Consider the following 57,671-nt stretch of genomic DNA (forward strand, 5'->3'; position numbering starts at 1 on the left):
CACTTCGAGCTTTTCCCTCATCTATCTGTCACAGAAAACTTGACAATTGCACAAATAAAAGTCCTGAAACGAAGCAAAAAAGAAGCACTTGAACGTGGTTTGTTGTATCTTGAACGCGTTGGCCTCATTGAGCATAAAGACAAATATCCAGGACAACTTTCTGGAGGGCAACAACAGCGTGTTGCTATTGCGCGTGCCTTAACCATGGATCCACTTGTTATGCTTTTTGATGAACCAACCTCTGCTCTAGATCCTGAAATGGTAGGTGAAGTACTTGATGTCATGATCAGTTTAGCAGAAGAAGGGATGACGATGATTTGTGTAACCCATGAAATGGGATTTGCACAAAAAGTCTCGGAGCGTGTTATTTTCATGGATCAAGGAACGATTCTTGAAGACTGTTCATCTAAAGAGTTCTTTTCTAATCCGCAATCTAGAAGACCAAGAACGCAAGAGTTTTTGTCTAAAATCCTAAGTCATTAGCTATTTATCATCGCAAAAAGCTCTCTCTACTATAAACTTAAATACAAAATGATAGAGTTTAATAATGAGTGAGAGAATGTAAAAGATATTGCAAACATATAGTTAAAAGTTCTTATTTTTAAAAGTATCAGCAACCAGTGAAACTACTGTATGTCTTTCAAATTCATTAACAAAGAGCAAATGCCTGTTCTTGCAAAGGGTAAGTCCAATTTCTGTCTTTTATGTTAGTTTTTTCATAGGCTGCAGTTAACAGTGCCTTTCCGCGAATGATTCTTCCTTCTTGAATCAGCATATTTCAAAGCATCGCTTGGGCAGCAGGATTTCCTTTTTTTGCTGAAAGTTGAAACCATCGTGCTGCTTGTATAAGATTCTTCTCCCTTCCCTCTCCCTTTAAAAATACTTTTCCTAAATGATACTGAGCTTTAGGATTTCCATAGTTCACCGCAGCCTGAATATAAAGAAGAGTCGCATAAGAGAGATTAGGTTTCACAGACGATTGAAGAATACCCTTTTTTATAAACCCAGCAAGCTTAACCAATGCATCAGAGACATAACTTTCATCCTCTGAGCCAAGATCAGCACCTTTTTCAATGATGTATGCAAAAAAAATGATAGGCCTTGTAATCATCTTTAAGGCCACCATTACCATTTGCATAGATAGAGCCAAGTTTCCAATTCGCACCAATATGGCTTCTTCTTAGCGGCCCAATGTAGCACTGAAAGTGCCTGATTTATCTGCCCATTTTTATAAGCAGACATGCCACGCTAAAAAAAATAAAACGAACCATCATGCAATTCCTGCAAGCTATTAGCTTCTATTGTATAAGTAGTCGAAAAAAATCCTCCTAAAGTCACAATAATCGTAGCTTTTTTCCATATCTGAAAACTCTTAATCATTTCCCCCTCTCTCAATGTTCATTATTCTATCTGTTACAAATTTCTTTATAGACCTTTAAAAGCTTCTTCTTAGTAAAAAATACGAGAAACTCTAAAGTAAAATTTTTAAAAAAAAGACTGATAAATGAAAACTATCAAAACTATTCAATAAAATAACCGACACATTGAACAAAATTTCAAGAACAGAGGGAATCATGATGAATGGTAAACATTTAACTACAAAAAATAACATGCAAGATAGATAAAATATAATGATAATCATTAACTTATCCCTTCACGATTATCTCTCCAGCTTAAAGATAAAGTTTCTCACTCCCATCAATCTGTAAACAATCCATTTTTTCGATAGATTCTAACTTCTGGTCACCTTATATGCTTTTTTCATAGATGATATATTGATTTATAATAATGATTTTCTGTTTTTTATTGAATGAAGTCCCCGAATATCGTAAAATTCTCTCACTTCGAGCCTATTTCGTGTTGAATAAATCACAACCATCCACTTGCACATTACAAGCAGAAAAAGCTAAAAACACCTCTTATGAACCGTCACAACTCTGTTGCGCAATATTAAGCGCTGGCAAAGTGTGTCATGACACCGATTCATTACTTCACAAGCGTAAAGATGAGAAGGTTCAAGTGCTTTACCGTTATACCATTCACAAGTGCTGGCGCTAAATGAGCTTGGTGCCTTAAGAGATGTCTTTTTAATGATGAACATAAAAACATTGGCTTCAGCGGAAATTTTATGATCGCATTGATGAAAGACAAAAAAGAAAAATTTTTTCTTAAAAAAAAATCGATACCAGCCGTAACTCTATGAAATCATCATCAAAAAAGTAAAAATCAACCCAACCGCTCTAAAGCAATAGATACCTTCTTTCGCGCAGCACGCAATTCTACCACCCTATTTTGTTCGCTTTCAACAATTTCTGCTTTTGCATTTGCTATAAATTTGGGATTATTTAATTTAAGCGATATTTTTTCAATATCTTGTTCAATTTTACGGACCTCCTTCCTCAAACGAACACGTTCAGCCTCCAAATCAATCAACTGCCCTAATGGCAAACAAAAAACAGCCTCTCCCGAAATCATTTGTGCCGATACTTCCGGAACTTTATCAGAAAAATCAATGACTTCAATACGCGCTAACTTTTTAAGAAGTGCATCATAACGCTGCACACGCTCTCGCGTCACGTCTCCTGCTTCAACAACGACAAGAGGTGCTCGTGTAGCCGCTGGGATATTCATTTCAAAACGTACAGACCGAATCCCCGTGACCACATCAATAAGCCAATTAATATCAGCAGCAGCCTCCTCATCTATCAATGTTTTCTCTGGCCATTTTGTCAACGCGAGCATATCTTCACGCTTGATCTCTTGCGTTTCTGTAAGAGCCCACAACTCTTCTGTCATATGAGGCATAAAGGGATGAAGAAGTTTATAGACTTCATCTAAAACCCAAGCAGTACAAGCTTGAGCCTCATTTTTAGCCTCTTCATTTTCACTCTGAAAGATAGGTTTGAGAAGCTCTAAATACCAATCACAGAATGTATTCCAAATGAAACGGTAAAGTGTAGCTGCAGACTCATTGAACTTATAATTTTCAATACCCATCGTCACTGCTGAAATTGTTTTAGAGAGTTCTGTTAAAATCCAACGATTAAGAGCCAGCTTTGCGCATTCTGGCTTAAAAGTAGGATCATGCTTTACACCATTCATCTGTGCAAATCGGGTAGCATTCCACAATTTTGTAGCAAAATTGCGATAACCAGCAATGCGGGAAGTATCAAGTTTTACATCACGACCTTGCGCGGCCATAATAGCCAAAGTAAAACGAAGGGCATCAGCGCTATACTGATCAATAAGCTCTAAGGGATCAATAATATTTCCCTTTGACTTTGACATCTTTGCACCCTTTTGATCTCGGACAAGAGCGTGCACATAAACCGTTGGGAAAGGAACTTCACCCATAAAATGAAGTCCCATCATCATCATACGAGCAACCCAGAAAAAAATAATATCAAATCCTGTCACGGATAAAGATGTTGGATAAAAAGTTGATAATTCAGCCGTTTTATCGGGCCATCCTAATGTTGAAAAAGGCCAAAGAGCTGATGAAAACCAAGTGTCTAAAACATCCGGATCGCGGATTAATTCAACCACCTCACCATAATGAGCAAAAGCCGAATCTAAAGCCTCTTTTTCACTTTTTTCAACAAAAACTGTTCCATCAGGACCATACCAAGCAGGAATCTGATGTCCCCACCATAATTGGCGAGAAATGCACCAAGGCTGAATATTTTGCATCCAATTGAAGTAAGTCTTTTTCCAGTTATCGGGAACAAACTGCGTTTTTCCTTGTTGAACAGCTTCTATCGCGGGCTTTGCTAATTCAGCAGCATGAACATACCATTGGTCTGTCAAAAAAGGTTCAATAGGCACACCACTGCGATCTCCATGAGGAACCATATGGGAATGATCATCAACAGAAGCTAAATATCCTCCTTCTTCCATCAAAGAAATAATCTTCTGGCGCGCAATAAAACGATCAGCTTTATCGAGATTCTCTACTAACATTTTTAATTCATCTGATAAAACCAAACCATCAAAAAACGCTTCATTATCACAAAGAAAAATCTCGGCATTTTGGGTAAAAATATTGATCAAGCGTAAATCATTACGCTGTCCCACTTCAAAGTCATTAAAGTCATGGGCTGGTGTGATTTTTACCGCACCACTTCCTGCCTCAGGATCAGCATGCGCATCACCGACAATCAATAACCTACGCCCAACAAGGGGTAAAAGAGCATTTTTACCGATAAGATTTTTATAACGCTCATCTTCAGGGTTAACAGCAATTCCTGTATCACCAAGCATTGTTTCTGGTCGTGTTGTCGCCACTGTTATAAAAGTTGTCGCATCATTTGGATCAAAAACTTTACCCTCAAGCGGATATCTAAAATGCCACAAATGCCCTTGAACTTCTTTTTGTTCAACTTCAAGATCCGAAATAGCCGTTAACAATTTAGGGTCCCAATTGACGAGGCGCTTATCTCTATATATCAATCCTTGCTTATAAAGCGTGACAAAGACTTCACGAACAGCCTGCGACAACCCCTCATCCATTGTAAAGCGCTCACGTGACCAATCACATGAAACGCCAAGGCGGCGCAACTGGTTTGCAATAATGCCTCCCGCTTCATGACGCCATTCCCAAATACGCTCAATAAACTTTTCTCTTCCCATTTCTTGACGCGTTGGCTCTCGGCGTTCTGCAAGTTGACGCTCTACAACCATTTGTGTAGCAATCCCAGCATGATCCATACCAGGCTGCCACAATACATTTTTGCCACGCATCCGCTGAAATCTAACCATTATATCTTGAATTGTCGTATTGAGCGCATGACCCATATGAAGTGAGCCTGTAACATTAGGCGGTGGAAGCATAACGCAAAAAGGCTCTGCCCCACTTTTAGAACCCGCTCCCGCTTTAAAAGCTCCACGAGTCTCCCATCTCTTTGCAACCCGTTGCTCTATGGAAGCAGCATCATAGTTTTTTTCTAACATTCTATCCATCCATAACGCCGCTGAAAAACACAATATATGATTAATATGATTAAAATCCGATCATAATCGAGAAAACCTAGCCTTTCACTCGATAGCTCGCAAAACCTCAAAAAAAACTTTCTTATGAAATGAAAAGCATAAAAAATAATGTCAAAAAATCATTAAGATGACTTTTTAATCGCCTTCACAATCTCTTCACGTAAAATATCTTCCAGCAAAACAGGCAATTTAGACTGCAACCATTCCGCTATAGCCGGCCGCAACACATCCTTTGCAATCTTTTCTGCAGAAGAAATACAATACGCAGACAACTCTACACGACCAGTCCTTCCAGCTTCTGATTGTGACTTCCTGATCTCATCTTCATATTCTTTTGCTTTATAAACAGAATTCCGTTCTTCAGAAGAAAGCTTCATCTTTTGCACATCCACACCAACTGTATTATTTTCTACCGCTGTATCCTCTTTCTCTTGTGCATTCCTTCCTCCCTGATTTTCAGTAGAAAGACCAATGCGATCAGCTAAAGCTTTCATAGCATCATCAACCGATAGAGTTGCATCATAAACACCCTCTGATGCAACTTCTGAATGATCTTCCGAAGCATTTACTGCGACATCTTCATTTAAAAAGTGATCAGACTGAACCGCATTTTCTTCGATTATTTCACGAATAGATGTCAAAATTTCATCCATACTTGGCTCACGTAACACGCTTGAACTCTGTACCATACTTTACAACCTCTTCAAAGACGCAACAACAAATAGAATCATATTTTCAGTGTATGCAAAAGAATCATAAGATCAACATGCCTCTCGTGATATTTTCAAATATGCTTGTCATAAAGAGGGCGCTACACACAACTTTCTGCACTTTAAAAGAACATATCACTGCTCTATTTTTCAACATACCCAAAGACGGATTAACTAATTTTTTAAAAGTTAAAATTATTTGAAATCAAAAGAGCTATTTTTATACATTATCGAATATATTGAATTGTTTTTAAGCCTAGATAATTCGATGTCAATTTACCAATAGACGATTGAACACTATAGCTCGCTACAACAGCATTACGCTCTGCCATTGCGAGCGCAATTTGAGCATTAATCAATTGAGTACGAGAATTTAAAACATCTAATGTTGTTGCCTGCCCAACGCGATTTTCTTGAACACGACCTTTAAGAGCAATTTCAGCAGCACGAACACTTTCACGGTAAGCAATAACAGATGCGCGCGCACCTTCCAACTGGAACCAAGCAGAAGTAAGGGCTTGTCTCGTATTACTATGGGCCAAATCAAGTTGAAGCTGCGCCTGTCCAAGCTGCTCCTTCGATTGGCGAATCTGCGCAGACGTACGCCCCCCTTCAAAGATCGGAACACTTAACGACAATCCTATCGATTTAGAAACGCCATCCTGACCAGCACCACTGTAAATCCGATTATAAGATGCTGTTGCAGAAAAATCAACTTTAGGAAGGAGCGCTCCTTCTTTCGCTTTTACATTGTAACCACTTGCATCAACTAAATATTGAGCATAAAGGATTGCTGGATGCATCACAACGCTCATTTGGTAAGCCGTATCAAGATTGGCGGGAAGATTTGTGGCAACGGGTGGACGTTTTAGCTTTTCAGGATCAGAGCCAATAACTTGTCGATACATTGCCTCTGCTGCTTTTACATCAGCACGAGCAAGACTCAGTTCTGAAACCGCCACGGAACGTGCAGCTTGAGCTTGAGCAAGATCAACACGCCCTCCCTCACCCACATCAAATTTTGCTTTATTGGAACGAACTTGCTCTTCAAGAGCTGCTAAATTTTCTCTCCGAAGATCGGCAATACGACGCGCCTGATAGACATTCGCATAAGCTGTCACAGTCTCCAGAAAGGTATTTTGTTCAGCATTACGAAGATACTCACGTTGTGCCTGCAGCTTAACTTGAGCTGAAGAAAACATATTTTGCGTGATAAAACCGTCAAATAATCTTTGGTTTAATCTTACGCCTATAGATCCAGAAGTGACATAAGAACCTGTAAAAGACTTACTCCGCCCATAGCTCCCAATCCCTTCAATTTGTGGTAATAACCCTGATCGCGCGATGACAACATCATCACTGGCTATACGAACAGCCGCCCGTTCACTATTCAACTTAGCATTGTGTTTATAAGCTTTAGAAAAGGCATCCATCAATGTTTCAGCACAAACAGTCTCTGAGAGTAAAAGACTCAATACCAACAAAAAACACACCTGAAACTTCTTGCTTAATTTAAACACAATACACACAATAACAAACCCCAAATAGATGACAAAACTATCTCTTATACATAAAATGAACAAGCACTAAAATACAAAATCAGGTGTTTTAAAAAAACAAGGAAGAGGCTTTACGGCAAGATTAAAAGCTCGACGAGGAGAAATGATTCCATCTTCTTTTATGTAGATTCTTGCTACAGCAGCATTTCCAACCCCTTCAACCACAACAAGACGTCCACTGTCTTTCATTTGATCAAAAATACCTTGTGGAATAAAATCGACAGATCCCTCTATAAAAATCACATCATAAGGTCCCTCAACAGCGTATCCCTGCTCTAATGGACCAAGAATGACAACCACATTATCACATTGATTACGTTCCAAAGCTTCAAGAGCATGTTCAAAAAGAGACTGATTACTTTCCAACGCAATCACAGACCCTGCAAGTTTTGAAAGCAAGGCTGCACAATAACCACTATTTGCACCAATATCTAAAACAACATCTGATGATTTTACAGCAGCAAGCTGTAACAATTTTGCGAGAGATGCAGGCTTCATCAAATAGCGTGCAGGAACTTCATCGCGCACTGAGCATAAAGCAATATCGGTATCAAGATAGCTTAATGCTTTCATATCTTCCGAAACAAAATCTTCACGGGATATCGTTAAAAACGCTTCAAGAACTGATAAATCCGTCACATCAACTGTACGAATTTGATTGTCAACCATTTTGCGACGAAGCTCAGCAAAATCTGCAACCATAACGACTATTTTCTCCTAACCTACAAAAAATAAACAAAACAGCAACAATGAAGGATTAAGATCTCTTACACTATAGGTGTTACAAAAAAAGATACGACAGTCAACAACTCGATTCTAACAGGACAATTTCTTATACAAAAGTGTCTTTATAACTGTCGAGGGAAATAATCTCTTTGATCTTATACCTCCCCTAAAAGCCGTTTCGTTTAAAATCGGCTGGAGGCCTCGCCCGGAATCGAACCGGGATACAAGGATTTGCAGTCCTCTGCGTAACCATTCCGCCACAAGGCCTCATCAACAAATACAGAGGTCTCAATAAGGGAAGGTAAAGCATCCGTCAAGGTGTAGAAACCTTCTCTCGCCTTTTTTCCTCTTAACTTACACAATTTATCATATTTTTTTTTAAAAAAGTAATTTTATCCTTTGCAAATCAGTATTGCTTTGCTATAGCCTCTTCAGCTAAATGGTTGAGCATCGTTCCCCGGTAGCTCAGCGGTAGAGCAACCGGCTGTTAACCGGTTGGTCGCTGGTTCGAATCCGGCCCGGGGAGCCATTTAATTCTTCTCTTCAGATAACTTACTGCTTTTGCTAACACTTTTTAAAGTTAGGGGTGCCCGGATAAGGGTAAGGGAATAGGGTTTTTGCAATAAATGATTGATTCATTTAAAAAACTATTGCACAAGTTTCTTCTTATGGGTTAATTTCAAGATAATTGTTTTTTCAAACTACCCTACCACACCTTTATCAGAAAACACCATAATTGTTGGCACGTTATAAATTACGATTTATTTCATGAGAGGGAATTATTAAACGCCATCAATAACGAAAAAAGTTTCGTATAAGCTTTATTTCCAACCCCAAAATAATTTTTACTTCAATAAAGCAATAAATCTCAAAAAATGCTCTTGAAGCAATCATTTTTAAAAAAACGGAAGAATAACAATCAAAATCATCTATATTATAGCCATACACCCCATACCATCTTCCCTAAAAGCAGGAACTCCCAGCCCAAAAGTTTGTGAAAAATCGAGCTTCTTATCTAGCGGGTTCCTCCTTCTCATCACTTCATAAACCTTACAAACAGCCTTGCTTTGAATACTCATCACATCGTCATAAAAACACTGAGTACGTAAAGTGTTATGGGCTTTATATAATGTCCCTAAAAAGAGTGTTTTACAGTACAAACAGTATATCAATCTAAGTTGGTAAGAATCGTATGAAAACCTTAAACAAATCATAAGCGCTTTCTTCATTGCCTCCATTAATATTGTGCATCTACACCATATTTAAAGAGATACCCCTTAAATCCCCCCAATCCATTTCACAATAGCTCTCGTAATAGTATAAAATAAAAAAACATTGATGAGCACCATCTTTGACCTACAATAAAAGCCATACCATTATACTATTTTCTCACGCTCAATTTTAGCAATATTCATTTTCCTTACAAAATGTTACAAGAGATATTTTATTGATTGCTTAAATGTTTATCCACACGAAAATCTCATTTTTAATATGCAAACAAATAGTTTTAAGGAATCAATATAAACAGATTCGAAATGAGAAAATTTTACGATAGAGGTAGATTATTTAATATATAAAACAATAACTTGTTATGATATAATTAAGTTTTAAATTAAAAGTTATCGTGATAAGATAAAACAGATCTTTTATATAAATAAAATTCATCTTTACCCCCTATTAAAAAAATCGCAATAAAGCAAATAAGCTGTTGATTATACAATATTTTTAAAAATATCTTTAAACCAGTCCAAACGTCCAAAAGTTTTCATTTTTTAGAAATGAAAACCTTTGAAGACCTCTCTTATTTTAGAAAAACTATTACATATCCCTTTTTAATTGAAAAGGAATCGACAAACGTAAAAAAACTCTCAAGATATAATCCCTTTTCCAGATTTTATTTAAGCCGCTTTCTTGACTGACTTGCGAAAACGAAAAGCCCTTGCAAGCTTTGCAGCCGCTTTTGCTTTTTTATGCCTCTCATTTGGAGATGAAAAATTCTTACACTGTAATTGTGCAGAATCATCTTTTCGACCTAAATACTGCTTCTGACGTTTAGATTTTTTTAAACGGCGTTCTTTATTGTTTTCTTTCTCTTCACTTTTGGGAACAATCGGCTTTTCTGGAAATTCTGCAAATTGTTCTGGAACAGATTCAGGAACTAATTTCATGCGAATCAAGCGCTCTACAGCGCGCAACCGAGTCCTTTCTATCTTTTCATCAAAAAGTGTAAGTGCCTCACCAGATGCACCGTTGCGCCCAGTACGACCGATACGATGTACATAATTCTCAGCTTCATCTGGTAAATCATAATTAATCACGTGACTTATTCCTGGTACATCAATACCGCGTGCAGCAATATCTGTTGCAACAAGAATCCGTACCTCTCCTTCACGAAATGCTTTTAAAGCGGATTGGCGAGCACCTTGTGATTTATTCCCATGAATTGTTGCAACTAAATAGCCTATCTTTGCTAAATGACGTGTGACAGTATCAGCCCCATGTTTCGTTCGAGTAAAAACAATAACCGAATTAAAAGCCGGATTTGTCAAAATTTTACTTAAAACATTCTTTTTTTCACACGTAGGAACACAATATAACTTCTGGGTAATCTCTACAGCTGTGGTACCTTGAGGAACAACTTCAATCTTCACCGGATCATTGAGTAAAGACTTTGCAAATGTAATAATTTCTTTTGGCATTGTTGCAGAAAAAAGTGCTGTCTGACGTTCTTGATGCAAAAGCTTTGCAATTTGCTTAACATCATGAATAAATCCCATATCCAGCATACGATCTGCTTCATCCAAAACCAAAAAACGAGAGTGAGAAAGATCAATACATTTTTCACGCACAAGATCTCTCAAACGCCCTGGAGTTGCAATCAAAACATCCACACCTGCTTCCATACGCTTAATTTGTTTTAAACGTGATACCCCCCCAAAAATAAGACACGTCGAAATATGTGTCCCTTTCGCCACAGTACGAATTGCTTCATCAATCTGAATAGCAAGTTCACGCGTTGGCACTAAAATCAAAGCACGTGCAGTTTTAGGAGAGCGTTTATCACCCAAAGTTAAAATTCGACTTAAGATAGGTAAGGCAAATGCCAAAGTTTTTCCAGAACCTGTCTGTGCAATCCCTAAAATATCGTGTCCTTTCAACATCATTGGAATAGCTTGTTCCTGTATAGGCTTAGGTTTACTCATCCCAGAAATGCGTAAATTTTTAATCAAAAGAATAGGTAAACCTAACTTTTTAAAAACATCTTCTTTTTTTATAGACAAAACAAAATCTTCCCTCAGCTGCACAACTTTTACGAAGCAATCAGCTGAACTCTCTACTCAAGAATCCGCGCAAAAGAAATTCTTGACATTTTAAACGAAGCAGCGCTTGAAAAGCGACCTGCGCAACTCATGAGCACCTTGAAATCAAGGTAAAAGCATATAACTTAACGTTAAAAAAGCTAACAAACCAGCTTAGACACCTTTATTCTCATTATCCTTGGATTATGAAAAAAAGCAAGAACTTTACGAAATACATTTATCGCCCCCCCAAACATTGAAATCATTTATTTCTTAATGATTGTCTCCATTGGTAAATGTACCTTGATAAAATCAGGATAAATCTCGAGAAAAACTGGATTTTGTAAAGTTTTTTGACCGCCATAAATTAAATACCATTGGGTTTTATCAAAAATCGCCAAAGTTTTATATCGAATAATGCGATCCTTCATCTCCAGAATCGTTGGAATTAAAGCATATAAAGTACCGTTATCTGTTTGAAGATACTCAATATTTTCTTTATCTAAACAATAAGAACCAGAAGGTAAGTTCTCAAATTGCCTATGCAACTGTTGAAGAAAATTATCACGTAAAGCATCCTCTGTTGTATTCAATCGACGTGCCATCTCTTTATAAAGCCGCTCAGGCATATAATGAGATATAAGCGAAAAGTCCTCACTTTTTATAGCATTATTGACATCAACAACTATTTTGAATAGTTCAGTTTTCTGTAGTGCTGTTGGCTGAGATGCTAAACTTTGTTGATTAACAATCAAAAAGAAAAATAGACTCAGCACAAAATAAAAAATAGATTTCATTTTTACACTTCTTGTTTTAGTAAAATTTTAATTTTTTAAATAACAAAATCAAATAATGTTTGATCATCTGTAATATCACGATAGCGCCAACCTAACGCTTGAAATTTTTCCTCTAAGAGACGAAAATTATTGTATTTTTTTGTTTCAATTGCAACCAATACAGAACCAAAGTTTCTCGCTGACTTTTTAAGATATTCAAAACGCACAATATCATCATCGGGTGATAATGTGGACAGAAAATGACGCAATGCACCAGGATGCTGCGGAAAACTAAAAATAAAATATTTTCTCAAGCCTTGGAAACGTAAAGAACGTTCTTTAATCTCTGGCAAACGCTCAAAATCAAAATTACCTCCTGAAATAACGAGTAGAATTTTTTTACCCTTTAACTCTTGAGGTGAAATACTGTTAAGCGCATCAATCGATAATGCACCAGCCGGTTCAAGAACAACACCTTCTACATTAAGCATTTCAACCATAGTAGAACAAACACGATTTTCAGGAGCTGTAATGACACAATCAGGGGAAAATTGCTTTAAAATGGTATAGTTTAGCGCACCAATTTCAGCCACCGCAGCCCCATCTACAAAAGTATCAATATTGTCAAGTTTAACCCGTTTTCCACTCTCCAAGCAAGCAAGCAAGCTTGCAGCTCTTTGGGGCTCAACAAAACGAAGCTTTGTGTTCCAACCATATTCCTGTAAAAACTTGCTCACCCCACTTGCCAAACCACCTCCACCTACCGGCACAATCATTAAATCTGGTTCACTTTCTCCATTGAGTTTTTTCCATTGCAAAGCAGCTTCGCAGAGTACTGTCGCTTGCCCCGTAATAATGCGAATATCATCAAACGGAGGAGCCATCACACCACCGTTCTCCACCACAAAAGATTGCGCAGCTTCATAACATTGATCAAATGTTTCACCAACCAAACGAATATCAATAAACTCTTCACCAAAAATACGTGTCTTCTCAATTTTTTGTTGTGGCGTTGTCATAGGCATAAAAATCACACCTTTACGTTTAAAATAACGACAAACAAAAGAAACCCCTTGTGCGTGATTCCCTGCTGAAGCACACACAAATGCCGAATCTGAAGATATACTGCTCAGCATTTCTGAAACAAAATTGAAAGCACCACGAATCTTATAAGACCGCACTGGTGTTAAATCTTCACGCTTCAAATAAATTTCTGCATCATATTTTTGGCTTAGAAAATCATTTCTTTGAAGGGGAGTTTCAGCAAACACGCGATGCAATCCCGCCATAGCTTTTGTGACGTCTTGAATAAATTTACTCATAATACTGATCATTTCATGCTTTGTTTATATTATACAGGCTTCTTCTAGCGATAAAGCAAACCATTGTCAGTCAAAATTTCGCGAAAAAAAATGAAAAAAAATTCTTTTGTTATTAATTCTTGATTCAATAAAAGATATAGCTTATGAGAGAACTCTCATCGCGGACGTGATGAAAACGGTAAACATAGCAGACTTAAAATCTGCCGGTCGAAGACCTTGCGGGTTCAAGTCCCGCCGTCCGCACCATTATATTTTAATTTCCCTTTATTTTTCAGCAATTTATTAGAAATCAAAGAAAATTAAGCTACCTTTTGAAACCCCATCATAAGGCTATAAATGAAGCTGTAATCATGCGAAAGGAGAATCTCCCCTTCTCTGCAAATAAATATTTTGGCCATATCTTATGAATTAAAGAATTTTAATTCTTAATAATTAAGAATCTGAGTAACGCTTCTTTACCCCCTCTCCTCATCACTCAAAATCAAAGAGATCTCCTTCTTTACCGTGAAATAGCATTCACCATACATAAAATTTAAAAAGATAAAGGTCCTATTTAAAGATAGGACCTCTTGACTTGAGATTCTTGATTTTCACAAAAACTAAAATTTATAAGCTATTCCTGCACGGAAATCATTCATCTTATACTTAAGTTCAATCTCGTCTTTAAATTTCTTTTTACCAAAATTCGAGTAACGATATTCTGCACGTACAACAAGATTATCTGTCATCGCAAAATCAATACCACCACCAAGCGTATAACCCATCATCGTTTTTGTAGAATCATGTGTCTTACTGAAGGGGTCCTCTCCTGTAATAACTGTCGATAAAATATCTTCAAACTGTCCATAAGCGACACCACCAGCAATATAAGGCATTACCCGACCAGCAGAAAACCCGACACGTACCCGTGTAGCACCCGTCCATTTTTGTTTTAAAGTATGATTAAAAGTTAAACTATTTTTCTCTTCTTTATCCTTTGAAGCAGATCGAAGAAAGCCTCTCCCAGATCCACTGGAAAATTTAGCCTTTTTTCCTTTTCCATTTTCTGTATCTTCGGTATCACTGTCTGATCCATCAGGGTTAGTCCCTTCAGTTTCCGATCCACCAGCACCTGATTTATCAGCTTCAAATTTCGTTTTTGTATCCTTTTTTTCCGTTAAAATGATATCCGTATCAAGTCCAACAATCAAATTATTACCAAGATCAAAATTAATACCTGCATATAAACCACCTATAAACCCAGAAAGTTCAGGTATATACTGTTTTTCAACGGGGACCCATGGCTTACTTTTACTCTCCTCATCAGGATAGAGAGGAATATTAACATCACGCGCTGTTGCAGAAGCTTTACTTGAAAAGCCACCAATTTGACCTCCGAAATAAAAACCTGCCCAAGAAAAAGGTGGAGAAGAAACAGTTTCTGAAGCAACATGTACTGGATGCACTGGCTCTTCTGGCACCACCACATCGGCAGCCTGTACTATAGAAGGTGAAATAAAAGAAAAAACAGATGCTGTTAGAAATTTTGTATTCATAAAATTATACCCCATTGCTAAATTTAAATATAATCAAAAATTACATTTAGTAAAAACAAAGTTTTATAAAATTTTATACCCAAAAATCACATGTACTCCTTTATAGTTACATTTAAAATAATAACTATATAAATACATCATTACATCAAAATTTAAGTTTAGCAAATAAATTTTAATAAGTTTAAATATATTAAAATTTAATTACTTAATATATTAAATATTTAACAAAAGAATCTATTATATATTTTTAAAAATATAAATATAAAACATTTTGAATTAAAATAATCTTAGTAGAAACACAAAAAAGAATGTTTTATATATTTTTTATGAGATAAATTATTAAAGTTTCTAAAAGTGATGCAATTATTTTTATAATAATCAATATTTGTTAAAAGTATAATAAATATAAATCAATATTTTATATTAAAAATATATACTATAGATTCTCTCTATATATAGAATAACGCCTATCTTACAAGAAAATTATTCTTTTTTTCCTATCACTTTTCAAAAGGTAAGATGGTGAGCACATGCAAGTTTATTATCCTTCTAAAACTTGTCCCCACAAAAGTTTTTAATCTTTTTATTTAAAAATTGCCCTTCCCCTACTAATTTCTATATTATCATCTGCCTTTATTACAAAACGGTCTTTATTAGGAAAAGTGATAAAACATTCCTTCATACAAATTGTAACTGTTTGCTGAGGGCTCAACGATATATTTAAAGGTATACTCCCTTCAACAATGATAAGAGATTGTACTTTTGTATCAGTATTTTTCACCGTTGCTGCAAAAGTTGTCGTAGCCCAAATATCCCATAGCACAGCAGCTATAAAAACATGAATATATTTTAGCATTCTAGGATTCCCTCCTCAACAAAACGCTTATATAATACAAAGCGAAGAGCATTTGTGACTTTAGTCGGTGAGGTAATATTAGGAACATAAATAGCTAGGTTAAATGAAAATTTTTTACTATCAAATGCAGTAAAACTCACCTGTGGGGCTGGGTTTTTTAAAACTCCTTCTGTTGCAGAAGCAATCTCTAGCAAAATTTCAACAACACGCTCTGGAGTAATATTGGCAGAAACAGCAACGGGAATATCAATTCGCCCCATTTTACTCTGCCGAGTCCAATTACTAACATTATTATTAATCAGGCTTGAATTAGGAATAATAATCGTCTTACGCTGCAATGTTTCAAGTTCCGTCGCGCGCACACTGATACGTTTAACAATACCACCCACAGATCCAGATTCCACATAATCTCCGATTTTAAATGGTCTTCCGATCAGAATAATAAGTCCAGATACAAAATTTTGCACAATATTTTGCAATCCGAACCCAATACCAAGCGACAACCCACCAGCAATAAGTGCAAAATTTTTAAGATCAAAACCGGCCATTGATATTCCTATCAAAGCCGACACGACAATACCACTATAACCGATAACTGTTTTGATAGAATTACGAACCCCAGAATCAAATTCCCCATGCTCTAATACAGTTCCATCTAACCAAGCAATAATTTGCCGGATGAGAAACCAACAAATAAAGAAAGCAACAGTTCCAGTTACAAGAGAAGTTAAAGAAATGAATACATTTCCAATTTGAAAGCCCGTCATTAACTGCCACAACACCGCATTTAAATCAGAATATGAAAATCCGAATTGTACGGCAATTGGCATTGCACAAAATACAACCACAACCAAATTGAGAAAAATACTCAAAATTCCCCCCAATTGATTCATTGTTTTCTCATCTAAATGCAGCCGATGCATCAGAGTATGACCAAGGCTTGTTTTTATAAACTGTCCTTTAGTTCCAAGTGCTTGAGCACTTTGTACCCCCAAATACATGAGAACTAAAAACGCTCCACCAATTATGATCTGCTGCACAATAAAACGTGCTAGGCCAATATAACCCAAACAATTCATAACAATCAGCAATATTCCCAATACAATAAGAGGAATACGTATATAAAATGGCCAAAAACGTGGCTCTTCTTTTCCTTGAGCAATCCCACGTCTAAAGCGTAAAGGTATGAATGAGATAATAAGCAGCAATATCGCAACAAGAAAAACAGCAATAAAACTTTTCGCAATCGTCAAAGAAAGAGAGGCGGAAATAATTTGATAAATACTATCGAAAACAGCATCAAATGCCAAAACTCCACCTAAAAAAGTAACTAAAATCACCAATTGATATGCTGCAGACGGTATAATATTGAAAAGATGCGCGCGAGTCTTATTCGATGCTAAAAGAACAACTGCTAAACGATTGATTAAAAAAACGAATACGATTTGGTACCCTATCGTCTCAAATACCGTTGTGAGTTTTCCTGGATCCAAACCAAAACTATCGAGCAAAAATAATATAAGATAGACACAAACAAAACATATAAGTGAAGGAAGAAGAACTGAAATAAAAGCGACCAATAAGCGTTGTAAATACGATATTTCCTCATCACTTTTCATCAAATGACAACGCACATGCGCCAGAATTTTGCGAGAAAAATAAGAAAGCCCTAAAGCAATAAAAAGTGGAATAAAAAAACAAAGAAACAGATGTAATGATTTGAAATAAAATACAAAATTCCACCAAGAACTCAACAACAACAAAAAATCAGATGCAGCCTCTTTGGTTTTTTGGGCAAGATGTTTGACTATAGGCATTGAAAACTCAAGCCTATGTGTAAGTGTGCGTTTAAAAAGTACTCGAGATTGAGAAATAGCAAGCTCAACTATTCTATTTGTAGCCAAAAAGATTGCTTCAAATCGAAGAACTATACTATTAATTTCAGCTTTTTTTTCCATCAATTGAGAACGCTCATCCACTGTTTTTTTCAAATCATCATGGAGCTCCTCTAATTGATCAAGAAGTGCATTAATATCATTAAGAGGAGCACGCAAAACAAAGGCTGCTTCTAGGGCACGTTTACTGATATCTTGTGCACGTAACCGCAGCTCCACCAAAGCCCGTTCATCCTCTAATTTATTTTCAAATTCTTTTTGTAAAGTTTCTGTGTCTTGTTCAAGAATCTTTATAAACTGCTGTTGTTGTTGAATAATTTCATCAATGGAATAAGAAGTATTTCCTTGTCCAATGATCGCATTTTGCGATTCAATGCTCCCCCATGCACAACAACTGAATGCAATAATGAATCCAAAAATAAAGAAAAGGACGCGTAATTTTTTTCTAAAAAATGAACACATATTTGCCTTAGATGTATAAAGAGGAATCTATACCCCTTTTTAAAATATGGCATAGAATAAATATTTTCAACTTTTATAGAATAAGCTTATAAAAGCTTTTCCTTCTCTCATAATACTGATAATAAAGAAAAAGGATAACGATAGGTTTATGAAGCTTATGAAGATAACGGAGGCATTCTAACATGCTCTTTTTGCACCTTTATTGCAAAAAAGAAAACTTTCTCTCTTTTACGACCTGGCTGCTTCTGTCCAGCTTTAGCGTATTATTGACGGGCAACCTAGAAAAGCTAGTTTGTTTAAGCAAACAACCCCAAGCAAGTAACATAGTGAGAACGAATACTCTTGATCCTCAAAACGAGTGTATTCACTTGAATGCTACAACAACCGAAAACAAAAAGTTTATAACACTTTATACAGATTCCATTCTATCTATAAATATTATTCAGAATATTCTAGTATTGAATCTCTTTTTAATAACGAGCATAATTTTTTGCAGACAATTTAGGCATCTTCAAATGCAATATTTTGCCAATAAACGTGCTCCCCCTTTTGCTTGAATTATGCAACGATCTTCTGATATCATTTTTGTCTTCCATTTTTATAACTATTAGATTGCCTATTAGCGGAATATATCATGCGTACACCTAGTTGGTTAACTACTTTTTATTGTTTGATTCTTTTAAGCAGCATTTATGTTGCCTTGCCCAATTTATTTTCGCAAGAACAGGTTAAAAATTCAAAATTCTTACCCGACACCCGTGTAGCCCTTGGTCTTGATCTTCAAGGAGGCTCTTCTCTCCTGCTCGAGGTTGATAGAAAAACATTAAAACGTGATCAATTACACACCGTTTTAAGCAATGTGCGCAATGTGTTGCGTGAAAAACAAATCCGTACCTCAAGTGTTCGTATCGTCGAAGATAGCGTTGTTGCCCTTATTGCTGATGCATCACAAACTGAAAAAGCTCTCTCAGCCTTAAAAACATTAATAACCCCCATATACAGTAGTTTTGGGACGACAGAACATAACATCACCATTAGTGCGCAAAATGAAATACTCCGTGTCACGTTAACAGAAGCGGGTATAAAAGATCGTGTAAACAACGCCATTGAACAAAGCTTAGAAATCATCCGTCGCCGTATCGATCAAGTTGGTGTTTCAGAACCAGCGATCCAAAAGGTTGGAAATGATCGTATTATGGTCCAATTACCTGGCTTACAAGACCCAAAACAACTGCGAGATCTTTTAGGCACGACCGCTAAGATGAGTTTTCATCTTGTTCCCTCTAATGTGGACCCCAATAATCCCCCTATAGGTGTTTCCATTCTTCCTGGATACACTGATGAAACACAACATTATGCAATTTATGATCAAATTGCCTTAGATGGAAATGTTCTTAAAGATGCCCGCGCTGGTTTCGACCCGCAAATACCAGGACGTTCTATTATTTCATTTACGCTAGATTCTGCTGGTGCAAAAATATTTGCCGACATAACACGACAAAACATTAACCGTCCTTTTGCCATCGTTCTTGATAACAAAGTTTTGACCGCTCCTACCATCAATAGTGTCATCCCTAACGGACAAGGGCAAATTACAGGAAACTTTGATCCCAAAGAAGCCTCAACTCTGGCTGCTCTGCTCCGCGCTGGTTCCCTGCCTGCACCCCTCACCGTAATTGAAGAGAGAACTGTAGGCCCAAATCTTGGTGCTGACGCCATACAAATGGGGCTTTACACCGGCATAATTGGTTTTATGCTTGTTACAATTTTTATTTTTCTCCTCTACCGAATTTGGGGGCTCATTGCCAATATCGCCCTAGCACTCCACACGATTTTAACATTTGCAGCCCTCAGTCTCCTCGGTGCGACGCTGACCCTGCCTGGTATTGCTGGTATTATCTTAGGTATCGGTATTGCCGTTGATGCGAATATTCTCATCAATGAACGTATCCGTGAAGAAAGTCGAAAAGGTGTGAGTGCTTTTGCAGCCCTAGATCGTGGTTTTAAACAGGCTTTTGCAACCATTGTTGATGCAAATGTTACGGCAATTATAGCGACTGTTTTACTCTTTTGGTTTGGTACCGGTCCCGTTCGTGGTTTTGCCGTAACCATGTTGCTTGGTATTATCATCTCCATGTTTACAAATATAACCATTGTACGCATCATGATGATTTGGATTGTTCGTAAATTGAAAATTAAAAAATTGCATATTCACTCTGCTTTCAACATTCTACCCCAAAATACAACTTTCCATTTTATGAAAGCGAGATTTATTGGAATTGGCGTCTCAATTATTTTATCAATAGCTTCAGTTTTTTTGTTTTTTAAGCCTGGCTTGAATTTCGGAATTGATTTTATTGGCGGTAGCCAAATGAGTATTACCACGAAAGGACCAGCAGACCTAGCCGCCTTGCGTTCCAAGCTTTCTACCCTTAATATTGGTGAAATTACTCTGCAAAATATCGATAACGAAAACACTGTACTCATTCGCATGCAGAAACAAAATGGGAGCGAGGCCCAACAAACCATCGCTATTGATAAGGTTAAAACAGCTGTACAAAATATCTATCCTGATACCACATTTGATCAAATAGAAGTTGTTGGCCCTAAAATTTCAGGTGAACTTGCTACAGCTGCTTTTACTGCTGTTATTCTCGCAGCGATTGCCATGACTCTTTATATATGGTTACGCTTTGAATGGTTCTTTGCAGTTGGTGCAATTATAACGCTCATTTTAGATACTACCAAAATGATTGGTTTTTTTGCTTTATTCCAGTTTGATTTTAATTTAACAGCCATCGCTGCTCTGCTAACGATTGTTGGTTATTCCATAAATGATAAGGTTGTTGTTTATGATCGCATGCGCGAAAATATACGCCTTTATAAAAAAATGCCGTTACGCGAACTGATTGATCTGTCAATTAATCAAGTTCTTGTCCGTTGCTTTTTTACATCAGCCACAACAATTCTTGCTATGCTTCCTATGGCGATATGGGGTGGAAGTGCCGTTCATAATTTTGCATTGCCCATGGTTTTTGGGGTTATTATTGCAACATCATCTTCTATCTTTATTGCTGCTCCTATTTTACTTCTGCTAGGAAATTGGTGGCGTGAACGAAATAATCGTGTAAACACTAAGGAGAAATGAAAATGTCCTTTGATGCATATGATACATCATTCCTCCCTTCTCGAAGAAATAAGAGGCATTTTCATTCATTCGCTTTTTGATCAAGAATAGTAAATAAGCCATGCTCCATGACACACCACTTATCACAACCATTGTTGCCGGTTTATGTTTAGCATTTCTTTTGGGAATGATTGCTAGCCGTTTGCGGATTTCACCTCTTGTGGGCTATTTGTTAGCTGGTGTTATTGTGGGCCCCAATACGGGCGGATTTAAAATAGATTCCGTCATTATCAATCAGCTTGCTGAAATTGGTATTATTTTGCTCATGTTTGGTGTTGGACTCCATTTTTCATTAAAGGACCTTTTATCTGTAAAAGCGATTGCTGTCCCCGCTGCTATTGCCCAAATGGCATTTTCTACTTTTCTAGGCTTATGCCTTGGTCTGATTATGGGTTGGGGCTTTAGCGGGAGCTTGATCTTCGGACTTGCTTTATCCATAGCAAGTACTGTTATCCTGTTACGTGCTTTGCAAGAGCGTCATCTTATTGAAACAGAAAAAGGCCGCATTGCTGTTGGATGGTTGATTATTGAAGATTTAGCAATGGTCCTTATACTTGTCCTCATTCCCTCTTTAGCAAGTACCCTCAACCATACAAACAAAAAAGCATTGGATCCTCTTATTCAATGGTTGGATTTAAGTATTTGGGGTGTTTTTGGTCTCACCATCCTGAAAGTCATTATATTTATCGCATTGATGCTCATCATTGGGCGACGTGTTATCCCATGGCTTTTAAAAGTGAGCGCACAATCGGGATCACGCGAATTATTCCGTCTCAGCGTCTTTGCTATTGCCCTAGGCGTAGCATTTGGAGCCGCTCATTTATTTGGTGTTTCTCTTTCTCTTGGTGCTTTTTTTGCCGGTATGGTTATGAGCGAATCAGAATTAAGTCACCATGCTGCTGAAGAATCTTTACCCTTGCGCGATGCCTTTTCTGTTCTCTTTTTTGTTTCTGTAGGCATGCTATTTGATCCAGAAAAGCTCTTAACTCATTTTTTCCCTCTCTTAACAACCTTATTTATTATCGTCATTGGAAAATCTGCTGTCGCTTTTTTCATCGTTAAAGCTTTTCGCTATTCAAACGCAACGGCTTTAACAATTGCTGCAAGCCTTGCCCAAATCGGAGAATTTTCCTTTATCCTTGCTGGTTTAAGTCTAAGTTTAGGACTTTTAAACAATGACGCCCATGATTTAATTCTTGGAGGAGCAATTTTTTCTATTTTGCTCAATCCTCTTGTTTTCATTGCCTGTAACAAAATAAAAAAACGTCTAGAAAAAAACTCTGTCTCTTCACAAAATGCCCAAACAATTATTGATATTGATCCACAAGATCCTGACCAAGATTTTTTACCAATGACCTTAACAAACAACCATATCGTCATTATTGGCTATAGTCGTATTGGTCGATGTATTGCATTATCTTTACTAAACAGAGATCAACCCATAGTAATTGTGGAAGAATCAAAACGCCTCGCTGATAAAGCAATTGCTGATGGCTTTGAGGTTATTTGTGGTAATATTATTCAACGAGAAATAATGAACGCAGCTAATATAAACCATGCACATAAAGTTGTTATTACAATGCGAAGTACCATTGAAGTCGGAGAGTGTATCGTGAATATACGTAATATGCAGAAGGATATCCAGATAATTACACATGCATTATCCGACACAGAAACAGCTTATCTCATTGATTTAGGGGCTGATGTTGTAGTAACGGATGATAAAGAAATTGCCAATGGCATTATAGAGCATATAACAGAACAAAGGTCTGTCAAGAATATGCATAATCATGAAAATTTATAAAAAACATAACATGGATAAAGAAGCGTGAAAATAAAGCAATTTATATGGCCCTTAATTGGTATCTTAGCAATGCTGATATCTGTTCGGATTCTTTATATAAAGCTCTCTGCCATTTCGTTCGGAGACGTATTAGAACGCTTGAGCGATTTAAATACACAACACTGGTTATTAGCCTGTTCATGTTCTCTGCTTGCTTATGCTGCTCTTGCTGGATATGATCGTATCGCTTTGCAACATCTAGGCCATAAAATTTCTTGGATTTTTATTGCGATCTGTTCATTTACAACTTACGCTCTTTCACATAATATTGGTGCTTCAGTTTTTTCTGGTGCCGTCGTGCGTTATCGCGCCTATAAAATGAAAGGGTTAAATGGAACAGAGATCGCCATATTAGTAGGTTTTTGTTCTTTTACTTTTGTCATCGGTACAATCTTACTGTTGGGGATCGTTTTGGTTTTGCAACCCGAAATTATCACCCTCATTCATGAAGAGCTTCCTGAATGGCTTGGAACCATAGTTGGAGCAATTTTACTCAGTTGCATAGCACTTTATACGTTTGGGAGTTGGCTTCAATTGAAACCCTTACGTTTGGGCAAGAAAATTCAGCTTTCCTATCCACGGCTGAAAATTGTTATTCAACAGCTCCTCATTAGCCCTCTAGAGCTTTTAGGAGCAGCAGGAATTATATATGCAGTTCTCCCCTACAATGCAGATATTCATTTTATTTCTGTTCTTGGTGTTTTCCTAGCATCTTTTACAATAACGCTTCTTTCCAATGCTCCAGCAGGAGGCGTAGGCGTTCTTGAAGCGCTCTTCATAACAGGTATGCCCAATATAAATCCAACCGATGTTATCGCAGCACTTATTGTTTTTAGAATACTTTATTTGATCATACCATTCATCATTTCATTATTTGTGGTTGCTATTTTTGAAGCGCAACAATATTGGAAAAGAGCCCCCAAAGCTCCCCCTAAATAAATAAAAAACTATCTATGATTTCTTTTTTGTACGCCTATCAATGATATAATCATTGCCGGAGTTCAGTTGCATCTGTAAATTAATATAACCATTATTTTTTATTTATCTTTTTGCCTTCGAGCTTGAAATTCCCCCTTTATAAAAAGCTTATTCTAAAAAAATAGAAGAATATTTATCTCTTCTCTTTAGCCTTTTATATCTTAAAAAGTTTTACGCAATTAGCAAATTATTCATAATACAAAATAAATGGTGGGTGATGAGGGGATCGAACCCACGACCCGCTGATTAAGAGTCAGCTGCTCTACCGACTGAGCTAATCACCCTTAAGCTTCCCAAAAGATGAGAATGAGCGTTTCTATAACGCTCCTAAAGGGGGATGTCTAGATATTTTATTGTTTTTTATATAGCCTCATTGTCTGTAGGGTTTAAAATATGCTATTGACCACTTGATCTTATACAAAAATAAACCCATTATAAAAGGCTCTATAAATAAATATTCTGATTGTCATACAGAATCTATAATTGGAGGATTATCGAGCATAATGCCCGAGAAAAATTTAGAAGAATCTTCTTGTCATTGTCAGCGGAATGGGACGTTGTTTTGTTTTATCAATAATCATATGCGTTTAAAATCATATACGTTTAAGCAATATTTTCTGTTTTTCTCTTTGAATGTAAGTTTTTTACATTCAAAATTCATGATCTAATATGCAAATAAAAGCCCATGATTTTTTTGTCAATCGCGCGCTTTTAAGCTTTTAAAAGGTGAGAAATGATGGAATGGATCACTGATCCCCATGCGTGGTTTGGTTTGGTCACGTTGGTTTTCCTCGAAATTGTTTTAGGAATAGATAACCTTATCTTTATTGCAATTTTAGCTGAAAAATTGCCGCTACATTTGCGTGATCGAGCACGCTTGATAGGTCTTACTTTAGCATTAATCATGCGGCTTTTTCTTCTTACAGTTATTGGATGGGTTATGAGACTCGATACGGTCATTCTTTCACTTTCATCCTTTGTCTTTAGTTGGCATAGCTTTATTTTAATTGGAGGTGGAGCCTTTTTGCTAGCAAAAGGAACGTTAGAATTACATGAAAGGTTAGAAGGGGTATCTCATGAAAGAAAAACAGGCATTGCTTATGCTGTTTTTTGGCAAGTAATTGTTCAAGTCGTGGTTCTGGATGCCGTTTTTTCACTCGATAGTATTATCACCGCAACAGGTATGATTGCAAAAGATCAGGCAGCCGTTATGTATATTGCGGTCATTACTGCTATGGGAGTCATGATGTATGGCTCGGGCTCTCTTATGCGTTTTATTAATCGTCATCCCACCATTGTAATCCTTTGTCTTGGATTTTTGATGATGATTGGTTTTACGCTCATTGTTGAAGGGTTCGGTTTTCATATTCCCAAAGGGTATTTGTATGCTGCTATTGGTTTTTCTGTTCTCATCGAAGCTTTTAATCAAATTGGACGCCGTAACCGTGAAAAGATGATTACAACGAATGATCTACGTAGTAGAACAGCTGATGCTGTTTTGAGGCTCTTAGGAGGGGGAAATAAAGATAGTCACCTCGCTGAAACTGTAGATGTCATTGCAGAACAAGCTGCAGCTTCTGAGTTATTTAGACCAGAAGAAAAGGAGATGATTCGTGGAGTTCTTGATTTAGCAGATCGTCCTGTTCGCTCTATCATGTCGCCGCGCAATGAGATTGAGTGGTTAGATTTAAATGCTGATGAAAATGAAATGCGTGAAGAATTACAAAAGGTTAAACATAGCCGCTTAATTCTTGCGCGTGAAAAAGTGGATGAATTTGTTGGGGTTGCGTTAACAAAAGATCTTCTTTTGAATCTGGCTGAGGGTAAAAAGATTAATTGGAAAAAAGCGATGCGAGAACCGCTTGTTGTTCATGAAAACACAAGTGTTTTACGATTAATGGAACAATTACGTCATTCTTCGATTCAGCTTGCAATTATTGTTGATGAGCATGGTTCTTTTGAAGGGATTGCAACACCAACCGATATTCTTGAAGCTATTGCGGGAGATTTTCCTGATGACGATGAAGAGCTCATGATTGCAGAACAACTTGAAAATGGTAGCCTTCTTGTAGAGGGATATGCTGATATCCGTCGTTTAAGTGGTTATCTTGGACGAAATCTTGTTGATGAAGCAGACCGTTATACGACTCTGGCAGGTTTTATGCTTTGGCAATTTGGCCATTTGCCGAATGAAGGAGAAAGTTTTGAAACGGAGGGTTTACACTTTAAAGTGATTGAAATGGAACGCCGAAACATATCTAAAATCCTTATTTCTCCACTTGTGTTACCAGAAAAAAGCTAATTCTCTCGATATGTAAAGTCAGTAAAAAGATTTTTCTTCATGATTAGAAAGTAAAAAAAGACGAAGTTGATAGCTTAATTCTATAGCCCTTATTTTATAATTCTTTAAACGTGAAAGAACGAATATACAAAAATTAAGTTATCCATAAATTTTCGGTACAAAAAAATTTTCATTGATGATTTGCGAAGAGCACTAAAAGGAAAAATGGTATATAATTATATTTGTAAATGGTCATTAATCTCAAAAATGATGATTTTATACAATTTTTTGATTTATAATAATTATTTCCTTCACATTAAGAAATCTGCTTTCACACGTCAGATCATTGCCTGCAATAATGCTCAGATCTTCACTACTGTTGAGTTCACTTAACTAATGAAAACGACTTTGAGCTATACCCTATTTTCTGTAAAATTTGAGATTTTTTATATTTCTTAAGGAGCTGTTTCTTGTTTTTTTTCAATAAATTTAACTTTTTTTCTTCCAAGAGCGACGCTTCTCTTCGCCAGAAAGCTCTTGTTAAGAACGTCGTTACTTCCCCGTAGTTCATATTTTTTACTACTTTTTCACTCAAAAGAGAGCTCAACAGCCGCTTTTATAGTTATTCTATGAATCTTCCCCTACATAGCCGTAAATCGCGCTAACATCTTAAATCATTTAAGCCTTATAAAAACTGTTGCTAAAAAATTACAAATATTTTACCATTTAAATGCCTAATAATAAGACTATGATATAAAAGATTCATTAATATAGAAAAAAGGGGGGATATATGTTTGTAAATATAGATAAGGTCATTGAGGAACTAAAACAAAATAAATTCTCCCATATAGCTTCTGAAAAAATCAATATCAAGGCAAATGAGATAACTGATTTAGCCTTACTAAAAAAGAGCTGGGACTATTTGCCAATCGATCCTTACATGAAAAAAGATGATACCTACAGGAGAAGATGCTTCGGCAAATTTATCGTAGATATAGTGAATAAAACAATAGACTTTGTAGATGATAATACTTTTTTTCAGAGCTCTGAAATCAATCGTTATGCAGGTGGGATTGAAAGAAAACTGCCTAAAATGTCAGACGTAATATCATCTAATATTGTATTACGGAAAATCATTGAAAATACGCTGAACGCTTTTTTAATGTATAAAAAGAAAGAAAGCAATGTATGGGATGTTTTTGTACACCAATTTCGTATTGAATCAAAAAAAGGAATGCAAGGAAATCCTACACCAGAGGGTATTCATAAAGATGGTCATACATTTATAAGTATGCACATGATCGGTAGATATAATATTGAAGGTGGACATCCTATATCTATGATGAAAATAGAAACAAAATAAAAGAGATTGTTTTGAAAGGAAACTTAGAGAGTATACTGCTCGATGATATGGAAATGTACCATTCAGCATCCGTAATTTCATCAATAAATGATGAAGAAGGCTTTAGAGATTTGATGGTTATCGATTATAGAGAAAAACGACAATGAAAATCGCTATAACCGATAGAATAACTGAAATCAGTGAATTTGAAAAACCCCTGGCTGATTTGGGCGCTCAATTTTATTTTTTCAACTCTTTAAATGAAGACGACTTTCCTGATGAAATTTTGGAAGAAATTGATGCCTTATTGATCTGGCATGCAAAAATAACAGAGAAAACAGCCAAGAAGTTGCGTAAATGTAAAATAGCAGTACGATTTGGTATTGGTTATGACCAAGTAGATTACGAAAAGCTCAGAAAACACGGCGTTGAATTTGCTAACAACCCTTCTTATTGTATAGATGAAGTAGCTGACACTGCATTAACAATGATTTTGGAAGGATGCAGGCAAGTGTCAAGACATAATGATTTAGCAAAAAAATATGATAAAACATGGCAAGAAAACAATCTTAAAACATTCCGTCCAAAACATAAAACTATTGGATTGATTGGCTTGGGTAAAATAGGAAAAGCAACGCTAGAACGCCTAAGGCCTTTTGGGTTTGAAGTTTTGGTCTATGATCCATATATTGACGAGGGGCTCGCTAAATCGCTTAACTTCAAACTTTTAGAAGATATGAATACCCTTCTAGGAAAGTCTGATGTGGTGTCCCTACACTGTCCTCTTACACACAAAACAATAGGAATGATTAATTCAGAATTTCTCAACAGGATGAAAAAAAACGCTATCTTAGTGAATACCGCAAGAGGGAAAATCCTCCGCGATTTTGATTGCTTAGAAAAACATTTAAGGAAAAATCCTGAGTTTCATGTATTCCTTGATGTTCTTCCTGTGGAACCACCAAATAACCATCCTCTTATTAAAGCTTGGAGAAACAATGCAAAGTGGCTGTCGTCGCGGTTAGTTATTAACCCACACAACGCGTATTTTTCAGAAAGTTCACACATCGATATGAGAAAAGATATTGTTTCAACTGTTATATCTTGCCTATACAAAAAGAAAATGAAAAACTTGGTAGTTTCCTATGATTAATAATATTTACTGCGTTGGACGTAATTATGTGGAACATGCCCACGAACTAGGTAATGTTATTGAAGATGAACCTGTTATATTTAGCAAACCAAACAGTTCTCTCATCTTAGGAAATCAAATTGATCTTCCTGATTTTTCTGAAGAAATCCATTTCGAAACTGAAATTGTGCTTAAAATCTCAAAGGATACTTTTATGGTTAATGAGAGGGAAGCTGAAGAATGTTATGATGCCATAGCAATAGGTCTTGATCTCACCGCGAGGGATTTGCAAACAAAATTAAAAGAAAAAAAGCTTCCTTGGCTTTTATCTAAGGGATTTAAAGGCGCCGCATACGTCTCTGACTTCATAAAAAAGGAAAAAATAAACGGCCCAATAACTTTTGAAATGAAGCTAAATGGCGAAACGAGGCAAGTTGGCAATACGAAAAATATGATCTTTAGCTTTGAAAAAATAATATCATTTTTAAGTCACTACATTCAACTAAAGCGTGATGATATCATATATACAGGCACTCCAAAAGGCGTAGGAAAACTCTCTAAGTTTGATAGAATAGAACTATATCTCAAAGATACATTAATCTCAGAAATAAAGGTCAAATGAATCATCAAATACTGACCTTTTTCATCGTTTCATTTTTTTTAGTCATCTCACCCGGACCGAATATGGCCCTTATCATTGATAATGCAACGAGGCTGGGAAAAAAGAATGCATTTGCTAACGTTTTAGGATTGTGTACAGCAACCTATGTACATGGCGCATTTTCCATATTAGGTGTATCAGCAATTGTTCTCAACAACAAAACACTCTTTTTTTTAGTAAAGCTCATGGGTGGCTGCTATTTATTATATATGGGCGTTAAATCGATTAAATCTGGAATTAACACCTTAAACTCAAAAGAAATAATACAAAAAAACGAAAAGAATACTGAAGGTAAAGTGAAGTTTTTAATCAGCTACATGGATGGGTTCATGACACAAATACTCAATCCTAAAGTATCTATGTTCTATATAGCGGCCTTTCCTAAATTTTTGGCGTCTGGCGGTGGTAATCAAAAAGGCTTTGAACTTGTCACGATACATTCCTTCAACATCTTTGCATGGTTCACTTTAATGACCATTTTTATATCATTTGCTAGCGCCACTTTAAAAAAGAAAAGGATAAAAGGATGCATTAATATAGCAACAGGAACAGTTTTGTCTTTATTTTCTTTTTTCATTTTCTTTGGATAACACTTCCTCTTTGATAAGAGATCACAAAGCTAATTCCGTGTTTCTGTCTATCGCTATGAATATTTTAACCTCTAACAGAATTTATACAATTGCCCATTCTTTCTTATTTTCTTTGTAAAACTGAATGACGTTGCATTTCTCTCTCATAATCTAAAAAACTCGTGTATAAACAATATGAGATTTTCGCAATATTTTATCACTATCTAAATGAAACTCTTATTCATCACTTTAAAAGAAAAGAGCTTATTTTTACTTATGATAGTATCATAAAAATAAAAAAGTGATTTTAAAAAATCATTTAAATTTTCTATTATTAAAGATTTTTCCCTAAATTAAAATGACAATCCTATAATATTCCCTGAAAAGAAATTAAAACACTCTCTATTATGAATAACAACATACTGATTATAAATGATAATTTTTATAAAGTCATAAAAAAAGGCTAACAGTTTTCTGAAATAATTTCAAAGGAGCATTCTATCAAGACCTTTTTTAGGAGCCATTTATCTATTATTAAAACAATAAGAAACGCCCTATTCAAATATCGGTTATGTTATTTAAGAGAAAAAGATTCTCTTTTTTCAAAACCATATTCTTTTCTTTATCCACACAAAATTATAAAAAATATTTTTTTCCTTTACACCTCATTTATATCATGCTTCGATACGAAATATATCTTTTTAGTGTCATTTAATCTCAAAATAATTCAAAGGGAACCCTCAAAAAATGAACAGTAAACAAAATTTAAAAGATGATCCTCAAAAGAAACTACAACGTGGCCTCGATAACCGTCACGTACAACTTATAGCTCTGGGTGGAGCTATTGGAACAGGACTCTTCATGGGGTCAGGAAAAACGATTAGTGTAGCAGGTCCTTCAATCCTCCTCGTTTATGCGATTATTGGTTGTGCTCTATACTTTGTCATGCGTGCTATGGGAGAATTATTGCTTTCTAATTCACAATATCGATCTCTTATTGATTTTTCAACCGATATGCTAGGACCGGGAGTTGCTTTTTTTGTTGGCTGGAACTATTGGCTAAGCTGGGTTGTGACTGGAGCTGCAGACATTATAGCTATCATTAACTATATGCATTTTTGGTGGCCAACACTTAATCCATGGATTGTTGTTTTTGCTTGCATTGGTTTCTTTTTAATTCTTAATCTCCTTGCCGTAAAGTTTTTTGGTGAACTTGAATTCTGGTTTGGTCTTATCAAAATCGTAGCAATTTTAGCATTAGTTATTGTTGGATTTTATATGATCGCTACAGGCTTTACCTCTCCAAATGGTACTGTTGCCTCTCTTAACCATGTATGGAATGGCGGTGATATATTTCCCCGGGGAATTACAGGTTTTTTTGCTGGATTTCAAATTGCCATTTTTTCTTTTGTTGGTATCGAAATTGCTGGAACAACGGCAGCTGAAGTCAAAGAACCTAAAAAAGTTCTCCCTAAAGCAATTAATGCCATACCGGTGCGTATTGTACTCTTTTACATCCTTTCTCTTGCTGTAATTATGTCCGTTACACCTTGGAATCAAATTGTTCCAGAAAAAAGCCCCTTTGTCTCCATGTTTTGGCTTGCAGGCATCCCAATAGCTGCTGGTTTAGTCAATTTTGTTGTTCTCACCTCGGCCGCCTCTTCAGCCAATAGTGGTATTTTTTCAACTAGCCGCATGATATACGGTCTTGCAACACAAAAAGGTGCTCCTCCAATTTTAGGAAAGCTTTCCAAATACCGTGTTCCAGCCAATGCTCTGTTCTTTTCCTGCCTATGTATTCTAGTGGGATACACAATTGCGTCATCATCTCCAAGCATCATAAGTGCCTTTACAATTGTGACAAGTATTTCAGCGATTGCATTTTTATTCGTATGGTCCATTATTTTGATTAGCTATATTGTGTATCGTCGCAATCACCCTCATTTACATGCTGAATCCGTCTACAAAATGCCAGGTGGTGTCATCATGTGTGGGATTGTGTTAGTATTTTTTGCTTTCATGCTCTATCTCTTGACATTAGAACATGATACCTTCACAGCTTTAAAATACAGTATCTTCTGGTTTATTTTCTTAGGCATAATGTATTTTATGTTTATAAGAAAAAAAATTGCTCCAAAAAATAAATAAAATCGATGCAAAACGTTTCAAAAAAGAGTAACTAAGGTTACTCTTTTTTTTACTTAACCTTCTTTTGACACCTCAAAAAAGAAGATTTCTCCTAGCACCGTTTTGTAAGCAATCTGGCCTGTTAAGGGAAATGCTGCTGACCACTTATATGGTTCACCTCCATAAGGCTCTATGGGCAACCTCTACCCTAAATACTGACTACACATTCTAAAAATACCTAATGTATAAAATTTTCTATGCTTTATCACTGCTCTAAACAACGATGTTGTAAGGCATAATAGGATAAAACACGAGCTATTCTGTAAAGAATTTTTTCTATAAAAATATTTTTTTAGTAAACTATAAATTCTTATTTTTCCAAAACTATTTTAAATATATTTTATATAATAATTACAGTTATTATGAATAATAAATCCATAGTAATATAGATAATAAGTAAAATATTATATAATATATTTTTAATATAAGTATGAATAAATAATAAAAAATAAATTTTTATAATAAAAATTTATATGACATAAATTTTTATAAAATAATTATTTCATTAATTTATGAATTTTTTTCTTTATTTATATAAAATAATAGAAAAAAAAACCTTTACTCCTCCAGCATATCATGTTCCGATAGAAGAGATTATCTTTTTGAGGGTAATTTTTATTTTAAAATAACTAAAGGGAAATTCCCAAAAATGAACAAACAAAATTTAGAAAAAAAAACGAAGAAGAAATTGCAACGTGGGCTCCATAACCGCCACATACAACTTATAGCCCTTGGTGGAGCAATTGGAACAGGTCTCTTTATGGGATCAGGAAAAACAATTAGTGTAGCAGGTCCCTCAATCCTCCTCGTTTACGCAATTATTGGCTGTGCTCTATACTTTGTCATGCGCGCCATGGGAGAATTGTTACTTTCTAATACACAATATCGATCTTTTATTGACTTCTCGACCGATCTTCTAGGGCCATGTGCTGGCTTTTTTATCGGCTGGACATATTGGTTGTGTTGGATTGTCACTGGAACTGCTGAAATTATCGCTATTGTCACTTATGCACACTTTTGGTGGCCTGAACTCAATCCATGGATTCCTGTTATCATTGGTCTTATGTCCTTTTTAATCCTTAACCTCGTTGCCGTAAAACTCTTTGGCGAACTTGAGTTTTGGTTTGGTTTTATCAAAATCGTAGCAATTTTGGTTTTAATTGTTGTGGGATTTTATATGACCTTCACCGGTTTTATCTCTCCAAACGGTACGGTTGCTTCTCTTAGCAATATATGGAATGGTGGAAATCTTTTTCCAAAAGGGATTACAGGCTTTTTTGCTGGATTTCAAATTGTTATTTTTGCTTTTGTTGGCATTGAGCTCGCAGGAACAGCAGCGGCTGAAGTAAAAGAGCCTAAAATAGCCCTACCGCAAGCTGTCAATTCAATACCAATCCGCATTATATTCTTTTATATTTTTTCTCTTCTTGTGATTATGTCTGTAACGCCTTGGGATCAAATCAGTCCAGAAAAAAGCCCTTTTGTAACAATGTATGCACTTATCGGTATTCCAATTGCTGCTGGTTTGATGAACTTTGTTGTCCTCACAGCAGCCGCTTCTTCAGCAAATAGTGGAATTTTTTCTACCAGCCGTATGCTATATGGTCTAGCAACACAAAAAGGGGCTCCTAAATTTTTAGGAAAACTTTCTCGTAATCACGTTCCAGCCAACGCATTATTCTTTTCATGTGTATGCATCTTACTAGGTTATGCAGTTGTAACGTTATCTCAAACCCTCATAGCTGCCTTTACAATTGTTACAACAATTGCCGCAACATTGTTTATATTTGTATGGTCTATCATTTTGATCAGCTATATTGTCTATCGTCGCAATCGTCCTCTCCAGCATACTGTCTCTCCCTATAAAATGCCGGGGGGCGTTGTTATGTGTTGGGCGCTTCTCGTTTTCTTTGCATTCATTATTTATTTATTATCATTAGAAGCAGATACTGCCATAGCTTTAAAATACACTCCAGTATGGTTTATATTTTTAGGCATTGTATATTTTCTTTTTGGAAGAAAAAATTATGCAAAAACTTAAAAAATAAAGCCTATGTGCAAGAAACACATCAAAAAAGGGTAACCTAAGTTACCCTTTTTTGGTATTTATCTATTAAAATGATAAACACGATAAAATATCTCTAGAGAGACTTCAATTACGTTCTTTATCAACCAAAGCATTAGATTGTATCCAAGGCATCATAGAGCGAAGTTTTTTACCAACTTCTTCAATAGGATGATTATCATTTAAACGCCGCATGCTCTTAAAGTGAGCAGCACCAGCTTTATATTCTTGAATCCAATTTGATGTAAACTTACCGGTCTGAATATCTTTCAAAATACGTTTCATTTCTGCTCTTGTTTCATCGGTAATCACGCGTGGACCAGACATATATTCGCCCCACTCCGCTGTATTGGAAATTGAATAATTCATATTCGCAATACCACCTTCATACATAAGGTCAACAATCAATTTAACCTCATGTAGACATTCAAAATAAGCCATTTCTGGCGCATAACCTGCTTGTGTTAGTGTTTCATAACCTGCTCGAATAAGCTCAACAAGACCACCACACAGAACAGCTTGTTCACCAAAAAGGTCAGTTTCGCATTCTTCTTTAAATGTTGTTTCAATCACTCCAGCACGTCCCCCACCAAGACCACATGCATAAGACAATGCGACATCATGGGCTTGTCCTGATGCATCTTGTGCAACTGCAATTAAGCAAGGAACACCGCAACCCCGTTGATATTCATTGCGTACAGTATGGCCTGGACCTTTAGGAGCAATCATCACAACATCAACTGTTTTTTTAGGTTCAATGAGGCCGAAATGAATACTCAAGCCATGTGCAAAAGCAATAACAGCACCATCACGTAAATGATCATGAATATGTTCCTTATAAATATCCGCTTGCAATTCATCTGGTGTTGCCATCATAATAAGATCTGCCCATTTTGCAGCCTCAGCAACACTCACAACTTCAAAGCCATCTACTGTAGCCTTCTTAGCTGTCGCCGATCCTGCACGCAAAGCAATTTGCACATTCTGAACACCGGAATCTTTTAAGTTTAAAGCATGTGCACGCCCTTGAGAACCATAACCAACAATGGCTACTTTTTTTCCTTTAATGAGATTAACATCCGCATCACGATCATAATAAACACGCATAAAAACACTTCCTTCTCTCTACATTTAAAATAAATTTCAGATTATTTTTATTAAATAAAAAGTAAAAAATGGCCTTCAGTGCTTCACACACTATAAATAACAAAAACACTGCTTATAATAACAAAACAATGAGGCAATCTTTTAAAATTTATACACTGCATACAAAAAACCATGGCCCCCAAACCTTCCAAAAACATATCCGGATCCCCCAATAGGCTTCAAATGCTGCTCTACAAAAACGATACATTGTACAAAAACACTTCTGAAAAGAAAGATACATTCAATAAAATTCTCTTCTTCTGCATAACAAGGCATTGTATCCTTAAATTAAAGACACAATACACAGTTTTTAACATGAACCAAATCAAAATGGATAGCAAGAAAAATTATAAATAAGGACTATTGTTTTTATATTTATACTTGAGCATGAGTATACTATATCAATTTTTTCTTTCTCATAATTAATAACACTATTTGTACAGACTTTAATTTTACCAGCGCTATTATAAATAACATCGCGTATTTTTGCTAAATAAGTTCGCAATGAAAAAGTCTTAGCAAAACATTCATACAGATCAATACCGTATAAGCTTATCAAACATTTCTCTTTTAAAAAGCTCCTGAATAACCACTGTTTGACAAACATACATAGTTACCCTCATCACGGCACAGCTAGCATAAATCTAAAAGTTTTTTTCCTAAAAAAACTCTCAAAAACTTACACAACTCTTACATTTTTCATGAAATTGACTATTATTTTTTGCTTTTAAAAATAATTTTTTTGAAATTACAAAGCGTTATTGCCATTTTCCCAAGTCAACATAGTAAAAATCATTGCCCATTATGTGTAATGAAGCATGGTATTTTTTACGCAAAATTATTTTTTCTAACAAATGAACAGAACTTTCTAAAAATGCACCATGCCTCATTGTATAGAGAAAAATTACCCCAATAACCGGATAAACCGTTGAACAGTGTCATGCATCCCATACTCTAACGCATCTGCAACAAGTCCATGACCGATAGAAACCTCATCAAGCCAAGGAATATGATGAACAAGAGCAGGCAAATTTGTCATTGTCAAATCATGCCCAGCATTAACACCAAGCCTCAATTCTTTAGCTTTTCTTGCAGCTAAAACAAGTTTATTGAGCTCTTGCTCTTGTTTTGCCTTATCGTTAAACGCTCCTCCATAAGGTCCAGTATAAAACTCCACACGATCAGCACCAATCTCTTTAGCAATATCAAGACCATCAACAATAGGATCAGCAAACAGTGATACCCGAATTTTTCTTTCTTTCAAGCGTTGAATAATAGGTGCTAAAAATTCTGCATGACGCACAAAATCCCAACCATGATCAGAAGTTGACTGAGCTGGATCATCAGGAACAAGCGTAATTTGATCGGCATATTTTTCTGCTTTATCCAAAAATGCATCGCTTGGATAACCTTCAATATTAAATTCGGCACGAGGAAACATGCTGTGAATTAAATCATGTATATCTGGTAAATCAGCAAAACGAATATGTCTTTCATCAGGACGTGGATGGACTGTCAAACCCGCTGCGCCAGCTGTAAGTGCTATATGCCCAATATTGCTGATATTGGGCCAAGGAAGATTACGCCGATTGCGCAAAACAGCAATAGCATTAAGATTAACAGAAAGTTTTATGGCCATGCATACTCCTCTATTCGTATACAATTTTAAAGACAGAAAAAATATCTTCGCCCCTATAACTCCAGAAAATAAAATTTTTTCCTAGCGAACAATTGTTAAACGCTCTGCCGCACGCGTAATTCCCGTATAGAGCCACCGCGCATACATATCGCGAAATGCAAAACTCTCATCAAACAAAACAACATTATCCCATTGAGATCCTTGTGCTTTATGAACAGTTAACGCATATCCATAGTCAAAATCATCATATCTCTTTTTTAACGCCCACGAAATCTCATGATCAGGATTTTCAAACACTGCTTTTAAAAGCTTAATTTTCGCCACCCCACGCTCACTTTCTTCTGGCTTAATAAGAAGGCTCATACTTGGCTTAACAGTTTCCTTCTGTGAAGTCATCACTTTCCATAAAGAACCATTCAACAAGCCTTTAGCAGGATCATTGCGTAAACAGACAAGCTTATCTCCCGCTTGAGGATAATCTGATGTAAATCCCTTCAATGCACGCAAACGTTTATTATAAAGGTGGCGTGTTCGATTAATTCCTACCAACACCTGATCAGCATCCAAAACCAATTGTTGATCCACCTCTTTGCGTGTCATAACGCGCGCTGCTCCATAATCACCATAAGCAATATCACGTCCTTCACGCACATCCATAGCCAAACGAACAATCGGATTATCACGTGCTTGCCGATGAATTTCTGAAAGAAGAAAATCTGGCTCACCATTAGAAAAAAAGCCCCCTCCTGATATAGGAGGCAATTGGCCTGGATCCCCCAAAACAAGAATAGGTGTTTGAAAGCTCATTAAATCACGAGCCAATTGCTCGTCCACCATCGAACACTCATCAACAATGATAAGCGCAGCTTGCGCAGCCGCACTTTTCCGGTTGAGTGCAAATGTCGGCGCAATAGATTTTTTTCCCGTTACTTCATCGGAAACTTCTTCTTCTCCACGCGGACAATAAATCAATGAATGAATCGTACAAGCATTGCTTGCACCTTTAGAACGCAAAACCTGTGCTGCTTTGCCTGTAAAGGCAGCAAATTGGACAGAGCCATCAACTGTTTCAGCAAAATAGCGCGCAAGCGTTGTTTTGCCTGTACCCGCATAGCCAAAGAGGCGAAAAAGTGGAGAACGCCCTTCCCTCAACCACGCACCAACAGCCTTTAATGCCTTATCCTGTTCCCGTGAAAATTGCATAATTTATCAAAATAAGATTCGTATAAAAAGAGCAAGTATTTTGCCCCAAAAACCATTCTCAAGAAAAACTTTTTTATTAAGAATTGCTGACACACACCTATCTAACAACTCTCATAGCATAATGATCTACCCATTGTGTTTTCAAACTATTGTAACAATCTAAATTTATCTCTACATCGATCGTCGATGTAACACCTTATACTTATCAAATATCATTTTTACAACAGTAACACCAACAATAGAATATGCATATCTTAAATTTAAAATAACACCTATAGACACTTTTTCTAACCAAAATTTAGAATGAGAAAAAGAGTATTGCAATTGCAAAACCCTCGCTAGAAAAAACGTTCTTAACAGGATAAGAATAATATAATTTTATAAATACTATTTTACACAATCAATCAGCTTTCTTGCACATAAAAATAAAGGATATCCACTCTTGCGAAATAATAATTGAAACTATCAAAAACCTTTTGGCAGAAACAGAAATAGCTCTCAACAAAACGACTTAATCCTATGATGATATACCTATAAAGTTCCTATCTCCCTCTAATCATAATTTTAATAAAATTACTCTTCACGCTACAAAGCAAGTTATATCTCAACGAATAAAGAGAGACATCAAGCTTATATGAAGTACACTTTATCTCGAACAAATATGGAGCTTGTTCTGTTTCGACAATAAAATCTGCTTCGTAAGTATAGCCTTCTTGGTAGTCTATTATAAGAAAACTGGGACATGGTTTTATGTCCAGCATAGCATTTCAGGTTCGTCCTTTAAAATATGAGAAAAGCGTAATTCTCCATTTACTGCGTCAAACTTTTTCTTTTTGTTGCAATGTATTAAAGGTTATAAAAACGAACTGATTAATGCTATTCTTATTGTTAGAAATAATAATAAAATCAAGGGGGATAATTTGTTAATAAGCTTGGCGTTATGTCAAAATATCAGCGACGAGATTACTTTTTAATTGTTTTAGAAATGAAATAATGAGCGCAAATATTGATGAATGAAACGGAAGACTTAAATTGAAAATATTAATTCCAGATGACTATCAAAAAGCTACCCTAACATTACAGTCTATTAAAAAATTAATGAAATCGCATGAAGTGCTGGTTATAAATAATTTAGCTAAAGAATGTGATTTAGAAGATAAGCTCAAAGAGATAGATATTCTTATCTTAATCAGAGAACGAACTATAGTGGATAGAAATTTTCTTCTGAAACTGCCAAATTTAAAATTAATCTGCCAAACAGGACCTATAGGTCCACATATTGATATAGCAGCTTGTAGAGACTTAGGAATTGAAATATTAGACGGTGGCGGAGATCCAACTTCTGCTGCTGAATTTGCGTGGCTCTTAATGATGTCTGCGCGGAGAAAACTCTGTAAATCTGTGTCTGATATGAAAAAAGGACGATGGCAAACAACATTTGGCAACCAAATGAAAGAAGCTACTCTTGGAATATTCGGGTTTGGGCGTATTGGTAAAATAGTTGCTCAATATGCTCAAGCTTTTGGCATGTCCATTTTGGTTTATGGGAGCGAGCGCTCAACGCAAGAAGCAAAAAATTTAGGTTATCACTTTACGCATTCAAAAGATGAATTTTTTACACGTCCTGACATTATATCTATACATTTACGTTTAAGCGATAAAACCAGAGAAATTATTCAATTAGAGGATCTATTGCGCATGAAACCTCATGCTCTTTTTGTCAACACAGCGCGTTCAGCTTTGGTTGAAAAAGGAGCAATAGAAAAAATACTAAGTTTGAAAAATTCAACTTACTTTGCACTGGATGTTTATGACAGCGAGCCAGTATATGAGAGCAAACTATTGCAATCAGAGAGAGTTCTTTGCACACCGCATCTGGGCTATGTGACTGAAGAAAGCTTTGAGAATTATATGGAAAAAGCTTGCCAAAATATAGCGTCTTTTATGAAGAGAACTTAATGCCGACTAAGCTAATGTTTGTAAAATGTATCTTATATCGCTAGCCTCTCAAATTTGCGCGACACATAATAGCTTATTTCCCTAAATGAAGCATATTTCTTGGCTTGCATATTAATACCAATCGTATTGACAGATTTTTATGTCATCCGCATAAAATACCTCATTTATTGTTGCAATCATTATTAAAAAAGGCGACTTTGTTGGAATACCCTTTCATTGGAGGGGGACATAGTGAGCAATCATCAAGTTATAGAAAAAAATTATTATCGATGGATTATATTGCTTGTTGCCACTATCGCTCAAGCATCAGCCTGCTTCTTTGTTCAAGGGATTGGTCCTTTAGCTGAATTTTTTAAGAAGGATTTCTCGCTGAGTGACTCTCAGATAGGTTTGCTGTCTTCAGCAGCACAGTTCCTACCTATTATTGGATTACTTATAGCTGGTGAATTACTAGACAAGTTTAATGAGCGCTATATTGTTGGCTTTGGCGCACTCGGCATTTCCGTCGCTCTTTTGTTGGGAACAATCGCAGATAACTATATTTCCCTTTTGGTTTGTTTGCTCATTGTCGGAGGATTTTATAGTTCTGCTCAACCCGGCGGCGCTAAGTCTGTTTCTTCATGGTTTCCACAATCACAGCGTGGATTTGCAATGGGAATAAGGCAGGCGGGACTACCATTAGGTGGGGCATTAGCTGGAATAGTTCTTCCTGCTAGTGCACTTGTCTATGGCATACAAGGTGCGTTTTTGGTTGGTGCCATCGTTGCTTTTTTAGGTGGATGTATCTTTATTATTTTTTATCACTCACCAGCAAAAGTTGTCGCTATCGTTCCAAAAAGCAAGGCAAGAGTTTCGTTCTATGAAAATGTAAGGTCTCGTCTTGCGATGTTGGCTGCACCGCATATGAAGAATATTATTTTTTCAGGCGTTTCACTTGTGATCGTCCAATATGTTTTAACCATTTTTATAACGATTTATTTTTACAGAACCTATCACCTATCTCTAGATAAAAGTGCTTATTTGTTTTTTATTTCACAGACTTCTGGTGCCTTAGGAAGAATTATTTTAGCAGCGTGGAGTGATCATTGTAAAAAAGGACGATTTTTTCCTGTCTTATTTTGCATGATTGCAGTCGTTTTTGGATTTTTAATATTAATTTTGGGCATAAGTAGGTCCATAATTTATTTAACTCTTTTATCTGCTTGGTTAGGTTTTTTTGGATTAGGATGGTATGGCCCTTGGATTGCTTATATTGTAGACTCTTCGCCGAAAGAAAGCGTTGGCTTTTCTCTGGGTTTAGCAATGTCTGTCAATCAAATCGCCATTATGACCGCTCCACCATTATTTGGATTAATCCAAGATTTTACAGACACTTATTTACTAACATGGTTGATTTTAATTTTAATGATTGTTTTTTCACTTTTCTTAATAAAAAAGTAGGGGAATATAATTGGGGAGGAAACTATAATGATAAATGAAAATACTTTTGAGTTGAGCAATGTCGAAAGAGACAATCTTTGGGAGGCTTTAGACCATATTATTTATGTCCATACGGTGGTATTGAATATTCGATTGAGCTAAAAAAATAGTGTTTTCACTTCTATCCCATAGAATATGGACAATTCTTATGGATCAAAAGATGTTTAATACCCCTAGACCATATTTAGTCTTTGAAAACCTTCCTATTGATAGAAAAATTAATACTTTTCTTTATTAATCGGAGAGCCTTATTCAATTAAGTTTGAAGGCGAACATATAGTAAATAACCTAGTTCCTTTAGAGGATAATAAAAAAGATCGTACAAGATTAGGATCTGAAGTTGAGTTAGATTTTCATAGAGACGAGGATTTGAATAGCTTAGAGGATAATTTATATTATGTTCCCTATAGATGAGAAAAAATGGAGCCCCCCTAAAAGTAAGTGCCCCTCGTTCAAGGGGATGGTGAATTCCCAGATATCAACGCTATTTTTGATCCGGGCATGTGAGAGCCATAGTCAAAAAAAGCCAAGAAGCTTTAAATCATTTTATGAATCTCTTAAGGCTGTATCTTTTGGAATTAATGTACAACCAAGAAGATTATTATACATTGATAACAGAATGGCTCTACACTCTAGAGATCAATTTTGGGGATCATTTGATCGTTATAAAAATCTAATATGGTTGATTCAAAGAGTGTTTGTGTCTGCAGATTTATGGAATCGTCAATATGTAGAACAAATAAAAGAAAGAGTCTTTGATTTTCAATATTAATGTCCTGATAATGCTATGATGTTGAGTATTATTCTGGTTTATATAGATTGACGACACATCTCATATGTATAGTTTTCTCTCGCTTAAATCAGATGAGATTACTCCCTGATTATAAGCTATGATGGCCAATTGATTTTCTATAACTGCATTTGATCTTTGTTATTTTTGCCCTTCCTTCCAAGCCGCTAGGGAGGGTTCCTATCAAACCCTTGAAAGAACGATTTGGAGTAATTTCATCATGCGAAACCAAAACAGAGTGACAAACTTTTCTATTGTTTTCACAAGTATGACGGTTTGCATGGTTGCACCCTTCAAGCGCGGTGGTTTTTTCTTGCAAAATGAAATCTTTCATAGATGAGATACAGAGCTTATAATATTTTTGAGATAAACAAATAATTATACACTCCATGTCTTTAAATAAAGTCCTATATCTTCAAATAAAGAATAAAAATTATAAAATGAACTCTAAGGATCATAGGAACGCTCCACAAAGAAGAGACAGAGATGAAGACTCCAAAGAGTTCATCATCTCCATCCTTCATATGTTACTAACATATTCATTTTATACAAGAATTTTTCCCGCAGAAGAAACAGCATTTGCAACCGTTTCCTCGCTTGCTTCATCGGGTAATAACATCTCATTATGGGCACATCCCGATGGGATCATAGGAAAACAATTTTCTAAATGATAAACACGACAATCAAAAAGAACAGGCTTATCACAGTCAATCATCTGCTGAATTTTATCATCAAGTTCATCGGGTTTTGAACAATAAATTCCCACCGCTCCATAAGCTTGTGCCAATTTTACAAAATCAGGCATCGATTCCGTATAAGAATGAGAAAGACGATTACCATGCAACAATTGCTGCCACTGGCGAACCATTCCCATATACTGATTATTTAAAATAAAAATTTTCACAGGTGTGTCATGTTGAATGGCTGTTGCAAGTTCTTGAATATTCATCTGAATGGAAGCATCACCAGAAATACAAACAACAAGTGCATCAGGATAGGCTATTTGAACACCAATAGCAGCTGGGAGACCATACCCCATAGTTCCAAGACCACCAGAAGTCATCCAATGTTTTGGTTCATCAAAATGATAATACTGTGCTGCCCACATCTGATGCTGTCCGACATCCGTTGTAATATAAGCACGAACATCTTTGGTCAGTGCATAAAGCCGTTCAAGAGCATATTGGGGCATGATAACATCTTTTTTTTTCATATATATCAATGAATTACGATCTCTCCAGCGATTAATTTGCATCCACCATATTTTTCGACTTTCTTGATCAAACTTTGATTGATCTCTATGCAAATGTTGCATTATATCTTCCAAAATATGCCCCACATCACCAATAAGTGGAACTTCTGCTTTGACGATTTTATTGATTGAAGAAGGATCAATATCAATATGAATAATACGTGCATGAGGTGCAAATGCATCCAATCGCCCTGTGATACGATCATCAAACCGCGCACCAATAGCCAACATGACATCACAATCATGCATAGCCATATTTGCTTCATAAGTTCCATGCATTCCCAGCATTCCCAGCCAGTTTTTTCCAGAAGCAGGATAAGCACCAAGGCCCATTAATGTTGAAGTAATCGGAAAGTCTCCCAGTTGAACCAAATTACGTAAAAGCTGTACAGCTTGAGGGCCCGATGAAATAACACCACCACCAGAATAAATAACAGGGCGTTTTGCCTCAACTAAAAGAGAAACAGCTGATTTGATGGCCTCACGATTATTCCCTTTCAACGGTAGAGAAGAATGCAAAGATTCTTGGACTTTAGGCGCCCTATAAAATCCTGAAGCAAATTGAACATCCTTTGGAATATCAATCAAAACCGGTCCTGGGCGTCCCGAACGTGCAAAAGAAAAAGCTTCATGAATAATATTCGCAAGATCATTGACATTTTTAACCAACCAATTACGCTTCGTACAAGGCTTTGTAATTCCAACCGTATCAGCCTCTTGAAAAGCATTTGTTCCAATCAGCGTTGTCGCTACCTGACCAGAAAAACAAACAAGAGGGATAGAATCCATGAGTGCATCTTGCAAAGGTGTCACAGCATTCGTTGCCCCTGGACCAGAAGTCACAAGCATAACACCGACCTTTCCAGTACTGCGTGCATAGCCTTCAGCGGCATGCCCCGCGGCTTGTTCATGACGTACCAAAATATGCTGGAGTGTATCTTGGTGATAAAGAACGTCCAAAATAGGAAGAACAGCCCCACCAGGATAACCAAAAATATGTGTAACCCCTTGATCTATAAGAGCCTGAATCACTATTTCAGCCCCCGACATTACTTTTCCATCTGCACTCTCTTGCTGTCTTGGATCATTTCTCATTTTTCCCACTCACCTACTTAATAGGACAATAAAAAAGCCCCTAACGGAGCCCATAAAAAAAGACTCTCAAGGAGTCCTCTACACAACACATATTGTATAATCCCCCCCATTATTCTAACGCATAAAATATATAAAAAAATCCTTTACAGAAGAATCTCTAATTCCATTGAATCCATTCGTCAATAAAAAATTAATATTTTCTCAAAAGTTTCTTCTTAAAGCTCCAGCTTTTTCATCAAGAACTAAGCCTCCATTCTTCATCAAATTGATGACGAAACCATGTCATTTGTCTTTTTGCATATCTTCTCGTTTGTGTTTTTACCGCTTCCAGAGCATTTTCAAAACTTCTATATCCATCCAAATAAGCCGTAAATTCAGGTATACCAATCGCTTTCATCGCTGGTAGCGAAGAGGAAAGCATAAGTTTCTTTATGGCTAATACCTCTTCTAAAGCCCCTCTTTCAATCATAGTATCTAACCGCTGATGAATGCGTTCATAAAGCAAAGAACGTGGTAGCATGAGAAGAATTTTTTCAGCACAATGGGACGCAATGAGAGGCGTTGTTTTTTGCTTCTGCCACCAACTTAATTTCTGACCTGTTGCATCATAAACTTCCAAAGCACGAACAATACGCTGCCCATCTTGAGAAGAAATCTTTTCAGCAACAACAGCATCAATTTGTAACAACTGACGATAAAGACTTTCAGGTCCCTCTTTATCAAGCTGAAGTCGCCATTTTTGTCGCACAACATCTGGAACATGAGGTATTTGCGAAATCCCCTCCAAAAGAGCACGAAAATAAAGTCCTGTTCCACCAACAAAAATAATGGATCTCGATGTAAAAGTAACCAACAGCTTCTCAACATCACATAACCATTGTCCTACTGAATAATTCACTGCAGGATCCACATGACCATACAAATAATGTGGGACAATCAAGGTATCAGCCGCCCTCGGCCGTGCTGTTAAAATATTTAAAACGTCATAAACCTGCATGGAATCCGTATTAATAATGAGAGCATTTCTTTCTTGAGCCATTTGCAAAGCAAGTTCTGATTTTCCACTTGCCGTAGGCCCTGCTATCAATGTAATTGTTCTCTGCGCCATGAAGAGCAATTCCTACCAATCAGAAACTTATTGCAACATGCATAACTACCTGCAAAGCCCCTGTATTTTTTCCCATTATCATAAAGAAAGATGTCAATATATCAACAACTTGATTGAGTCTAATACGATTTTTCTACGGAATAACCTTTTCAAACTGAAGAGAAAAAACGTTCTCTACAGTACAAAAAATATAATTACAAAGGCTGAAAATCTCCCTCGGTAAACATTATTTACAATAATAATTAAACGTTTTGCAATTTGCCTGCAAGCTCCCAATACCATAAGATTTACTTATTTTGTCCACTCTCTCATAAGGCATGAGATCAATACCACTCACCTACGCGATCCAAAGATATAAAATCACTTTAAGAAAGACGGTAAATACAATTGCTAACTTGTACTTTTATTTAGCGCAAAATAGAGTCATCCAATGGACTTTATGTCATACAATCCATACGCTCCATCATGAAATGAGCTTAAAGATACTAGATAGATGTTACGCTAAGCTATCTAAATACTATATATTAAGACGAATAAAAACAAAAAACAAATCCTTCAAATATCAATCCATTAGGCATCAATCTATTGGGATCGTTACGAACCGTAACTCTCCATCTGGACGCGCTACAATGAGTAGAACATTTTTGCGTCCAGCTTCACGTAATTTATAAAAACGTTTTTTAGCATCATCAATTGTTGTAATAGCACTCTGATTGATATCAACAATCACTTCACCAACGCGAATACGTTTTTTATCCGCAGCACTATTTTGTGCAACAGATGTCACCACGAGTCCTCGAAGTTTATCTGAAATTGAATAACGATGACGCAAATCCTCTGTTAATTCAGATAATGTCATGCCCATCAATTGCATTGTCACACTTTTCGGCAGATCATTATTTTCTTTATCATCGACTTCTTCTTCTATATCTTCATTGTCATCGGTCTCAATCAAACGTCCAAGCCTAACTTTTACAACTTTTTCTTGCCCATTCCGTAAAATAGTAACATCCACAACTCTTCCTTCTGAACTCTCCGCGACTAAACGGGGTAAATCACGTGCATGCTTAATTTTGGCATTCCCAAAAGACAGAATAACATCTCCTGTTTGCAACTGGCTATTATCGACATTATTTTTTTCCGTCTGTTCTATTTTACCAGCTACCAACGCTCCTACAGCATTTTCTAGTTTTAAACTTTTTGCAATATCTTCTGTCACCGGCTGAATACGAATAGCCAGCCAACCACGTCTTATTTCTCCAAAATCACGCAATTGATTAATAATAGAAAGAGCCATATCTGATGGAATAGCGAACCCAATACCGATCGATCCTCCAGAAGGAGAAACAATGGCTGTATTAATGCCAATGACTTCACCATTTCTATCAAATAACGGACCACCAGAATTCCCTCGATTAATCGCTGCATCTGTTTGAATAAAATTATCATAAGGACCAGCATTAAGATCACGGTTACGTGCAGAAATAATACCAACCGTTACACTCCCACCAAAGCCATAAGGGTTACCAATCGCCATAACCCAATCACCAATACGTGCTTTTTCTGAATCACCAAAACGCACAGCTTTTAATTTTTTACTTCCCGCATCCACTTGAAGCAACGCCAAATCCGTTTTGCTATCCTTGCCAAGAAGCTTCGCCTTAAGTTTTGTACCATCCGTAAAATTCACTTCAATATCATCAGCATCAACAATAACATGATAATTTGTAACAATAAGCCCTTTTTGCGCATCAATTACAAAACCAGATCCCAAAGAACGCACCTTTTGGAATTGACTATTTTTTTCCCCCTCTTTAGGTGTAAAAAAATCATTAAAATATTCTTCCAGCAATGAATCTTTTGGAATAACAGGTATCGAAGTATTTTCATCCTGTTCTGTTCCTTCAACAGTCTGTGCCGTAGAAATATTCACAACCGTCTCCAAAAGCTCAGAAGCTAAGTCCGGAACAGAAGGCAATGTCTTATTTATCTCTGCGCTCCAAGACAAACGCATGGATCCTGATAAAAATAAAATCACACAAAAAACAACTCTTGTGATAAAAGACTTCAAAAATATATTTCTACTAACGATACTTCTATCCATGACATGCCTTTAAACCAAAGCTGTAAAGAGCCTTACTTAATACTTATTATGCAAAATCGGTATGACTTAACATTCTTTTACATTCATCATAAAAACAAGCAGCGATAGAGCATACTTCCCACACGAGTACCCTCCATACACTGGTTTCATCTATTCCCCGCTAGACTTTGAATCAGTTTTACTCAAACTAGGACTCATTGCTGATGAAGTTTTTTTCTTTACTTGGGGAGAGTTTCGAAAATAAAAAAAGAAATCCTCATTTGGCGAAATCACCATTGGTATTTTCTCTAAATTCTTATACTGTTCCATCGCTAACCAAAAATCATAAAAAGATGGATTTGCTTCTCGCGCATTGAGTAAAATGCGAATACTTTCAGCCTGTCCTTCACCGCGGGTAATTTCAGCATCACGCTTTGCTGCCGCCACGATTTCTTCATATTCACGATTTGCCTCTGCGACAATACGATCTCGTTCTTGTTGACCACGAGCGCGGATATTTTCCGCAACTGCTTCCCGCTCCGCAGCCATTTGCCGATAAACATCTTCTGAAACAGCATCAGTTAAATCGGTTTTTCGAATACGCACATCAACAATCCTAATACCCAGCGAACCTGCATCTATAGAAAATTGCCTTTGAACCTCAGCCATCATCGCGCCTCGCTCATCCGATAAGGCTGCTTTAAATTCCCGCTTACCATAAACAGCTCGCAAAGCATCAATAAAGCGTGGTGAGAGATTTTCACGCGCTGCAATTTGCGGGCGTCCTGAAGCAATACGCTGTAAAAACAATTTAGGATCTGTAATACGATAAATAAAGAACGCATCCACTTCATAATAAGCCCCCCCACGAACTTGCACAGATTGTGTAGGAACATCGTAACGCAACAACCGATTATCCACCACAATCATCTTATCCACAAAAGGTATTTTCACATAAATTCCAGGATTAGATTCTACCTTAACGATCTGTCCAAAACGCTTAATAGCGACTTGTTGACGAGGATAGACAACAAAAAATGACATCCACAACATAATCAAAAAAATTATTATAGTACTAAAAACAAACAAAAAACGAGACTGCTGCATTATTAACGTCCTCCAGAAATCTGAGTATCCAAGAGCGATGTAGAACGTGCTGACTTTATTTTTGCTTTTTCTGATAAATTATGACGCAGCAATTCATTCAAAGGAAGATAAGGCACCGCAGGAGAATTAATTTGATCGAGAACCAATTTATTGGGTGAAGAAAAAATACGCCCCATCGTCTCCATATAAAGACGATACCGTGCAGCCTCTGGTGAAACTGCAGCTTCACGGGCTATAGCCTGAAAACGTTCAGCACGCCCTGTAGCCTCTTCAATCATTTGTGCTTTTTCACCTTTTGCGATTTCCCGTGTACGTGAAGCTTCACCATTTGCCAAACCAATCTTCGTAAAACGCACACGATTTCCTTCTTCAATCATTCGTCCACGTTCCTGCTCAGCCTGCTGAACAGAATTAAACGCCGCAGCAACTTTGGTAGGAGGAGCAGCTTCACTGATCGATACACGACTTATTTCAACCCCGAGCTGATACTTATCGACAGTCAACTGGGTAATCTTTCTCACATCGTTAGCAACTTCTTCTTTTTTATCGCGCAAAACATCATCAACAGGTCTTGAACCAATGACTTCCCGCATTGCACTTTCAGCGACCTGACGAACCGTTCCCTCTTGATCATTCACATTGAATAAAAATTGTCCTGGATGTGAAATGCGATAGTAAACAGAAAAATTGACATTCACAATATTTTGATCACTCGACAGCATTAAACCTTCACTTTGTTGTCTCTGTCCAGGCTGTCCACCAATTGCAATTGTTTTTTCCGTTAAAGGTACTTTCATATAAGTTTCAATTGGCCAAAAATGAAAATGTAAACCATCACCGATAATTTCTTCTTTAGGCACACCAAAACGCAATTCTACTGCTTGCTCATTTTGTTGAACAATATAAAGTGACTGATAGAGAAAAAAGCACACAGCAAGCAGAAGAAACAAAACAAAAACGCCCCCCCGACTAAATTGTTTAAAATGATCCTGTCCTTTACGCAAAATATCATCGAGATTGGGGCCATTTCCGCCACCATTATTGCCACCAGAACCAAAAAGATTCTTAGCCGATGTCTTTTTATCACCATTGTTCTTATTTTTATCGCCACTCCATGGGCCACCACCATTTTGATTTGTCCAGGGCATTATCACCTCTTTAACTGACTACCATTCATTCAAATATCAATCCTTCACTTAAAGCCTATAGGGTTCTCTTATCTCAATTACACAACGGATAAACCCTTTCCACTTCATATCACAAAAAATCATTTCCGCTCATAAACAACAAAACGTGTCGGATGACTATCTTTATCCCCTTTGGGAATATCTTGTGTTTGCACGATAGTCCACTTTTCTTTATCAAAAATAGGAAAAAAACTATCACCTTCTATAGAATCTAAAACTTCTGTAAGGAATATTTTATCAGCAAGATCAAACGCTTGTTTAAAAATTTCACCCCCACCAATAATAAAAATTTCCTCTATATCATTTTGAGAAGCAGCATTTGTTGCAAGAGAACAAGCCTGTGATAAAGAATGTGCAACAACTGCCCCTTCGGCGCTGAAAGTACAATCGCGCGTGATGACGATATTTGTGCGCCTTGGTAACGGTCTCCCGATAGAATCCCAAGTTTTTCGCCCCATTATAATAGGTTTACCCAACGTCAATGCCTTAAAGCGTTGCAAATCCGTTGATAAATGCCAAGGCATTGCACCTTTACAACCAATAACACCATTTTCTGCAACAGCGGCAATTAAACAAATGGAAATCTTCATATTGCTACCGGAGCTTTAATATGGGGGTGTGTTTCATAATTAAGCAATTCAAAATCCTCGAATTTAAAAGAAAAAAGATCTGTTACCGCTGGATTTATACGCATACATGGCAAAGCATTTGGTATACGAGACAATTGATATTTTGCCTGTTCAAAATGATTAGAATAAAGATGAGCGTCCCCCAACGTATGAATAAAATCACCCACTTTAAGGCCACTGACTTGCGCAATCATCATCGTTAACAATGCATAGGACGCAATATTAAATGGAACTCCTAAGAAAATATCCGCAGAACGCTGGTAAAGCTGACAGGATAATTTACCCTCAGCAATGTAAAATTGAAAAAAACAATGACAAGGTGGAAGAGCCATTTCTTCTATCAATGCGGGGTTCCATGCTGATACAATGAGACGACGAGAATGAGGCGTCTCCTTAATCATAGTCAACAGATTACTGATTTGATCAATATGACGCCCATCAGGAGCTGGCCAAGAACGCCACTGGTACCCATAAACAGGACCAAGATTTCCTTGTTTATCAGCCCATTCGTCCCAAATAGATACACCATGCTCTTTCAACCATGCGATATTTGTATCGCCTTTAAGAAACCATAAAAGCTCATAAATAATTGAACGCAAGTGTAATTTCTTTGTCGTCAACAATGGAAATCCCGCTTGTAAATCAAAGCGCATCTGATACCCAAAAATAGATCGCGTTCCAACACCCGTTCGATCTGTACGATCAATGCCCTGATTTAAGACGTGAGATAAAAGAGTAAGATATGACTTCATGGAGCTATTATGTCCGATTCTTTTCATTATAGAAAATAAAAACTATAAAATCTGTACAAACATAATTCAAATCTTTTTCCAAAAACATCTTACACAAGAAATTATCATGATCTGACTAAAATTTTGATGCAAAAGATAAAATACTATAGACAGCTTCTAAGAAAATAACATAGAGGGATAATGAACAAAGATGGATGAACATAAAATGAAGGGATTGACTATGGAAAAACGAGAATCTTTAGCACCACATGATACAAGGAAACGTGTTCTTTCGATCATATCGAGTGCATCAGGGAATCTGGTGGAATGGTATGATTTTTATGTTTATTCTTTTACATCTATTTATTTTGCCTCACAGTTTTTTCCCTCCAATGGAGATGTTGTTACCGAACTTTTGAAATCTTCCTTCGTCTTTTTTATAGGTTTCCTCATGCGTCCAATTGGCGGTTGGCTCTTTGGATTCATTGCGGATCGTTATGGACGTAAACGCTCTTTGCTGATTTCCGTTTTTATGATGTGTGGTGGTTCGTTTCTCATCGCTCTTCTTCCTACATATGAAACGATTGGAGCAGTAGCACCAATTCTTCTCATTTTACTACGCATGCTTCAAGGGCTCTCCGTCGGCGGTGAGTACGGAACAACAGCAACTTATATGAGTGAAGTTGCTCTTAAAAAACGTCGTGGTTTCTTTAGCTCGTTTCAATATGCCACGCTCATTGGAGGTCAACTCCTTGCAAGTTTAGTTATGTTTATTCTCGCTCTCTATCTTTCTGAAGATCAATTAAAAGCATGGGGTTGGCGTATTCCTTTTGCAATTGGTGGATGTGGCGCAATTGTTGCGATTTATCTACGTCGTTCACTTCACGAAACAACCACTAAAGAAAGCCGTTCTAAAAAACAAGCTGGTAGTCTTAAAGAACTTTTACGCAATCACACAAAAGCGTTCCTTTTAGTTATCGGTTTTACAGCGGGAGGATCGCTGACATTTTATACCTGTACGACTTATATGCAAAAATATCTGATAACAACAACCGGATTTGATAAACATACTGCGACAACAATAATGACTGCCGCACTATTTGTTTTTATGCTACTCCAACCCCTTTTTGGTTCTCTCGCAGATAAAATTGGTACAAAAGCTTCACTGCTTATTTGGAGTTTCTTATCTATCATCTTTACAATTCCTGCACTTAGAATTATTGGAAATACTAATGATATGTGGGTTGCTCTCTCCATTATTATTGGCATGCTTTGTATTATGAGCTTTTATACATCCGTCTCTGGTATCGTAAAAGCAGAAATGTTTCCTGCTTCAATCCGAGCAATGGGAGTTGGTCTCTCTTATGCTATTGCTAACGCGCTATTTGGTGGTTCTGCTGAAGCTGTCGCACTTGAATTTAAAAAAATCGGCTATGAATCTATATTTCATTTTTACATAGCAGGTATGATGATCATTGCCTTCATTGCAATTCTCTTAATGCCAGATGCTCGCAAAAAAGGATATTTACAAGGAGATGATATTGATTAACTTTTTATTCTAATAAAAAAGCCCAGAATTCTGGGCTTTTTTTGTATCTATTCTACGAGAAATTAAAGCCCAAAAATTATCTTATAGGAAGTTTTATCAATAATAAATGACACATTGTCTCATACTTTTGTTTAATACGTTCTTTTATGGGCCCCTATATGCAAAATAAAACCTCCATGAAAAATAGAAAATACCCACTATGTTATGAACTTCCGCACTTTTTTAAGATACATTTCTCAAATAGACGCAAATCCATTTCATGATGGCGCCCATAAAGAGCATAACAGTAAAGCCCTCTAAAAAGATAAAATTGCACAACACATTGATTTATAATGATATATCTAGCATCTTCAACTTGAATTAAAACCCAATATCACGTAAAATTTTCTCATTTGATATTTGTTTTTATGTTGAATCAACTTAAAACACCTCTCGCTTGCACATTACAAGTAGAGGAAAAGTCATAGCGGATAAAATTGTATAAGAAAGGGCTAAAAATGCTCTTATAAACCGTCTTAAAAACTCAAAGGCTCAAGAACTGCTTAACATTGTTGACCAACCTCTTCATGCTTAATACTAATAAAAGCGTAAACGGCTATCATTATACTATTTATTAGCTTTACTATACTCTATTCTCTGGTCCTTAAGATTGCACATTCCCTTGATACTTGAAATAGTTCATCAAGAGATTTTACCCACACAACAATCTCACATGTAATAGCTAATAACGCCATTTTACGACACAACATCAAACCTATAAGCCCCCAAATATCCATATCCCCCAAAATACTCTCATATACAAATAATTCACAATGAAACAAAAAAATCCTTAAAAGATTCTAAAAGCACAGAATTTAAACAATACACCATAAGCTCAAAACAGCATTAATCACTCTAGAAAATCTTACAATAAAAGTTCTAAACTTTAAATATACAAGCTCATTCTTTCGCCATCGTAAGTTTTTAATCTCTACAAAAGAATATAATCATGAAACAAAAGATTATTTAGTGATTATCAATAGTATAAATTAAGTAATATTTCCTTCTGTAGTTCAATTAAAGTTTATTTTATTTATTAATAATATAAACATTATTTATTCTGTATAAATTTTAAATAAAATATTTTAAAGAAACTAAAATTACAACAAATAAACTTAAAATATTTTTCTAAGAAATTATCATTATATAATTGTATTTTTATGCTATACATCATTGACAACTTTAACGAGCAGAAAAGTTATCAATCTAAAAGGGGAAAGTTTCATGAGTAATCAAACAACTGTAGATCCACATGATACAAGGAAACGTGTTTTTGCTATCATATCCAGTGCATCAGGAAATCTGGTAGAATGGTATGACTTTTATGCTTACTCCTTTGCATCGGTTTATTTTGCATCACAATTTTTTCCTGAAGATGAAGATATTGTTACACAACTGTTAAAAACTGCAGGGATCTTTTTTATTGGCTTTCTTATGCGTCCTATTGGAGCATGGCTCTTTGGCTTCATTGCTGACCGCTATGGACGTAAACGCTCCATGCTTATTTCTATTTTTATGATGTGTGGAGGTTCTTTTCTCATTGCTATACTTCCCACCTACAAAACTTTGGGAATAACAGCAGCATTTCTACTGCTTTTAATCCGCATGTTTCAAGGGCTCTCCGTCGGTGGTGAATATGGTACAGCAGCCACTTATATGAGCGAAGTTGCCCTTAAAAATCATCGCGGATTCTTTGCATCTTTCCAATATGCTACACTCATTACCGGGCAACTTCTTGCAAGTTTCATTATCTTTATTCTAGCACTTTATTTCACTGAAGATCAGCTAAAAGAATGGGGCTGGCGAATTCCTTTTGTCATTGGTGGCTTTGGAGCGATCATTTCAATTTATCTGCGCAATTCGCTCCATGAAACAACGACCAAAGAAAGCCGCTCGACACAACATGCTGGAAGTATTATAGAACTTTTACGCAATCATACAAAAGCTTTCTTTTTGGTTATTGGCTTTACAGCGGGAGGATCGCTCACATTTTATACATATACCACTTATATGCAAAAATATCTGATCACCACCACCGGATTTGATAAGCACACTGCGACGACAATAATGACTGGCGCACTCTTTATTTTTGTGTTACTCCAACCCCTCTTTGGTTCTCTAGCCGATAAAATTGGAGTAAGAGCTTCACTCATTATTTGGAGTATCTTATCTATTATCTGTACCATTCCAGTCCTTAAAATGATTGGAAATACCCATAATGCATGGACAGCACTCTTAATTATCATTGGAATACTCTGTATTATGAGTTTTTATACATCCATTGCTGGTATAATAAAAGCAGAACTATTCCCTACTTCAATCCGAGCAATGGGGGTTGGTATCTCTTATGCTATTGCTAACGCACTGTTTGGTGGCTCTGCGGAATATGTAGCGCTTGGATTAAAAAATATAGGGTACGAATCTGTTTTCTTTTTTTACATTGTTGGAATGATGATCATTGCCCTCATCTCTATTCTCCTAATGCCCGATATAGACAAGGGGGGATATCTGAAAGATGATGATATCCATTAAATTTGTACACACAATAAAAAGCCTAAATCCTTAGGCTTTTTATGAATATTATAAAGTCTTTAAACAACAACAAACATAAAACAATTCATTTTCGACTGTTTCCATACAGTACAAACTATTATGCTTCTTGCACAAGGTGGAGAATCTATAAATCTATATTATTGAGACTTTTCACAGATCTTTAATCACTAAGCGACAAGATCATAGAAAATTACGCAACTTCTTCGCACTGTTCAAATATTCTATAGGAAATTTTTAAGCCAATCATTTAAGCACTCTTTTTACCAACATTTCATCTAGCTTAAATCTCCTCTTCAATGCCCCCTTCCCCTTACATTCGCTGTAACGCATTTTACCCTACAACACAATAACGCCCTCAAAAGGCTCAAGCCTATATACAAACAGGCTTTAGAAATTACTATGACACAATTAAATTTTAGTGATACAAATAAAAACTTAAATAATAAAAAATAAATTATCAATCTAAAAGGGGAAAATTTCATGAGTAATCAAACAACTGTAGATCCACATGATACAAGGAAACGTATTTTTGCTATCATATCCAGTGCATCAGGAAATCTGGTAGAATGGTATGACTTTTATGCTTACTCCTTTGCATCGGTTTATTTTGCATCACAATTTTTTCCTGAAGATGAAGATATTGTTACACAACTGTTAAAAACTGCAGGGATCTTTTTTATTGGCTTTCTTATGCGTCCTATTGGAGCATGGCTCTTTGGCTTCATTGCTGACCGCTATGGACGTAAACGCTCCATGCTTATTTCTGTTTTTATGATGTGTGGAGGTTCTTTTCTCATTGCTATACTTCCCACCTACAAAACTTTGGGAATAACAGCAGCATTTCTGCTGCTTTTAATCCGCATGTTTCAAGGGCTCTCCGTCGGTGGTGAATATGGTACAGCAGCCACTTATATGAGCGAAGTTGCACCCAAAAATCATCGTGGGCTCTTTGCTTCTTTTCAATATGCAACAACAATCTCAGGTCAACTTCTCGCGAGCTTGGTAATTTTTATTTTAGCCATTTATCTCACTGAAGATCAGTTAAAAGCGTGGGGATGGCGAGTTCCTTTTGTCATTGGTGGCTTTGGAGCGATCGTTTCAATTTATCTGCGAAGCTTGCTTCATGAAACAACAACCCCCAAAAGTCGTTCTGAACAACACGCCGGTAGTCTTAAGGAACTTTTTTGCAATCATAAAAAAGCATTCTTTTTGGTTGTTGGCTTCACAGCTGGCGGATCTCTCACATTTTATACATATACCACTTATATGCAAAAATATCTGATCACCACCACCGGATTTGATAAGCAAACAGCAACAACGATCATGACTGCGGCCCTCTTTATTTTTGTGTTACTCCAACCTCTTTTAGGGGCCCTAGCCGATAAAATTGGAGCAAGAGCTTCACTCATTATTTGGAGTATCTTATCCATTATCTGTACCATTCCGGTCCTTAAAATGATTGGAAATACCCATAATGCATGGACAGCACTCTTAATTATTATTGGAATACTCTGTATTATGAGTTTTTATACATCCATTGCTGGTATAATAAAAGCAGAACTATTCCCTGCTTCAATCCGGGCAATTGGTGTTGGATTTGCCTTTGCCATTGGGAATGCACTCTTTGGCGGTTCTGCTGAATATGTAGCGCTTGGATTAAAAAATATGGGATATGAATCTGTTTTCTTTTTTTACATCGTTGGAATGATGATCATTGCCCTCATCTCTATTCTCCTAATGCCCGATAT

At 36.4% G+C, this 57,671-nt stretch carries 35 protein-coding genes, 4 tRNA genes and 2 pseudogenes (2 of these 41 running past the window's edge); 18 read left to right on the top strand and 23 right to left on the bottom strand.

Annotation, left to right across the window (positions count from 1 at the left end; genetic code table 11):
- Positions 1 to 483, top strand: partial view of an amino acid ABC transporter ATP-binding protein gene (locus D1092_RS05300; protein WP_120122480.1) — the 3' portion only. It extends 264 nt beyond the left edge of the window; the window shows 483 of its 747 coding nt (coding positions 265-747); the start codon falls outside the window, past its left edge; the stop codon is at positions 481 to 483.
- A 102-nt stretch (positions 484 to 585) separates the two neighbouring features.
- Here D1092_RS05300 and D1092_RS05305 read toward each other — a convergent pair.
- The 6 genes and pseudogenes from D1092_RS05305 to D1092_RS05335 form a co-directional block, all read right to left on the bottom strand.
- Positions 586 to 1,380 (bottom strand): annotated as a pseudogene (locus D1092_RS05305) (tetratricopeptide repeat protein).
- Positions 1,381 to 2,226: 846 nt separating this feature from the next.
- Positions 2,227 to 4,950 (bottom strand): valine--tRNA ligase, encoded by a 2,724-nt coding sequence (locus D1092_RS05315; protein ID WP_120122794.1) that lies wholly within the window; start codon positions 4,948 to 4,950, stop codon positions 2,227 to 2,229.
- Between the two features lie 161 nt (positions 4,951 to 5,111).
- Positions 5,112 to 5,678, bottom strand: a complete 567-nt coding sequence (locus D1092_RS05320) for a DUF2497 domain-containing protein (protein WP_120122481.1) — start codon at positions 5,676 to 5,678, stop codon at positions 5,112 to 5,114.
- A 248-nt stretch (positions 5,679 to 5,926) separates the two neighbouring features.
- Positions 5,927 to 7,228: a TolC family outer membrane protein gene (locus tag D1092_RS05325; protein WP_174767364.1), complete on the bottom strand. Its 1,302-nt coding sequence runs from the start codon at positions 7,226 to 7,228 to the stop codon at positions 5,927 to 5,929.
- Positions 7,229 to 7,285: 57 nt separating this feature from the next.
- Positions 7,286 to 7,960 carry a protein-L-isoaspartate O-methyltransferase family protein gene (locus D1092_RS05330; protein ID WP_120122482.1) on the bottom strand — a complete coding sequence of 225 codons (675 nt, stop codon included), beginning with the start codon at positions 7,958 to 7,960 and terminating at the stop codon, positions 7,286 to 7,288.
- Positions 7,961 to 8,177: 217 nt separating this feature from the next.
- Positions 8,178 to 8,251: transfer RNA gene (locus D1092_RS05335), tRNA-Cys, on the bottom strand.
- Between the two features lie 187 nt (positions 8,252 to 8,438).
- Here D1092_RS05335 and D1092_RS05340 point away from each other — a divergent pair.
- Positions 8,439 to 8,513 (top strand) — tRNA-Asn (locus D1092_RS05340).
- A gap of 1,369 nt (positions 8,514 to 9,882) precedes the next feature.
- On the opposite strand, the gene D1092_RS05345 is transcribed toward D1092_RS05340, so the two are convergent.
- The 3 genes from D1092_RS05345 to ilvA form a co-directional block, all read right to left on the bottom strand.
- A complete protein-coding gene (locus D1092_RS05345) occupies positions 9,883 to 11,265 on the bottom strand; it encodes a DEAD/DEAH box helicase (RefSeq protein WP_120122796.1) in 1,383 nt (460 codons plus the stop codon).
- Positions 11,266 to 11,549: 284 nt separating this feature from the next.
- A complete protein-coding gene (locus D1092_RS05350) occupies positions 11,550 to 12,080 on the bottom strand; it encodes a hypothetical protein (protein WP_120122484.1) in 531 nt (176 codons plus the stop codon).
- Between the two features lie 35 nt (positions 12,081 to 12,115).
- The gene (gene ilvA / locus D1092_RS05355; RefSeq protein WP_120122485.1) at positions 12,116 to 13,393 is read right to left on the bottom strand and encodes a threonine ammonia-lyase IlvA; all 1,278 of its coding nucleotides are present in this window, start codon (positions 13,391 to 13,393) and stop codon (positions 12,116 to 12,118) included.
- A gap of 148 nt (positions 13,394 to 13,541) precedes the next feature.
- Between ilvA and D1092_RS05360 the strand changes: the two genes are divergently transcribed.
- Positions 13,542 to 13,627: transfer RNA gene (locus D1092_RS05360), tRNA-Leu, on the top strand.
- A gap of 353 nt (positions 13,628 to 13,980) precedes the next feature.
- Here D1092_RS05360 and D1092_RS05365 read toward each other — a convergent pair.
- The 3 genes from D1092_RS05365 to D1092_RS05375 all read right to left on the bottom strand — a co-directional run bounded on the left by D1092_RS05365 (position 13,981) and on the right by D1092_RS05375 (position 18,129).
- Positions 13,981 to 14,916, bottom strand: a complete 936-nt coding sequence (locus tag D1092_RS05365; protein ID WP_167309300.1) for an outer membrane protein — start codon at positions 14,914 to 14,916, stop codon at positions 13,981 to 13,983.
- Positions 14,917 to 15,499: 583 nt separating this feature from the next.
- Complete coding sequence (locus tag D1092_RS05370; RefSeq protein WP_120122487.1) at positions 15,500 to 15,772, bottom strand: hypothetical protein; 273 nt, start codon at positions 15,770 to 15,772, stop codon at positions 15,500 to 15,502.
- Entirely contained in the window at positions 15,766 to 18,129 is a 2,364-nt protein-coding gene (locus D1092_RS05375; RefSeq protein ID WP_120122488.1) for a mechanosensitive ion channel domain-containing protein, read from the bottom strand. Before D1092_RS05375 ends, D1092_RS05370 begins: the two co-directional genes overlap by 7 nt.
- Before the next feature lie 634 nt (positions 18,130 to 18,763).
- Here D1092_RS05375 and secD point away from each other — a divergent pair.
- The 3 genes from secD (at position 18,764) to D1092_RS05395 (ending at position 24,098) form a co-directional block, all read left to right on the top strand.
- Entirely contained in the window at positions 18,764 to 21,277 is a 2,514-nt protein-coding gene (secD, locus tag D1092_RS05385; RefSeq protein ID WP_120122490.1) for a protein translocase subunit SecD, read from the top strand.
- Positions 21,278 to 21,377: 100 nt separating this feature from the next.
- Positions 21,378 to 23,120: a cation:proton antiporter domain-containing protein gene (locus tag D1092_RS05390; RefSeq protein WP_120122491.1), complete on the top strand. Its 1,743-nt coding sequence runs from the start codon at positions 21,378 to 21,380 to the stop codon at positions 23,118 to 23,120.
- Positions 23,121 to 23,144: 24 nt separating this feature from the next.
- The gene (locus D1092_RS05395) at positions 23,145 to 24,098 is read left to right on the top strand and encodes a lysylphosphatidylglycerol synthase transmembrane domain-containing protein (RefSeq protein ID WP_120122492.1); all 954 of its coding nucleotides are present in this window, start codon (positions 23,145 to 23,147) and stop codon (positions 24,096 to 24,098) included.
- Between the two features lie 247 nt (positions 24,099 to 24,345).
- On the opposite strand, the gene D1092_RS05400 is transcribed toward D1092_RS05395, so the two are convergent.
- Positions 24,346 to 24,421, bottom strand: a tRNA-Lys gene (locus D1092_RS05400).
- 449 nt (positions 24,422 to 24,870) lie between these two features.
- On the opposite strand from D1092_RS05400, the gene D1092_RS05405 reads away from it, so the two are divergent.
- The 7 genes and pseudogenes from D1092_RS05405 (at position 24,871) to D1092_RS05440 (ending at position 34,350) form a co-directional block, all read left to right on the top strand.
- Complete coding sequence (locus D1092_RS05405; RefSeq protein ID WP_120122493.1) at positions 24,871 to 26,439, top strand: TerC family protein; 1,569 nt, start codon at positions 24,871 to 24,873, stop codon at positions 26,437 to 26,439.
- Positions 26,440 to 27,358: 919 nt separating this feature from the next.
- Positions 27,359 to 27,927 (top strand): annotated as a pseudogene (locus tag D1092_RS05410) (2OG-Fe dioxygenase family protein).
- Positions 27,924 to 28,913 carry an NAD(P)-dependent oxidoreductase gene (locus tag D1092_RS05420; RefSeq protein WP_174767365.1) on the top strand — a complete coding sequence of 330 codons (990 nt, stop codon included), beginning with the start codon at positions 27,924 to 27,926 and terminating at the stop codon, positions 28,911 to 28,913. The pseudogene D1092_RS05410 and the gene D1092_RS05420 overlap by 4 nt, the downstream one beginning before the upstream one ends.
- Positions 28,906 to 29,514 (top strand): fumarylacetoacetate hydrolase family protein, encoded by a 609-nt coding sequence (locus D1092_RS05425; RefSeq protein ID WP_120122497.1) that lies wholly within the window; start codon positions 28,906 to 28,908, stop codon positions 29,512 to 29,514. Before D1092_RS05420 ends, D1092_RS05425 begins: the two co-directional genes overlap by 8 nt.
- A complete protein-coding gene (locus D1092_RS05430) occupies positions 29,511 to 30,143 on the top strand; it encodes a LysE family translocator (RefSeq protein WP_120122498.1) in 633 nt (210 codons plus the stop codon). The genes D1092_RS05425 and D1092_RS05430 overlap by 4 nt, the downstream gene beginning before the upstream one ends.
- Before the next feature lie 726 nt (positions 30,144 to 30,869).
- The gene (locus D1092_RS05435; protein WP_120122499.1) at positions 30,870 to 32,270 is read left to right on the top strand and encodes an amino acid permease; all 1,401 of its coding nucleotides are present in this window, start codon (positions 30,870 to 30,872) and stop codon (positions 32,268 to 32,270) included.
- Positions 32,271 to 32,958: 688 nt separating this feature from the next.
- On the top strand, positions 32,959 to 34,350 hold the full coding sequence (locus D1092_RS05440; protein ID WP_120122500.1) for an amino acid permease: 1,392 nt from the start codon (positions 32,959 to 32,961) through the stop codon (positions 34,348 to 34,350).
- A 111-nt stretch (positions 34,351 to 34,461) separates the two neighbouring features.
- Here the strand turns inward: D1092_RS05440 and ilvC are convergent, their stop codons facing one another.
- The 3 genes from ilvC to D1092_RS05455 form a co-directional block, all read right to left on the bottom strand.
- Positions 34,462 to 35,481 carry a ketol-acid reductoisomerase gene (ilvC, locus tag D1092_RS05445; RefSeq protein ID WP_120122501.1) on the bottom strand — a complete coding sequence of 340 codons (1,020 nt, stop codon included), beginning with the start codon at positions 35,479 to 35,481 and terminating at the stop codon, positions 34,462 to 34,464.
- Positions 35,482 to 36,424: 943 nt separating this feature from the next.
- Positions 36,425 to 37,159, bottom strand: coding sequence for a pyridoxine 5'-phosphate synthase (locus tag D1092_RS05450; RefSeq protein WP_120122502.1), 735 nt, complete (start codon positions 37,157 to 37,159; stop codon positions 36,425 to 36,427).
- An 81-nt stretch (positions 37,160 to 37,240) separates the two neighbouring features.
- On the bottom strand, positions 37,241 to 38,362 hold the full coding sequence (locus D1092_RS05455) for an ATP-dependent DNA helicase (RefSeq protein WP_120122503.1): 1,122 nt from the start codon (positions 38,360 to 38,362) through the stop codon (positions 37,241 to 37,243).
- Between the two features lie 1,032 nt (positions 38,363 to 39,394).
- Here D1092_RS05455 and D1092_RS05460 point away from each other — a divergent pair.
- A complete protein-coding gene (locus D1092_RS05460) occupies positions 39,395 to 40,321 on the top strand; it encodes a D-2-hydroxyacid dehydrogenase family protein (RefSeq protein ID WP_120122505.1) in 927 nt (308 codons plus the stop codon).
- A gap of 231 nt (positions 40,322 to 40,552) precedes the next feature.
- Complete coding sequence (locus D1092_RS05465) at positions 40,553 to 41,761, top strand: MFS transporter (protein WP_120122506.1); 1,209 nt, start codon at positions 40,553 to 40,555, stop codon at positions 41,759 to 41,761.
- Between the two features lie 1,373 nt (positions 41,762 to 43,134).
- Here D1092_RS05465 and D1092_RS05475 read toward each other — a convergent pair.
- The 7 genes from D1092_RS05475 to D1092_RS05505 all read right to left on the bottom strand — a co-directional run bounded on the left by D1092_RS05475 (position 43,135) and on the right by D1092_RS05505 (position 51,803).
- Complete coding sequence (locus D1092_RS05475; protein WP_120122798.1) at positions 43,135 to 44,937, bottom strand: acetolactate synthase 3 large subunit; 1,803 nt, start codon at positions 44,935 to 44,937, stop codon at positions 43,135 to 43,137.
- A 235-nt stretch (positions 44,938 to 45,172) separates the two neighbouring features.
- On the bottom strand, positions 45,173 to 46,045 hold the full coding sequence (gene miaA, locus D1092_RS05480) for a tRNA (adenosine(37)-N6)-dimethylallyltransferase MiaA (protein ID WP_120122508.1): 873 nt from the start codon (positions 46,043 to 46,045) through the stop codon (positions 45,173 to 45,175).
- Between the two features lie 577 nt (positions 46,046 to 46,622).
- The gene (locus D1092_RS05485) at positions 46,623 to 48,149 is read right to left on the bottom strand and encodes a Do family serine endopeptidase (protein WP_120122509.1); all 1,527 of its coding nucleotides are present in this window, start codon (positions 48,147 to 48,149) and stop codon (positions 46,623 to 46,625) included.
- Between the two features lie 150 nt (positions 48,150 to 48,299).
- Positions 48,300 to 49,235 (bottom strand): protease modulator HflC, encoded by a 936-nt coding sequence (hflC, locus tag D1092_RS05490; protein ID WP_120122510.1) that lies wholly within the window; start codon positions 49,233 to 49,235, stop codon positions 48,300 to 48,302.
- 2 nt (positions 49,236 to 49,237) lie between these two features.
- A complete protein-coding gene (gene hflK / locus D1092_RS05495; protein WP_120122511.1) occupies positions 49,238 to 50,383 on the bottom strand; it encodes an FtsH protease activity modulator HflK in 1,146 nt (381 codons plus the stop codon).
- A gap of 119 nt (positions 50,384 to 50,502) precedes the next feature.
- Positions 50,503 to 51,012 carry a dihydrofolate reductase gene (locus tag D1092_RS05500; protein WP_120122512.1) on the bottom strand — a complete coding sequence of 170 codons (510 nt, stop codon included), beginning with the start codon at positions 51,010 to 51,012 and terminating at the stop codon, positions 50,503 to 50,505.
- A complete protein-coding gene (locus D1092_RS05505) occupies positions 51,009 to 51,803 on the bottom strand; it encodes a thymidylate synthase (protein WP_120122513.1) in 795 nt (264 codons plus the stop codon). Before D1092_RS05505 ends, D1092_RS05500 begins: the two co-directional genes overlap by 4 nt.
- A 220-nt stretch (positions 51,804 to 52,023) precedes the next feature.
- Between D1092_RS05505 and D1092_RS05510 the strand changes: the two genes are divergently transcribed.
- From D1092_RS05510 to D1092_RS05520, 3 genes are all read left to right on the top strand, one after another.
- Complete coding sequence (locus tag D1092_RS05510; RefSeq protein WP_120122514.1) at positions 52,024 to 53,331, top strand: MFS family transporter; 1,308 nt, start codon at positions 52,024 to 52,026, stop codon at positions 53,329 to 53,331.
- Between the two features lie 1,263 nt (positions 53,332 to 54,594).
- A complete protein-coding gene (locus D1092_RS05515; RefSeq protein ID WP_120122515.1) occupies positions 54,595 to 55,902 on the top strand; it encodes an MFS family transporter in 1,308 nt (435 codons plus the stop codon).
- 501 nt (positions 55,903 to 56,403) lie between these two features.
- A protein-coding gene (locus tag D1092_RS05520; RefSeq protein ID WP_120122516.1) for an MFS family transporter crosses the window boundary here: on the top strand, positions 56,404 to 57,671 show its 5' portion. Its footprint extends 40 nt past the window's final position; only the first 1,268 of its 1,308 coding nucleotides appear in the window; it begins with the start codon at positions 56,404 to 56,406; the stop codon falls past the right edge of the window.

The organism is Bartonella krasnovii, from assembly GCF_003606345.3.
Classification (GTDB): domain Bacteria; phylum Pseudomonadota; class Alphaproteobacteria; order Rhizobiales; family Rhizobiaceae; genus Bartonella; species Bartonella krasnovii.

Coding starts and splice junctions, on each gene's coding strand:
- D1092_RS05330 (WP_120122482.1), bottom strand. CDS start 7,960: ATGGTTGCAGATTTTGCTGAGCTTCGTCGCAAAATGGTTGACAATCAA.
- D1092_RS05375 (WP_120122488.1), bottom strand. CDS start 18,129: ATGTGTTCATTTTTTAGAAAAAAATTACGCGTCCTTTTCTTTATTTTT.
- D1092_RS05365 (WP_167309300.1), bottom strand. CDS start 14,916: ATGAATACAAAATTTCTAACAGCATCTGTTTTTTCTTTTATTTCACCT.
- D1092_RS05405 (WP_120122493.1), top strand. CDS start 24,871: ATGATGGAATGGATCACTGATCCCCATGCGTGGTTTGGTTTGGTCACG.
- D1092_RS05455 (WP_120122503.1), bottom strand. CDS start 38,362: ATGCAATTTTCACGGGAACAGGATAAGGCATTAAAGGCTGTTGGTGCG.
- D1092_RS05370 (WP_120122487.1), bottom strand. CDS start 15,772: ATGCTAAAATATATTCATGTTTTTATAGCTGCTGTGCTATGGGATATT.
- D1092_RS05515 (WP_120122515.1), top strand. CDS start 54,595: ATGAGTAATCAAACAACTGTAGATCCACATGATACAAGGAAACGTGTT.
- D1092_RS05440 (WP_120122500.1), top strand. CDS start 32,959: ATGAACAAACAAAATTTAGAAAAAAAAACGAAGAAGAAATTGCAACGT.
- D1092_RS05320 (WP_120122481.1), bottom strand. CDS start 5,678: ATGGTACAGAGTTCAAGCGTGTTACGTGAGCCAAGTATGGATGAAATT.
- D1092_RS05390 (WP_120122491.1), top strand. CDS start 21,378: ATGCTCCATGACACACCACTTATCACAACCATTGTTGCCGGTTTATGT.
- D1092_RS05450 (WP_120122502.1), bottom strand. CDS start 37,159: ATGGCCATAAAACTTTCTGTTAATCTTAATGCTATTGCTGTTTTGCGC.
- D1092_RS05315 (WP_120122794.1), bottom strand. CDS start 4,950: ATGTTAGAAAAAAACTATGATGCTGCTTCCATAGAGCAACGGGTTGCA.
- secD (WP_120122490.1), top strand. CDS start 18,764: ATGCGTACACCTAGTTGGTTAACTACTTTTTATTGTTTGATTCTTTTA.
- D1092_RS05350 (WP_120122484.1), bottom strand. CDS start 12,080: ATGAAATCTATTTTTTATTTTGTGCTGAGTCTATTTTTCTTTTTGATT.
- ilvA (WP_120122485.1), bottom strand. CDS start 13,393: ATGATCAGTATTATGAGTAAATTTATTCAAGACGTCACAAAAGCTATG.
- hflC (WP_120122510.1), bottom strand. CDS start 49,235: ATGCAGCAGTCTCGTTTTTTGTTTGTTTTTAGTACTATAATAATTTTT.
- D1092_RS05510 (WP_120122514.1), top strand. CDS start 52,024: ATGGAAAAACGAGAATCTTTAGCACCACATGATACAAGGAAACGTGTT.
- D1092_RS05430 (WP_120122498.1), top strand. CDS start 29,511: ATGAATCATCAAATACTGACCTTTTTCATCGTTTCATTTTTTTTAGTC.
- D1092_RS05435 (WP_120122499.1), top strand. CDS start 30,870: ATGAACAGTAAACAAAATTTAAAAGATGATCCTCAAAAGAAACTACAA.
- hflK (WP_120122511.1), bottom strand. CDS start 50,383: ATGCCCTGGACAAATCAAAATGGTGGTGGCCCATGGAGTGGCGATAAA.
- D1092_RS05475 (WP_120122798.1), bottom strand. CDS start 44,937: ATGAGAAATGATCCAAGACAGCAAGAGAGTGCAGATGGAAAAGTAATG.
- miaA (WP_120122508.1), bottom strand. CDS start 46,045: ATGGCGCAGAGAACAATTACATTGATAGCAGGGCCTACGGCAAGTGGA.
- D1092_RS05485 (WP_120122509.1), bottom strand. CDS start 48,149: ATGGATAGAAGTATCGTTAGTAGAAATATATTTTTGAAGTCTTTTATC.
- D1092_RS05425 (WP_120122497.1), top strand. CDS start 28,906: ATGATTAATAATATTTACTGCGTTGGACGTAATTATGTGGAACATGCC.
- D1092_RS05420 (WP_174767365.1), top strand. CDS start 27,924: ATGAAAATCGCTATAACCGATAGAATAACTGAAATCAGTGAATTTGAA.
- ilvC (WP_120122501.1), bottom strand. CDS start 35,481: ATGCGTGTTTATTATGATCGTGATGCGGATGTTAATCTCATTAAAGGA.
- D1092_RS05505 (WP_120122513.1), bottom strand. CDS start 51,803: ATGAAGTCATATCTTACTCTTTTATCTCACGTCTTAAATCAGGGCATT.
- D1092_RS05500 (WP_120122512.1), bottom strand. CDS start 51,012: ATGAAGATTTCCATTTGTTTAATTGCCGCTGTTGCAGAAAATGGTGTT.